Origin of the sequence: Aeromonas sp. FDAARGOS 1406 (assembly GCF_019048565.1) — a bacterium.
GTDB classification, from domain to species: Bacteria; Pseudomonadota; Gammaproteobacteria; order Enterobacterales; family Aeromonadaceae; genus Aeromonas; species Aeromonas caviae.
The window spans coordinates 4034725-4091813 of sequence record NZ_CP077378.1 but is presented as its reverse complement, the minus strand read 5'-3'; the positions used below and the strand labels follow the sequence as shown (position 1 = coordinate 4091813).

48 protein-coding genes, 3 tRNA genes and 1 riboswitch (2 of these 52 only partly in view) are annotated in these 57089 nt (G+C 62.4%); of the genes, 31 read left to right on the top strand and 20 right to left on the bottom strand.

Annotation, left to right across the window (positions count from 1 at the left end; translation table 11 throughout):
- The 5 genes from cysK to I6L36_RS19310 form a co-directional block, all read left to right on the top strand.
- Positions 1–624, top strand: partial view of a cysteine synthase A gene (gene cysK, locus I6L36_RS19330; RefSeq protein ID WP_010673571.1) — the 3' portion only. 345 nt of this gene lie to the left of the window's left edge; only the last 624 of its 969 coding nucleotides appear in the window; the start codon falls outside the window, past its left edge; it ends in the stop codon at positions 622–624.
- A 443-nt stretch (positions 625–1067) separates the two neighbouring features.
- Complete coding sequence (locus I6L36_RS19325) at positions 1068–1325, top strand: HPr family phosphocarrier protein (protein ID WP_005303128.1); 258 nt, start codon at positions 1068–1070, stop codon at positions 1323–1325.
- 44 nt (positions 1326–1369) lie between these two features.
- Positions 1370–3097 carry a phosphoenolpyruvate-protein phosphotransferase PtsI gene (gene ptsI, locus I6L36_RS19320; RefSeq protein ID WP_041213301.1) on the top strand — a complete coding sequence of 576 codons (1728 nt, stop codon included), beginning with the start codon at positions 1370–1372 and terminating at the stop codon, positions 3095–3097.
- Between the two features lie 43 nt (positions 3098–3140).
- Positions 3141–3650 (top strand): PTS glucose transporter subunit IIA, encoded by a 510-nt coding sequence (gene crr / locus I6L36_RS19315; protein WP_010673569.1) that lies wholly within the window; start codon positions 3141–3143, stop codon positions 3648–3650.
- A gap of 254 nt (positions 3651–3904) precedes the next feature.
- The gene (locus I6L36_RS19310; RefSeq protein WP_010673568.1) at positions 3905–4450 is read left to right on the top strand and encodes a cytochrome b; all 546 of its coding nucleotides are present in this window, start codon (positions 3905–3907) and stop codon (positions 4448–4450) included.
- An 81-nt stretch (positions 4451–4531) separates the two neighbouring features.
- Here I6L36_RS19310 and I6L36_RS19305 read toward each other — a convergent pair whose 3' ends face one another.
- The 3 genes from I6L36_RS19305 to I6L36_RS19295 form a co-directional block, all read right to left on the bottom strand.
- Positions 4532–8287: an AAA family ATPase gene (locus tag I6L36_RS19305; protein WP_109422229.1), complete on the bottom strand. Its 3756-nt coding sequence runs from the start codon at positions 8285–8287 to the stop codon at positions 4532–4534.
- Positions 8284–9510, bottom strand: a complete 1227-nt coding sequence (locus I6L36_RS19300) for an exonuclease SbcCD subunit D C-terminal domain-containing protein (RefSeq protein WP_043155829.1) — start codon at positions 9508–9510, stop codon at positions 8284–8286. Before I6L36_RS19300 ends, I6L36_RS19305 begins: the two co-directional genes overlap by 4 nt.
- A 110-nt stretch (positions 9511–9620) precedes the next feature.
- Positions 9621–10049 (bottom strand): GNAT family N-acetyltransferase, encoded by a 429-nt coding sequence (locus I6L36_RS19295; RefSeq protein ID WP_010673565.1) that lies wholly within the window; start codon positions 10047–10049, stop codon positions 9621–9623.
- A 179-nt stretch (positions 10050–10228) separates the two neighbouring features.
- Here I6L36_RS19295 and rdgC point away from each other — a divergent pair, with 179 nt between their 5' ends.
- On the top strand, positions 10229–11140 hold the full coding sequence (rdgC, locus tag I6L36_RS19290) for a recombination-associated protein RdgC (protein ID WP_010673564.1): 912 nt from the start codon (positions 10229–10231) through the stop codon (positions 11138–11140).
- 179 nt (positions 11141–11319) lie between these two features.
- Here rdgC and I6L36_RS19285 read toward each other — a convergent pair whose 3' ends face one another.
- Positions 11320–11937, bottom strand: coding sequence for a GDSL-type esterase/lipase family protein (locus I6L36_RS19285; RefSeq protein ID WP_109113038.1), 618 nt, complete (start codon positions 11935–11937; stop codon positions 11320–11322).
- Between the two features lie 112 nt (positions 11938–12049).
- Between I6L36_RS19285 and ggt the strand changes: the two genes are divergently transcribed.
- Together ggt and ybaL are read left to right on the top strand one after the other, a co-directional pair.
- A complete protein-coding gene (ggt, locus tag I6L36_RS19280; protein WP_119197425.1) occupies positions 12050–13831 on the top strand; it encodes a gamma-glutamyltransferase in 1782 nt (593 codons plus the stop codon).
- A 374-nt stretch (positions 13832–14205) separates the two neighbouring features.
- Positions 14206–15831 (top strand): YbaL family putative K(+) efflux transporter, encoded by a 1626-nt coding sequence (ybaL, locus tag I6L36_RS19275; RefSeq protein ID WP_216986791.1) that lies wholly within the window; start codon positions 14206–14208, stop codon positions 15829–15831.
- A gap of 97 nt (positions 15832–15928) precedes the next feature.
- Here ybaL and I6L36_RS19270 read toward each other — a convergent pair whose 3' ends face one another.
- Positions 15929–17230, bottom strand: coding sequence for a sigma-54 dependent transcriptional regulator (locus I6L36_RS19270; protein ID WP_010673560.1), 1302 nt, complete (start codon positions 17228–17230; stop codon positions 15929–15931).
- A 346-nt stretch (positions 17231–17576) separates the two neighbouring features.
- On the opposite strand from I6L36_RS19270, the gene I6L36_RS19265 reads away from it, so the two are divergent.
- The 5 genes from I6L36_RS19265 (at position 17577) to I6L36_RS19245 (ending at position 21961) form a co-directional block, all read left to right on the top strand.
- A complete protein-coding gene (locus I6L36_RS19265) occupies positions 17577–18155 on the top strand; it encodes a hypothetical protein (RefSeq protein ID WP_223924172.1) in 579 nt (192 codons plus the stop codon).
- A 187-nt stretch (positions 18156–18342) separates the two neighbouring features.
- A complete protein-coding gene (locus tag I6L36_RS19260) occupies positions 18343–19302 on the top strand; it encodes a hypothetical protein (protein WP_081331937.1) in 960 nt (319 codons plus the stop codon).
- A 52-nt stretch (positions 19303–19354) separates the two neighbouring features.
- Positions 19355–20032 (top strand): C39 family peptidase, encoded by a 678-nt coding sequence (locus I6L36_RS19255; protein ID WP_039039335.1) that lies wholly within the window; start codon positions 19355–19357, stop codon positions 20030–20032.
- A 7-nt stretch (positions 20033–20039) separates the two neighbouring features.
- A complete protein-coding gene (locus I6L36_RS19250) occupies positions 20040–20699 on the top strand; it encodes a hypothetical protein (RefSeq protein ID WP_069651683.1) in 660 nt (219 codons plus the stop codon).
- Positions 20700–20761: 62 nt separating this feature from the next.
- Positions 20762–21961 (top strand): transporter, encoded by a 1200-nt coding sequence (locus tag I6L36_RS19245; RefSeq protein ID WP_041213311.1) that lies wholly within the window; start codon positions 20762–20764, stop codon positions 21959–21961.
- A gap of 96 nt (positions 21962–22057) precedes the next feature.
- Here I6L36_RS19245 and I6L36_RS19240 read toward each other — a convergent pair whose 3' ends face one another.
- Complete coding sequence (locus tag I6L36_RS19240; RefSeq protein WP_216986790.1) at positions 22058–23335, bottom strand: FAD-binding oxidoreductase; 1278 nt, start codon at positions 23333–23335, stop codon at positions 22058–22060.
- 49 nt (positions 23336–23384) lie between these two features.
- Positions 23385–23993 carry an HTH-type transcriptional regulator PuuR gene (gene puuR / locus I6L36_RS19235; RefSeq protein ID WP_029314011.1) on the bottom strand — a complete coding sequence of 203 codons (609 nt, stop codon included), beginning with the start codon at positions 23991–23993 and terminating at the stop codon, positions 23385–23387.
- 309 nt (positions 23994–24302) lie between these two features.
- Between puuR and I6L36_RS19230 the strand changes: the two genes are divergently transcribed.
- The 5 genes from I6L36_RS19230 to I6L36_RS19210 all read left to right on the top strand — a co-directional run bounded on the left by I6L36_RS19230 (position 24303) and on the right by I6L36_RS19210 (position 30816).
- Entirely contained in the window at positions 24303–25766 is a 1464-nt protein-coding gene (locus I6L36_RS19230) for an NAD-dependent succinate-semialdehyde dehydrogenase (RefSeq protein ID WP_109112434.1), read from the top strand.
- 232 nt (positions 25767–25998) lie between these two features.
- The gene (gene gabT, locus I6L36_RS19225; protein ID WP_109112432.1) at positions 25999–27288 is read left to right on the top strand and encodes a 4-aminobutyrate--2-oxoglutarate transaminase; all 1290 of its coding nucleotides are present in this window, start codon (positions 25999–26001) and stop codon (positions 27286–27288) included.
- A gap of 233 nt (positions 27289–27521) precedes the next feature.
- The gene (locus I6L36_RS19220; protein ID WP_164882979.1) at positions 27522–27659 is read left to right on the top strand and encodes a hypothetical protein; all 138 of its coding nucleotides are present in this window, start codon (positions 27522–27524) and stop codon (positions 27657–27659) included.
- Positions 27659–29002 carry an APC family permease gene (locus I6L36_RS19215; protein WP_109112431.1) on the top strand — a complete coding sequence of 448 codons (1344 nt, stop codon included), beginning with the start codon at positions 27659–27661 and terminating at the stop codon, positions 29000–29002. The genes I6L36_RS19220 and I6L36_RS19215 overlap by 1 nt, the downstream gene beginning before the upstream one ends.
- A 470-nt stretch (positions 29003–29472) precedes the next feature.
- Positions 29473–30816, top strand: a complete 1344-nt coding sequence (locus tag I6L36_RS19210) for an APC family permease (protein WP_039039328.1) — start codon at positions 29473–29475, stop codon at positions 30814–30816.
- A 75-nt stretch (positions 30817–30891) separates the two neighbouring features.
- Here the strand turns inward: I6L36_RS19210 and I6L36_RS19205 are convergent, their stop codons facing one another.
- Complete coding sequence (locus tag I6L36_RS19205; protein WP_029314009.1) at positions 30892–31284, bottom strand: hypothetical protein; 393 nt, start codon at positions 31282–31284, stop codon at positions 30892–30894.
- 251 nt (positions 31285–31535) lie between these two features.
- On the opposite strand from I6L36_RS19205, the gene I6L36_RS19200 reads away from it, so the two are divergent.
- The 4 genes from I6L36_RS19200 to I6L36_RS19185 all read left to right on the top strand — a co-directional run bounded on the left by I6L36_RS19200 (position 31536) and on the right by I6L36_RS19185 (position 37727).
- A complete protein-coding gene (locus tag I6L36_RS19200) occupies positions 31536–32690 on the top strand; it encodes a Na/Pi symporter (protein ID WP_049636607.1) in 1155 nt (384 codons plus the stop codon).
- Between the two features lie 141 nt (positions 32691–32831).
- The gene (locus tag I6L36_RS19195; protein ID WP_010673545.1) at positions 32832–33302 is read left to right on the top strand and encodes an FKBP-type peptidyl-prolyl cis-trans isomerase; all 471 of its coding nucleotides are present in this window, start codon (positions 32832–32834) and stop codon (positions 33300–33302) included.
- Positions 33303–33600: 298 nt separating this feature from the next.
- Positions 33601–34368, top strand: coding sequence for a class III extradiol ring-cleavage dioxygenase (locus I6L36_RS19190; protein ID WP_109113164.1), 768 nt, complete (start codon positions 33601–33603; stop codon positions 34366–34368).
- 143 nt (positions 34369–34511) lie between these two features.
- Positions 34512–37727, top strand: a complete 3216-nt coding sequence (locus tag I6L36_RS19185) for a transporter substrate-binding domain-containing protein (protein WP_216986789.1) — start codon at positions 34512–34514, stop codon at positions 37725–37727.
- 271 nt (positions 37728–37998) lie between these two features.
- Here the strand turns inward: I6L36_RS19185 and I6L36_RS19180 are convergent, their stop codons facing one another.
- Positions 37999–38199 carry a YbfA family protein gene (locus I6L36_RS19180; RefSeq protein WP_045523888.1) on the bottom strand — a complete coding sequence of 67 codons (201 nt, stop codon included), beginning with the start codon at positions 38197–38199 and terminating at the stop codon, positions 37999–38001.
- Positions 38200–38413: 214 nt separating this feature from the next.
- Between I6L36_RS19180 and I6L36_RS19175 the strand changes: the two genes are divergently transcribed.
- Positions 38414–38701, top strand: coding sequence for a hypothetical protein (locus I6L36_RS19175; protein WP_049636605.1), 288 nt, complete (start codon positions 38414–38416; stop codon positions 38699–38701).
- 63 nt (positions 38702–38764) lie between these two features.
- On the opposite strand, the gene I6L36_RS19170 is transcribed toward I6L36_RS19175, so the two are convergent.
- Together I6L36_RS19170 and I6L36_RS19165 are read right to left on the bottom strand one after the other, a co-directional pair.
- A tRNA-Cys gene (locus I6L36_RS19170) sits at positions 38765–38838 on the bottom strand.
- A gap of 55 nt (positions 38839–38893) precedes the next feature.
- A tRNA-Gly gene (locus I6L36_RS19165) sits at positions 38894–38969 on the bottom strand.
- Between the two features lie 249 nt (positions 38970–39218).
- Here I6L36_RS19165 and I6L36_RS19160 point away from each other — a divergent pair.
- Positions 39219–42656, top strand: a complete 3438-nt coding sequence (locus tag I6L36_RS19160) for an ATP-binding protein (RefSeq protein WP_010673541.1) — start codon at positions 39219–39221, stop codon at positions 42654–42656.
- Positions 42657–43024: 368 nt separating this feature from the next.
- On the opposite strand, the gene I6L36_RS19155 is transcribed toward I6L36_RS19160, so the two are convergent.
- Positions 43025–43114 (bottom strand) — tRNA-Ser (locus I6L36_RS19155).
- Positions 43115–43454: 340 nt separating this feature from the next.
- Between I6L36_RS19155 and I6L36_RS19150 the strand changes: the two genes are divergently transcribed.
- Complete coding sequence (locus I6L36_RS19150; protein WP_119197423.1) at positions 43455–44372, top strand: L,D-transpeptidase family protein; 918 nt, start codon at positions 43455–43457, stop codon at positions 44370–44372.
- Positions 44373–44394: 22 nt separating this feature from the next.
- The gene (locus I6L36_RS19145; RefSeq protein WP_174213886.1) at positions 44395–45378 is read left to right on the top strand and encodes a DUF481 domain-containing protein; all 984 of its coding nucleotides are present in this window, start codon (positions 44395–44397) and stop codon (positions 45376–45378) included.
- 63 nt (positions 45379–45441) lie between these two features.
- Here the strand turns inward: I6L36_RS19145 and I6L36_RS19140 are convergent, their stop codons facing one another.
- The 3 genes from I6L36_RS19140 to I6L36_RS19130 form a co-directional block, all read right to left on the bottom strand.
- On the bottom strand, positions 45442–46167 hold the full coding sequence (locus I6L36_RS19140) for a MaoC family dehydratase (RefSeq protein WP_010673529.1): 726 nt from the start codon (positions 46165–46167) through the stop codon (positions 45442–45444).
- 236 nt (positions 46168–46403) lie between these two features.
- Entirely contained in the window at positions 46404–47351 is a 948-nt protein-coding gene (gene rlmF, locus I6L36_RS19135) for a 23S rRNA (adenine(1618)-N(6))-methyltransferase RlmF (protein ID WP_041214742.1), read from the bottom strand.
- Positions 47352–47502: 151 nt separating this feature from the next.
- Entirely contained in the window at positions 47503–47991 is a 489-nt protein-coding gene (locus I6L36_RS19130) for a C40 family peptidase (RefSeq protein ID WP_039039319.1), read from the bottom strand.
- A 279-nt stretch (positions 47992–48270) separates the two neighbouring features.
- Here I6L36_RS19130 and I6L36_RS19125 point away from each other — a divergent pair, with 279 nt between their 5' ends.
- Together I6L36_RS19125 and I6L36_RS19120 are read left to right on the top strand one after the other, a co-directional pair.
- Positions 48271–48993: a 4'-phosphopantetheinyl transferase superfamily protein gene (locus tag I6L36_RS19125; RefSeq protein ID WP_109112390.1), complete on the top strand. Its 723-nt coding sequence runs from the start codon at positions 48271–48273 to the stop codon at positions 48991–48993.
- A complete protein-coding gene (locus I6L36_RS19120; RefSeq protein WP_041214740.1) occupies positions 48990–49838 on the top strand; it encodes a tetratricopeptide repeat protein in 849 nt (282 codons plus the stop codon). Before I6L36_RS19125 ends, I6L36_RS19120 begins: the two co-directional genes overlap by 4 nt.
- Positions 49839–49978: 140 nt before the next feature.
- On the opposite strand, the gene I6L36_RS19115 is transcribed toward I6L36_RS19120, so the two are convergent.
- On the bottom strand, positions 49979–50221 hold the full coding sequence (locus I6L36_RS19115) for an Lpp/OprI family alanine-zipper lipoprotein (RefSeq protein WP_010634682.1): 243 nt from the start codon (positions 50219–50221) through the stop codon (positions 49979–49981).
- Positions 50222–50446: 225 nt separating this feature from the next.
- The gene (ribB, locus tag I6L36_RS19110; RefSeq protein WP_109112389.1) at positions 50447–51100 is read right to left on the bottom strand and encodes a 3,4-dihydroxy-2-butanone-4-phosphate synthase; all 654 of its coding nucleotides are present in this window, start codon (positions 51098–51100) and stop codon (positions 50447–50449) included.
- A 104-nt stretch (positions 51101–51204) separates the two neighbouring features.
- Positions 51205–51362: riboswitch (FMN riboswitch) on the bottom strand.
- 209 nt (positions 51363–51571) lie between these two features.
- Here ribB and purU point away from each other — a divergent pair.
- Positions 51572–52408 (top strand): formyltetrahydrofolate deformylase, encoded by an 837-nt coding sequence (gene purU / locus I6L36_RS19105; protein WP_029313992.1) that lies wholly within the window; start codon positions 51572–51574, stop codon positions 52406–52408.
- A 58-nt stretch (positions 52409–52466) separates the two neighbouring features.
- Here purU and I6L36_RS19100 read toward each other — a convergent pair whose 3' ends face one another.
- The gene (locus tag I6L36_RS19100) at positions 52467–53735 is read right to left on the bottom strand and encodes a DUF945 family protein (RefSeq protein ID WP_109112388.1); all 1269 of its coding nucleotides are present in this window, start codon (positions 53733–53735) and stop codon (positions 52467–52469) included.
- Between the two features lie 109 nt (positions 53736–53844).
- Positions 53845–55326: a cardiolipin synthase gene (cls, locus tag I6L36_RS19095; RefSeq protein WP_010673520.1), complete on the bottom strand. Its 1482-nt coding sequence runs from the start codon at positions 55324–55326 to the stop codon at positions 53845–53847.
- Positions 55327–55422: 96 nt separating this feature from the next.
- On the opposite strand from cls, the gene I6L36_RS19090 reads away from it, so the two are divergent.
- Positions 55423–55965, top strand: a complete 543-nt coding sequence (locus I6L36_RS19090) for a DUF1439 domain-containing protein (RefSeq protein WP_029313991.1) — start codon at positions 55423–55425, stop codon at positions 55963–55965.
- Between the two features lie 4 nt (positions 55966–55969).
- Here the strand turns inward: I6L36_RS19090 and I6L36_RS19085 are convergent, their stop codons facing one another.
- Positions 55970–56428, bottom strand: a complete 459-nt coding sequence (locus I6L36_RS19085; RefSeq protein WP_029313989.1) for a GNAT family N-acetyltransferase — start codon at positions 56426–56428, stop codon at positions 55970–55972.
- A gap of 324 nt (positions 56429–56752) precedes the next feature.
- Between I6L36_RS19085 and I6L36_RS19080 the strand changes: the two genes are divergently transcribed.
- A protein-coding gene (locus tag I6L36_RS19080) for a lytic transglycosylase domain-containing protein (RefSeq protein ID WP_041213327.1) crosses the window boundary here: on the top strand, positions 56753–57089 show its 5' portion. It continues 404 nt past the right edge of the window; only the first 337 of its 741 coding nucleotides appear in the window; its start codon is at positions 56753–56755; its stop codon lies off the right edge, out of view.

Sequence of the window (57089 nt, the reverse complement as noted above, 5' to 3'; positions counted from 1 at the left end):
GGCCCCCTCGGCATGAAGGGCGCCATTGCCAAGGCCAACGAGATCCTCGAATCCGAGCCGGGCAAGTACGTGCTGCTGCAACAGTTTGAAAACCCGGCCAACCCGGAAATCCACGAGCAGACCACTGGCCCCGAGATCTGGGACGCCACCGATGGCGAGGTGGATGTGTTCGTGGCGGGCGTCGGCACCGGCGGCACCATCACCGGGGTCTCCCGCTACATCAAGAAGACCAAAGGCAAGGCCATCGTCTCCGTGGCGGTCGAGCCCAGCGAATCCCCCGTCATCAGCCAGAAACTGGCGGGTGAAGAGATAAAGCCCGGTCCCCACAAGATCCAGGGCATCGGCGCCGGCTTCATCCCGGGCAACCTGGATTTGAGCCTGCTGGACCGCGTCGAGCAGGTGAGCAGTGACGAAGCCATCGAGATGGCCCGCCGCCTGATGGAAGAGGAAGGGATCCTGGCCGGTATCAGCTCCGGCGCTGCCGTGGTCGCTGCCAACCGTCTGGCCGAGCAGCCGGAGTTCGAAGGGAAAACGATTGTCGTCATCCTGCCGAGCGCCGCCGAGCGTTACCTCTCCAGCGCCCTCTTCGCCGGTGTGTTCAGCGAGCAGGAATTGCAGCAGTAGTTGATCAGCCAACACCAACACGACGGCGCTCCTCGGAGCGCCGTTTTCATTATGCGCTAAACTCTCTAGCCACCAGTGCCACTCGGCCCCTTATTTTTTTGGGTAAAATAACAAAATTGGATATGACAAAAAAAGCAGACATTCTGTGATAAATCTCATATCCTGTGCGGCGTCACGAGGTGTTTGCTGGCAAGGTATCACAAGGTAACAAAGTGTTATTTTTCGTTATAAAATAATTTCAAGCCAGTCCTGACGCGGCTTGCAGCCTGATAGCGAAAAAATACCTGGCCACAACGCCGAATACTGCACAGAAAATTGACCTGGATTAAACCATTGCAGGTCTGATTTCGTTACTTTACAACATATCCATACTGACACGGTGAGACAGGAAGCCTCATTGGCGACCATCTCTCCAAACAATATCAATAATATGGGGTGAAACCATGTACGAGAAGTCTGTTGTTATTACTGCTGAAAACGGCCTGCACACCCGTCCTGCAGCTCAGTTCGTGAAAGAAGCCAAAGAATTCCAAAGTGAGATCACTGTGGTCTCCGGTGGCAAATCCGCCAGCGCCAAGAGCCTGTTCAAGCTCCAGACCCTGGGTCTGACCAAAGGCACCAACGTGACCATCCAGGCTGACGGCCCGGACGCTCAGAAAGCCGTTGAGAAGCTGGTTGCCCTGATGGACGAGCTGGAGTAATCCAGCTTTATTCCTCCCCCACAGTCGTTTTAATAGGAAGGATTATGATATCTGGCATTCTTGCGTCCCCCGGTATCGCATTCGGCAAGGCGCTTCTTCTGAAAGAAGATGAAATCGTTATCAATCAGGGCAAGATTCCCGCCGAACAGATTGATGCCGAGATCAACCGCTTCCTCGAAGCCCGCACCAAGTCAGCCGCACAGCTGGAAGCCATCAAAGAGATGGCCGGTCGCACCTTCGGTGAAGAAAAAGAGGCCATCTTCGAAGGCCACATCATGCTGCTCGAAGATGAAGAGCTGGAAGGGGATATCAGATCCTTCATCAAAGAACACAAGGCCTCTGCCGACAGAGCCGTTCACGAGGTGATCGAACAGTACGCCAAGATGATGGCCGATCTGGATGACCCCTATCTGCGTGAGCGCGCCACCGACTTCCGTGACATCGGCACCCGTCTGGTCAAGAACGTACTGGGCATCGCCGTTGTCAACCTGAGCACCATCGACGAAGAGGTCATCCTGGTCGCCAAAGACCTGACCCCGTCTGAAACCGCTCAGATCAACCTGAAATACGTGCTGGGCTTCGTCACCGACATCGGTGGCCGTACCTCCCACACCTCCATCATGGCCCGCTCCCTGGAGCTGCCGGCCGTCGTGGGCACCAACGACATCACCGAGCGCGTCAAGAACGGTGACATGCTGGTGCTGGATGCGATCAACAACCAGGTCATCATCAACCCGACCGCCGACCAGTTGAACGAAGCCAAGAAGTTCCAGGCCCAGTTCCAGGCCGAGAAGGACGAGCTGGCCAAGCTCAAAGACCTGCCTGCCATCACCCTGGATGGCCACCAGGTCGAAGTGTGCGCCAACATCGGGACCGTCAAGGACACCGAAGGTGCCATCCGCAACGGCGCCGAAGGCGTGGGTCTGTACCGTACCGAGTTCCTGTTCATGGACCGTGACGCGCTGCCGACCGAAGACGAGCAGTTCAAGGCTTACAAAGAAGTGGCCGAAGCCATGCCGGATCAACCGATCATCGTCCGTACCATGGACATCGGCGGCGACAAAGAACTGCCCTACATGAATTTCCCGAAAGAGATGAATCCCTTCCTGGGCTGGCGTGCCGTGCGTATCTTCTTCGATCGCACCGACATCATGCACGCCCAGCTGCGGGCCATCCTGCGTGCGTCTGCCTTCGGCAAACTGCGCATCATGTTCCCGATGATCATCTCCGTCGAAGAGTTCCGCAGCCTGAAGGCTACCGTGGAGACGCTGAAAGCCGAACTGCGTGCCGAAGGCAAAGCCTTTGATGAATCCATCGAAGTCGGTATCATGATCGAGACCCCGGCCGCGGCCGTGATGGCTCATCATCTGGCCAAGGAAGTGGATTTCTTCAGTATCGGTACTAACGACCTGACCCAGTACACCCTGGCTGTCGACCGTGGTAACGAGATGATTTCCGCCATGTACAACCCGCTGTCACCCTCCGTCCTGACCCTGATCAAGATGGTGATCGACGCTTCCCATGACAATGGCAAGTGGACCGGTATGTGCGGTGAACTGGCTGGTGACGAACGCGCCACCCTGCTGCTGCTGGGTATGGGTCTGGATGAGTTCTCCATGAGCGCCATCTCTGTACCGCGTATCAAGAAGCTTATCCGCAACACCAACTTCGAAGATGTGAAGGCCATGGCCGACCAGGCGCTGAGCTTTGCCACCGCCGCCGAAATCGAAGCGTGCGTAGATAACTTTATTAAGCAGAAGGCAGTCTGCTAAGATCGGCTGCAAACAGCGACAATCATCTCTAGGAGCTTTTACTATGGGTCTGTTCGACAAACTGAAGAAACTGGTTTCCGACGACAGTTCTGACACTGGCGGCATCGAAATCTTTGCTCCGCTGTCCGGCGAAATCGTCCCCATCGAAGATGTGCCTGACGTCGTCTTCGCCGAGAAGATCGTCGGCGACGGCATCGCCATCAAACCGGCCGGCAACAAGATGGTTGCTCCGTGCGACGGCACCATCGGCAAAATCTTCGAGACCAACCACGCGTTCTCTCTGGAGTCCGACTCTGGTATCGAGCTGTTCGTTCACTTCGGTATCGACACCGTCGAGCTGAAGGGTGAAGGTTTCACCCGTATCGCTCAGGAAGGTCAACAGGTCAAGCGCGGTGACACCATCATCGAGTTCGATCTGGCCGTTCTGGAAGCCAAAGCCAAGTCTACCCTGACACCTGTGGTCATCTCCAACATGGACGAGATCAAAGAGCTGGTGAAGATGACTGGCGCCGTGACCGTGGGCGAAACCCCGGTGATCCGCATCAAGAAATAATGCGCCCTGGCCTGACGCCAGCGACCGCCAAAAACCGAAGCCTGGTGCTTCGGTTTTTTTTTGCCCCTTCCATCTCCCGATACTCCATGGGCTCCCGCACAGGTCAGCATGACGGCAAACAGGCAGAAATGTTATCGAGATCAACACGGGCATAAGCAAGCCGAGTACCCTCAAGAGGGATACCTGCGGGTCCTTTGGCTCGATATGAGACGGGATGAAAAGAGATAAACCGCTTAAGTGGCGAGGAGACAACGATGCTGAGAAATACCGAACAACGTTATGGCAGCCTGAGCATAGGGCTGCACTGGTTGACCCTGCTGCTGATGATCGCCGTCTATGCGCTGATGGAGTTCAGGGACATCTTCCCCAAAGGGTCGGCCGGCCGCGACCTGATGAAGGAGTTTCACTTCATGGTGGGTCTGCTGATCCTGGCGCTGGTGGTCGTGCGCCTGCTGGTGCGCGTGGGTAGCCCTTCACCGCGTATCGTGCCCGAGCTCTCCCCCCTGATGCTCACGCTGGCCAAGCTCGCCCACCTGGCGCTCTATGGCTTCTTGCTCCTCACTCCGCTGCTGGGCTGGCTGCTGCTGAGTGCGGGCGGCAAGCCCATCCCCTTCTTCGGCCTGGCGCTCCCCGCCCTCATCGCGCCCGACGACGGCCTGAAGGGCACCATCAAGGAGTTGCACGAGACGCTGGCCAACATTGGCTATGCCCTGATTGCCCTGCACGCGGCGGCAGCCATCTACCACCACCATGTGCTCAAAGACAACACCCTGACCAATATGCTGCCCGAGCGCAAATAACCAGCAACGAGTTGCACACCAACAAAAAGGCCCCTGTGACAGAGGCCTTTTTGTTCATGGAGGGCCATGGGCGACACGTCGTCAGCCGGGCAATACCACCCGGCTTTCGCCGCCACCGAGGGCCTCCACCCGCACCTGCACGCCGATCCGCTCCACCAGGGTCTGCACGTGGGAGATGACCCCGATCTGGCGACCGGCCGCCTGCAGGGAATCGAGGCTGGCAAGCGCCAGATCCAGGCTGTCGGGGTCGAGGGTGCCGAAGCCTTCGTCGATGAACAGCGATTCGACCTGGGTCTGGCGCGACGACAGGCTGGATAGGGCCAGCGCCAGCGCCAGCGACACCAGGAAGCTTTCACCGCCGGAGAGGGAATCCACCGAACGCACCTCATCCCCCATGTCGAGATCCACCACCTGCAGCGCCAGATCGGTGCCGGGCACCCGCTCCAGCCGATAGCGGGGGGAGAGCTCGGCGAGCTGGGCGTTGGCCTCCAGCAGCAGCCGCTCCAGGGTGAGGCTCTGGGCGAAGGTGCGCAGCTTGGCGCCGCTGGCCGAACCGATAAGGTCACAGAGGCGCTGCCAGTGATCCGCCACCGCCTGCTGGGCAGCCAGTTCCTCCTGCAAGGTGCCCGCTTTGAGGGCCGCCGCCTCGGCCTGGGCCAGCGTGCTCTTGCACTGGAACAACTGCTCGTCGAGAGCGCGGCAGTGCGCCTCCAGCGCCGTCAGCCGGCTGTCGAGCTCCGGCGGCGCCAACGCGGCCAGCTCGGGGTGATGCTCGCGGTAACGATCCCGCTTGCTCTCCTCCAGTGCCAGCGCCCGCTGCCGCTCGGTCAAACGGGTACGCGCCTCGGCGCGGGCATCCTCCAGCGCCTGCAAGGCGGCGCGGCGCCCCTTGAGCTCATCCGGGCTCATGGCCAGCAGGCGGCGCAGGTCATATTCGGCGATGCCGAGGCTGCTGGCGTGGGCAGCCCAGCGCCCCAGCACCTCCCGTCGCCGACGGCTGCTCACCTGCTTCTCCTGCTCCAGATGGCTGAGACGGGTCTTGAGCTCGGTCTGGCGCTCGCGCAGGGCGCGGGCCGCCCCCTGCATCGTCTCCAGCTCGCTCGCCAGCTGCTGCAGCCGCTGCTGCCAGCGGCTCTCGACCAAGGCTATCTCCTCGCCCCCCAGACAGGTGGCACGGCTGGTGACCAGCCCCTGCCGTTGCTGTTCGTGCTCCTTGTAGTCGCGCTCGAGCTTGTGCAGCAGCTCGCGCTGGGTCTGCAGGCGTGCCTCCTGGGCGCTCAGGGCCGGGGTGAGGCTGGCAATCTCGCCGGTCAGCCGCTCCCACTCGCTCTGGCCGTGCAGCCAGGCCTCGCAGGCCCGCTGCCACTCATGCCACTGCTGGCTGCCCAGCCACTGACGCCAGGGCTGGCCTCCCATCTGCTCGTCGAGCCGGCTGCCCCCCTGCTCAAGGCGCTGGCGCAGGGTCGTTTCCTGCTCGCCCATCCCCTTCACCTCCCCTTCCAGGGCGATGCGCTGGCGGTCGGCCTCCTGCCACTGCTGCTCGAACTGCTGGTGCTGGCTGGCCAGCTGACTCAGCTGCTGGCGCACGGCCTGCAACTGCTGCTGCCCCTGCTGGGCCTCGCGCAGTTGCTGCTGGCTGCGGACCAGCCCCTGCTCCAGACTCTGGCCGCGACCGAGCAGGGTACTCATCAATTCGTTCCACTCGATCGGGCTCTGACGTAGCGGCAACGGATGGCCCAGCAGCTCGGCACCGCCGAGCTGCTGCCAGCGCTGGGTCAGCTGCTCGGCGCGCGTCTCCAGCTCAGGTAGATGTTGCTGACGCACCGCCAGCTGGCGGGCCAGCTCCTGGCGTTCACTCTCGCACTGAATGTATTGGTGATTGAGCCGCTCCCACTCGAGCTCGAGGCTGCGGACGCGCTCCGCCAGCTGGCCGAGAATACCGGCCACCTGCGGCTGGCTCTGGTGATAGGGGTGCTCCTCGGCGCCGCAGAGCGGGCAAGGTTCACCGTCGCGCAGGATGTGGCGATGCTGCTCGAAACTGGCGATGGCGCGGGACTGCTCCAGCGCGTGGCGCGCCTCGTCCCGCTGCAGGGCGAGCCGCTCACGGGCCGGCGCCAGCTCGTCGCCGAGAATAGCCAGCTTGCCGAGCGCCTGCTCCAGCTGGGCGATCTCCTGCTGCAGGCGACCATGCTGCTCGCCGTGATTGCGGCCATAGTCCGCCAGCTCCAGCAGCTGGCGCAGCTGGCCCAGTTGTTCGCTCTGCTGCTGCCACTGCTCCTGCGCCTTGGCGAGACGCCCCTCCCACTGCTGCTCCTGCAGCTCGTGCTGTTGCTGCTGCAGCCGCTCCTGCTCGCGCAGCCAGTAGTCGCGCTCCTGCTGCCCCTGCTCCAGCTGGTGCTGCAACTGCCTGAGGGCGCGCAGCTTGTGTTCGCGCAGGGTAAGGAGCTGCTGCAGCCTGTCGGCATCCTCGGCCCAATCCTGCATGGCGGTGAGCAGGGGCTGCCATTGGCGGGCGACCGGCGCCAGCTCCTTGTGCTCCTCGAGCCAGGCACCCCACTGCTGGTGCTGGCGCTTGAGCTGCTCCACCTGCTGACTCTGCTGGCGCCAGCCCTGCTCCAGGGTGAGCTGCACCTCCCGCTCCTGCGCCCCCTCCTGCTGGATCTTCTGCAGTTGCTGCTGCTTTTCCCGAATCCGGGTATCGAGCTCCTGCGCCCGTTTGAGTTCGGGCTGCAGGGCGCCCCACTCGCGCTCGGCGGCGATCTTCTCCGCCAGCAGTTGCTGTTCGGTGAGGGCGCTCTGCTGGGTCTGCTCCTCCAGCTTGCCAAGTTCGGGACCAAGCTCGGCCAGCGCCTTCTCCTGCTGCTGCACCTCCAGGGTGAGGCGAGCCAGCTCGTCGTGATCGGCGCGGGCCACCTGGGCCTGCTCGGCGCGGGCGAACTCCTCCCGCTCGGGGGCGGCCGCAGCGTGGGCCACCTCGGCCGCGGCAAGGGCCGCCTCTCCCTCCTGACAGGCCTGCAACTGGGCGGCGATGCGGCCGTTGAGATCGCGCAAGTCCTGCATCAGCTGCTGTTGCTGCTGCTCGTGCTTGAGGCTGGTGGCAAGGCTTATCTGCTGGCTCACCCACTGCTCGCGGGTCGCCTCGTCCATCAGCGCCACGTCGCCGAGCCGCTGGCTGATGGCAGCCAGTTTCTGCTGCTCCTCCCGCGCCCGCTCATGGGTCTGGACCGAAATGGCGGAGTAGAGCTCGGTGCCAGTCATCCGTTCGAGCAGGGCCGAACGCTCATCGGCGCTCGATTTTAGGAAGGCGGCAAACTCCCCCTGCGGCAGGATGACGGCGCGGCGAAACTGCTCCCAGGAGAGCCCCACCAGCTCGTCGATGCGATCCTGCAGCTCCCGCTTGCTGCCACTGAACACCTGGCCCGACGCCACGTCGGTCAGGCTGCGCTCCTGGGCCTGAAAGCGCCCCTCGGCGCGGTTGCGGGCCCGGCGCACCGCCCAGCGGGCCAGCCAGATGCGGCCGTCACAGCCGCGAAACTGCACCTCGGCAAAACCGCTGGCGTGGCCGCGGCTGAGGATGCCGCGCACGTCGTTGGCCTTGAGCTTCTCCTCGTCATCCATGCGGCCCACTTCGGCGACATTCTTGCGATTGGCGATAAAGCGCGGCATCTCGTCGTAGAGCGCCAGACAGATGGCATCGAGCAGGGTGCTCTTGCCCGCGCCGGTATTGCCGGTGATGGCAAACAGGCCGGCAGCCCCCAGAGCGCCACCGGCAAAATCGATGGTGAATTGACCGGTCAGGCTGGCCAGATTCTCCCCTGACAGCGACAAGATTTTCATTGGCTGGACTCCTTCACCTGCTCCAGGATCTCTTCAAACGACGCCACCAGCTCGGCCTCCGGCTCCCCGTCGAACTGACGCTGATAGCAGAGGCGAAACACCTCGGTGGGGGAGAGCTCATCGAGCCTGCGCTGGCCGGCACCATCCGCCAGCCCCTGGCCCGAGCCCTGATAACTGGTCGTGATGCGGGCAAGGCGCACCGGCTTGTCGCCGATGGCGGCCAGCACGCGCTCGCGGATGCGGGCCTCGGGTTTGGGCAGCAGCAGCCGCACCTCGAGGAAGGGCTGCGCCTGCTGCGGGCAAGCGGGTAGCGCCAGCGCCTCGATGGCCTGGAGCGCCTCGTCAAGGCCGCTCTGGGGCAGCCGGATCATCTCCACCGCGCGGGGCACCGGGATCCGCTCAAGGCGGGCCAGTTTGCCCCTCTCAAACGTCACCTCCAGCACCTGATGGTTGTAATTCGCCTCGGCCAGCGAGAGCGGCAGCGGCGAGCCGCTGTAGTGCACCCCCTCGGCCGGACTCTGGGCCAGGTGCAGGTGACCCAGCGCCGTGTAGTCGGCGGCGGCAAACAGCTCGGCAGGCAAAGCGTGCTGGTTGCCGCCGAGCACCCGCCGCTCGGAGAGCTCGGAGAGCTGGCCCGCCGCCAGATAGGCGTGGCCCATGGCGATGAGGGCCTGATCCGGATGGCAGCGCGCCCGCCCCTCGCTCAGCACCGCCTCATAGACTTGGCGTACCCCTTCGATGAGTCTGTCCTGCCCCTCCCTGAGCCCGTCGGGGCGCAGATCGCTACTGCGCAGAAACGGCACGGCGGCGCACCAGGCGGCCACCTCGCCGTTCTTGCCTCGCAGCGGCACCAGCAGGCGCTCGGTCTCGAGGCGCCCCTCGTCGTCCCGGCTGATGCTGCCCACCAGATGGAGGTCGAAAGCGCGCAGCAGCTCGTGGGGGGCATCCAGCTTGGAGGGAGAGTCGTGGTTGCCGCCGATGAGCACCATCTCCAGTGCCGGGTGCTCGGCCCGCAGCCGTGCCAGGAAGCGGTAGAGCTGCTGCCAGGCACTGGCGGGAGGGTTGGCGGTGTCGAACAGATCGCCCGCCACCAGCAGGGCATCGATGTCGCGGGTCTTGATGGTGTCGGCCAACCAGTCGAGGAAGGCGTCGTGTTCGAAGCGGCGGTCGTGGCCGTGAAGCTGATGACCGAGGTGCCAGTCGGCGGTGTGCAGGATCTTCATGGAAAACGGCTCGATAAGGAGAAGAGAGCGGGGGCGAGGGCGCCCCGGGATGGAAACAAGATGAGGATGGAGCCCCCCGTTTTCAACCGGGGCAGCCCCAGACGTCAGATTCAGACGGCTTGGTAATGCATCTGGTACTGAAGATGACCGGTGAGGGGATCGGGCACCTCCCCCCCGATTTCAAAGCCGTGGCGGCGGTAGAAACGCACCGCAGGCTCGTTCTCCACGAAGACCCGGGTATGCAGCTCGGCACATCTGGATCTGGCTTCCTGCAACAGGGCGTGCCCCACCCCCCGCCCCTGCCTATCGGGGCGCACGAAGAGTGCAGCCAGGTAATCATCCACCAGCGCCATGAAGCCGAGCAGGTCCCCTCGCTCCTCGAACACCCAGATGCGGGCGTGATCGAGGTAGCGGGTACGCAGCTCCTCCTGAGCCTGCCACCAGCAGGAGGCATCGACGAAATCGTGGGCCTGCAGGGAGGCCAGGAGCCAGATTTCGACGATCTCTTCCATGTCTTCCGGCCGACTCTGTCTCAACATGGTCGCCTCCTTGTCAGCAATGTGAACACTCGCAGTCTAGGGGAGTTGGGCCCGCTCCCGGGGGATCAAGGTGGGGCCCTGTGAGGTCGATCGCCCTTTATTTAGCGAGAATGATTGGCTGATCACAAAGCGCCTCTCTAGTACAATGCCCGCCGGACAATCTAGAGACCGAGGACGCCATGTGGTTTAAAAACCTGCAGATTTACCGCTTTACCCGCCCCTTCGACCTGACCGTTGAGCAGCTGGAAACCCAGCTGGAAGCCTGCGCCTTCACCCCCTGCGGCAGCCAGGACATCTCCCGGTTCGGGTGGGTCAAGCCCCTTGGCAAATTCGGCTCCACCCTGACCCACGCCGCCTCTGGCCACATCCTGCTGTGCGCTCGCAAGGAAGAGAAGATGCTGCCCGGCACCGTGGTCAAGGAGATGCTGGCGGAGAAGGTAGAGGCCATTGAATTCGAACAGGGTCGCGCCCTCAAGAAGAAAGAAAAAGAAGCGCTGAAAGAGGAGATCATGCACACCCTGCTGCCCCGCGCCTTCAGCCGCACCAGCCAGACCTTCGCCTGGATAAACCCTGCCGACAACCTGATGGTGGTGGATGCAGGCTCCGCCAAGAAGGCGGACGATCTGCTGGCGCTCTTGCGCAAATCCATCGGCTCCCTGCCGGTAGTGCCGGTGGCCCTCAAGAACCCGCCCGAGATCACCATGACCGAGTGGCTCAATGAGGGCAACCTGCCCGCCGCCTTCACCCTGGAGGACGAAGCCGAGCTGCGCAGCGCCATGGAGCACGGCGGCATCATCCGCTGCAAGCAGCAGGATCTGATGAGCGAGGAGATCAAGAATCACCTGGCCAACGACAAGCTGGTGACCAAGCTGGCCCTCAACTGGGGCGAAACCCTGAGCTTCGTGCTGGGGGATGATCTCTCCATCAAGCGCCTCAAGTTCAGCGAAGAGCTGCGCGAGCAGAACGACGACGTCACCAGTGAAGATCCCGCCGCCCGCCTGGACGCCGACTTCGCCCTGGTCACCGCCGAGCTCTCCCAGTTCATCCCGGCCCTGTTTGCTGCCCTGGGCGGTGAAGAGCAGTCCATCTAAGCAAATTGGCTCAGCCTGATTGCAAAAAACCGCCTTCACGGCGGTTTTTTCATCTCCATCGGCATCATCGCCACGGGCTGGCCCCCTCCGGGGTAGCGCCGCCGCCCTCCCGCCGCGCAATCCCCTGAGCCCATTGATTGCGGCAGCATGGCGCACTGCCCCGGCAGCATGACATCTCGCTAGAGTGCCCCCCTTTCCTGCAACAGTCGATGAAGTCGCTGCGCCAGGGTGCGGTAACCCTCGGCATTGAAATGCACCGCATCGGACTTCAGGGCCGGGTCTCGCAGCAACTCGCCGATGCTGTCGTTGTCCAGCACCAGCCCGTACTGATCTGCCAGCTCTTCGTAGAGGGGGGCGCCATCGGCAAACAGGGATTTTCGGGGCACCCCGACAAGCAGGATCTGGGCCCCGCTCCCCTGCACCGCCTCTGTCATGGCGGCGAGATTGGCCTTGAGGGCCGCCTCCCCGCTGCCACGCAGGATGTCGTTGCCCCCCTCCAGCAGGATGACCAGAGCGGGTCTGTGCCGAGCCAGCAACCCGGGCAGGCGGGCCCTGCCGGCCTGGCTCAGCTCTCCGGACACCCCGCCATTGACCACGGGATGGCCGCTCAGGTTCGCCAGCACGCTGGGGTAGCTTTGGGACGGGCTCACCCCGCGCCCCTCGGTCAGACTGTCCCCGAAGGCGAGCAGGGTCTCCCCCTGGGCCAGCGGTCTGAAGGTCGGCTCCCCGCAGGCCGTCAGCAACAGGCAGAGCAGCCCCGCCATGCAAGGTTTCGCCAGCGTCCCCCGGTGTGTCATGAGCGCCTCCTTGATAGTTTTGTAACCATATGAGTATTAAGACAAACTTTTAATCAAGCTCCAAGTGTGACACATTTCGGCAGGTGAACAAGAAACCGACAAGGAGCCTGTCATGTCCCTCAAACCCCTCGGCCTGCTGGTCGCCCTCGGCCTGCTTGGCGGCTGCGCCTCCCAGGACGGCTTTCACTATGTCCCTCCTCCCCAGACCCTGATCGCCCCGGAGGCGGCCAGCGGCTGGATTGACAAACCGGGCTGGCAGGGCCGTGACTTCATGGTGGCGGCGGCCAACCCGCTGGCGGTGGACGCGGGCTACCAGATCATCAAGGCGGGGGGCAGCGCCGTCGATGCAGCCATCGCCGCCCAGCTGGTATTGACCCTGGTGGAGCCTCAATCCTCGGGTATCGGCGGCGGCTCCCTCATGCTGGTGTGGGATGGCAAGCAGGTGGCGGCGGTGGATGGCCGGGAGACAGCCCCCGCCGCTGCCACCGATCAGCTCTTCATGAAGGAGGGCAAACCCATGGCCTTCTATGAGGGGGTGGTGGGCGGGCGCTCCGTCGGCGCCCCCGGCACGGTGCGTGCCCTGGCCCTGGCGCACGAGCGCTATGGCAAGCTGCCCTGGGCCACGCTGTTCGAACCCGCCATCACCCTCGCGGAGCAAGGGTTCGTGATAAGCCCCCGCCTCGCCACCCTGCTGGCAAAAGATCCCTATCTGGCCGGGGATCCGGACGCCCGTGCCTACTTCTATCAGGCGGACGGCACTCCCAAGACGGCCGGTACCCGACTCACCAACCCGGCCCTGGCCAGGGTGCTGCGTACCCTGGCCAGCGACGGCCCCGACGCCTTCTATCGCGGCCCGCTGGCCGAGGCCATGGTGGCCAAGGTGCACGCCCACCCGACCAACCCCGGGGTGCTGAGCGCCGCCGATCTCGCCAGCTACCAGGCCAAGCTGCGGGACGGGCTCTGCTTTGACTATCGCCAGAGCGAGATCTGCGGCTTCCCGACCCCCTCCTCCGGCACCATCGCCCTTGGCCAGATTTTCGGCATGCTGGAAAGCCGGGACATGGCCGCCCTCAAACCGGTACAGGGAGAGCAGGGTCAACTGGCCGCCTCCAGCGAGGCCATTCACCTCTACAGCGAGGCGGCACGCCTCGCCTTCGCCGATCGCAACCAGTACGTGGCCGACGGCGACGTCGTCGACGTGCCGGTGACAGGCCTGCTGGACAAGAGCTATCTGGCGCAGCGGGGGCACCTTATCGGCAACCGCTCCATGGGCGTCGCCCAGCCCGGCAACCCGCCCCGGGCGCTGGCCTGGGGCCGGGACGCCACCCCGGAGCTGCCCTCCACCAGCCACATCTCCATCGTGGACAAGAGCGGCATGGCGGTGGCCATGACCAGCTCCATCGAGGATGGCTTCGGCTCGCGGCTGATGGTCAACGGCTACCTGCTGAACAACCAGCTCACCGACTTCTCCTTCACCTCGGTGGACGCCGCCGGCCTGCCGGTGGCAAACCGGGTGGAGCCCGGCAAGCGCCCCCGCTCCTCCATGTCGCCCCTGCTGGTGTTTGACAAGGCAAGCGGCGAGCTCGAGATGAGCCTGGGTTCCCCGGGAGGCTCGGCCATCATCAACTACGTGGGCAAGGCGCTGCTCGGCACCCAGGATTGGGGGCTCGACCTGCAGCAGGCCATCAACCTGCCCAATTTCGGCAGTCGCAACGGCCCCACCGAGCTGGAGCAGGGGCGCACGCCCGACGCCGTGGTTCAGGGGCTCAAAGCCAGAGGGCATGAGGTCCTGCTTAACGAGCAGACCTCCGGGCTGCAGGGCGTCCAGCGCCATGCCGGCGGCTGGCTGGGGGCCGCAGACCCCAGACGTGAGGGGGTCGCCAGGGGAGAGTGATGCCCCTTCAGCACCCTCGTTCACCATGGAGGAGGCCAGCCTCCTCCATGCCTTGTGCTCATAGGTGTTCTCCCTTGCCTCCCAATATCATCATCGATTGATTATTCCTGCCAATTTTTCTTTAACTGCACACTCTTTTCACCCAATCGCAATGCATTAAAGATGCTTTTCATCAAAACCAACGCTAAAACTGGAACAGTGTTGCTCATGGCATATAAATGCATTACTTTTCAATAGAAACGGCATCTGTTGCCCTCAAGATTTCCCCTTGATACGGCCAACTTCTGTCTCTTTCGCCCCCTGCTCATTGACAGCTGCCCTCTTCGCCTTCGGGTGATCTGGTAGCCCCTGACTGCCATTAGCGAGGTGACGACATGGACCACTCACTCCCCCTTATCACCACCCTGGTAGGCGGCCTCGTGCTGGCCTACCTCTTCGGCATGCTGGCAAGCCGCCTGCGCATCTCCCCCATGGTGGGCTACCTCGCGGCCGGCGTGGTATGCGGCCCCTTTACGCCGGGCTATGTCGCCGACCTGCGGCTCGCCCCCGAGCTGGCCGAAATCGGCGTCATCCTGCTGATGTTTGGTGTCGGCCTGCACTTTTCCGTGAAAGACCTGCTGTCGGTGAAACACATCGCCATCCCGGGAGCCATCGTCCAGATAACCCTTGCGACCCTGCTCGGCCTTGGCCTCTCCCAACTGCTCGACTGGACCGTGACCGCCGGCCTGGTGTTTGGCCTGGCCCTCTCCACCGCCAGTACAGTGGTGCTGCTGCGCGCCCTGGAGAGCCGCGGCCAGCTCGACACCAACGAGGGACGCATCGCCATCGGCTGGCTCATCGTGGAGGATCTGGTGATGGTGCTGGTACTGCTCCCCATCCTCGCCAACCTGCAGCAGGGGGGCGAGGCACTGACCCCGGCCCAAGTGATGGCGGATATCGGCCTGACCCTGGCCAAGGTGGCTGCCTTCATCGCCCTGATGGTCATCGGCGGGCGACGCCTCATCCCCTGGCTGCTGGCCCGCACCGCCGCCACCGGCTCCCGCGAGCTGTTCACCCTGGCCGTCCTCTCCTGCTCCCTTGGCATCGCTTTTGGCGCCGTCAAGCTGTTTGGCGTCTCCTTTGCCCTCGGCGCCTTCTTCGCCGGCGTCGTGATGAACAGCTCCCATCTGAGCCACAAGGCGGCCAACGACACCCTGCCCCTGCAGGACGCCTTCGCCGTGCTCTTCTTCGTCTCCGTGGGCATGCTGTTCGACCCCGTCATCCTGCTGCGCGAGCCCCTGGCCGTGCTGGCCACCCTGTTCGTCATCGTGATCGGCAAATCCGTGGCCGCCTTCGCCATCGTGCGGCTCTTTGGCCACAGCCAGCGCACGGCGCTGACCATCTCCGCCAGCCTGGCACAGGTGGGGGAGTTCTCCTTCATCCTGATGGGTCTCGGAGTCATGCTCGAGCTGGTCCCCGGAGTCGCCCGTGATCTGGTGCTGGTCGGCGCCTGTTTCTCCATCGTGCTCAATCCGCTGGTCTTCAACCAGGCGGAGCGCTGGCTGAGGCGCCATCCCGATCCACGCACCGATGGGTCACCTCACCTCTGCCCCTTGCAGGGCCATGTGGTGGTAGTGGGCGCCGACGAGATAGGTCAGCACCTCATCCGGCAGTTGCATGAACAAGGCAGGGAGATAGTGGTGATCGACACCGACGAGCGACTGCTGGCCCCCTGGCGCGCCATGGGGATCACCTGTCTGGCGGGCCATCCCATCCAGCAGGATCTGCTGACGGCGGCGCTGCCCAACGCCAGCTGGCTGCTGATCACCCTGGATGACAGCCTGCTGGCCGGTGAGATAGCCATCAGGGCGCAGGAATACGGCGCCCTGATGCGCATCGCCGCCTGTGCCCACCAGCACGAGGAGGTGCATCATCTGCGCGTGCGCGGCGTGCATCAGGTGGTCAAGAGCGAGGAGGAGGCTGCGCGGCGACTCTGTCACCTGGCCATGGAGATGGCCTGAAGCTCATCGAAGTAACGAGTCCCCACGACGGGGCCAGACAAGAAGCCCGGGCCTGCTGCCCGGGCTTTTTGCATGACGGGGCGATACTGCCGTCCCCTCACAGCAGATCGTGCTTGTCCAGCAGGCGATAAAGGGTGGCCCGGGAGATATCGAGCGTGCGGGCCACCTCCTCGAGCTGATCGGGGAAGCGGGCCAGCGTCCGTTGCAAGGCCTGACGCTCCGCCGCTTCGCGCACCGCCTTGAGCGAGCCGTCGAGCAGCAGGCTGTCCATGTTGGTCAGCTCCATGTCATCGGCTTCGATGAAGGGGCCGCTGCACATGACCACCGCCCGCTGAACCCGGTTGCGCAGCTCCCTCACATTCCCCGGCCAGCCATAGGACTGCATGGCCTGGCGCGCCTTGCGGGTGAAGCTGAGCACCCGCCCGCCCCGCACTTCCGCCAGAATGTCATCGGCAAGGAGCTGGATGTCTTCCGCCCGCTCGCACAAGGCCGGGGTGCGCAGGCGCACCACGTTGAGCCGGTAGTAGAGATCCATGCGAAATCCGCCGCTGGCCACCGCCTGCTCCACATCGATATTGGTGGCCGCGATGATCCGCACATCCACACGACGCGTCAGGTGGCTGCCCACCGCCTCTATGCACTGCTCCTGCAAGAAGCGCAGCAGGGTTGCCTGATCCTCCAGTGGCAACTCCCCTATCTCGTCGAGAAACAGGGTGCCGCCATCGGCGGCCTCTATCTTGCCTATCTTGTGGTGCTGTGCCCCGGTGAAGGCCCCCTTGACGTGGCCGAACAGCTCGGACTGGATGAGCTGATGGGGCATGGCCCCGCAATTGACCGCCACGAAAGGGCTCTCCTCCCCGAACGTGCTGTAGTGCAGCTCCCGGGCCACCAGCTCCTTGCCCGTGCCGCTCGGTCCCGTCACCAGTACGGGCAGGCGGCAATGCTGCAACCGCACGATCTGGTCGCGCAACTGGCGGATGGGGGCGCTCTCCCCCTGGATGAAACGAAGCTGGGGTTGCAGTCGGGGGCGGTGTCGCCGGATGAGGCGCGCCATCCCCAGGGCATGTCCCAGGCTGTGGGAGAGCCTGTCTCTGTCCAGGGGAAAGGTGTGAAAATCATGAAAACAGGCTGCCAGCAAATTGCGAAGGGCTTCGCTGGCGAGACAGTCCCGCTGGATGAGGCCGATCCACAAGGCGCCGGAGTGCTGCGCAATCAGGTTGTAGAGGGCTTCGTGCTGCTGATGCTCGATCACCACCAGCACCAGGGGATAGTCCTTTTCCTGCAGTTTTTTCTCTGCCACCACCAGGGAGCTTGCCTGCTCCACCTGCCACTCGCCTTGTTCCAGCAGGCTTTCCAGTACGGCACATGAATTGATGAGCAACAATGCCGTTTCTGTCATAGGGACAACTCCTTGTTATCGCCACTGCACGAAGGAGTCTGACGACTTGTCCAGATAACTCCCTTTATCATCAAATGGCGCCATTTAATATGGCCAGACGATGATAACTATAAACCATCCCGCCTTTAGATTGATGGCACCACAATATTGAGACAGCCAAATTATCCGTGAGAAAAAATAAATCCATTGATAAATAAGCGCTTACTTCACGACATAATATGTCGCTCTCAACATTGAGACGTAAAAACAATTATATCAAATAAAAAACAACTAAAAATCATATGGTTGTAAATTGGCATGGTCGTTGCTCTCTCCAATAAGCCCTCCTGGCATATGGAGACAGAACATGAAAATATATATTGCATTGGCAGCATTTCCTTTTCTGGCATTTGCCACCCCCTCAATGGCACAAAACCGGGTCGATCTCGGTGCTCAGGCATTGAGCAATATTCGTGGTTCCATGGGCGTCAATATGGTTGCCGGCAATAACAACCAACAAGGCAATCTTGCCGCCATCGCCATTTCGGGTCCGGCCGTCATTCAATTTGGTCAGCTGAATCAATCCACCACCAATCTGAACGGCAGCCAGAGCGTCGCCATCCTGGGCTCGGCCCTGAGCCAGAACCGGGGACTGGTCGGCATCAATCAGGGGGCGGGTGAGGGCAACCAGCAACTGAACGCCTTCGCCCTGTCCCTCGATGACAGCGGCCTGGGTGTCGTGACCGACATCAATCTCAGCTCCAGCGTCGCGAAGACCCCAGGGGGAAAGCCCCCCGCCAACACCACTACCAGCATCTATCTGGATGACACCGCCCTCACGGGCAGCAAGGGGGTCATTCAGGTGAACCAGGTCACGGGACAGGGAAACCAGTCAGTCAACATGGTTTCCCTGCCCCTGGCTGGCGCAGTAACGGCATCCCCATGATGCCGCAGGGATAGGAAGCCAGGCCCGGGGGTATCAGCCGATGGGCATATCTTCCGCTGAAAGTTCAATGGAGAGACTCATTATGCGTGGACTTATTTATAGCTCATTAGCCGCCGCGGTCATCATGGCCATGTCGGGCACTGCATCCGCCGATTACCGCGGTGACAGAGATGAGACAGGGGCAACCTTGACCAAGAAGGTCAAGGCAGAAGTCGATGTGGAATACGAAGGCAGGGTCAATGTCGGCGGCTACATCAACGTCAACAAACTCGGCATGGCCGTCGTGGACAACCAGCAGTCCAGTTCCATGATAGGCACCGCCAATACAAGAACGGAGAACACGAGCAAGATCGACGGCTCGTTCAAGGGTGCATCCGGTAACATCGGCGCCAACGTCGCAGCCGGTGACTCCAACGTACAGGGCAACAGCGCTTCCCTGGCCGCCTATGATGAGGTCGATGCCGAGTTCATCATGGGTCGTGGTCAACAACAACATGGCGCCCCTGGCGGATCGTCGGATGCCGAGGTCTTCTCCACCCAGAGCGCCAGCAACAACTGGACGACCAATCACGGCCATCAGAACAAGGCCGGTGTGGGCGATGGGGCCTTCAAGGATGCCGCAGGCAACATCGGGGTCAACGTGACCTCGGGCTCGGGTAACGTCCAGGCCAACAACATGGCAGCCTCCGTGTCCACCGGCAACATGGCCGTGGCCACCGTGGCCAACAGCCAGAGCGTCTCCAAGAACATGACCGAAAACCAAAGCCTGAGTGCAACCAAGACGGTTGACAAGGCGGGTGTGTTCCTCGGTCTCAAGGCTTGGGGCGATTACGAGGGGGGCGGTACCGGTCATGATGTCAAGAAAGGACATGACCACGACAATGACAACGACAGGTACGGCAACAACAACCCGAAAGATGATGGCAAGTTCGAGTTCAAGGAAGAGGGTGACATCAAGCTCAGTGGGTACGCCGTCGGGTATATTCCCGTGGTCAACACCTACACCAGCCGCGAAACCTTCAACCGGGCAACCATCGATGGCGGCGCCTTCAACGGTGCCGTGGGCAACATCGGGGTGAACGTCTCCTCGGGGACCAACAACCTGCAAGCGAACAATCTCTCGCTGGCCGCAGGGTTTGCCAAGTAAGTCGATGCGAGGGGGCCCAGTGCCCCCTTTTTCCCTGACACTGGAGGTCTGAATGCGCTGGCTGTTGCTGTTGCTGTGCTGTCCTGCCGTCTGGGCGGGCTCGGTGCCACTGGGGGAGCATCTCCCGGCGCTGGGGGATCTCAACAAACCGGTGCAGAGCATTCTGGAGCGTCGGTACGCCAACATCGAGCGCCAACATACGGATTTCAGCTGCGGGGCCGCCGCCGTCGCCACCATCTTGCGCTACGCCTACGGCCATGCAACCAATGAACGCTGGGTCATGGATGGCATGCTTGCCATGGCAGACCCGGAGCAGGTCAAGCACTACGGCTTCTCCATGCTCGACATGAAGCAGTACCTGCAAATGCTCGGCATGCGGGTCAGAGGGTATCGACTGGGCGATGAAAAACTGCGCCAGGTGAGGGTGCCCACCATCGTCCTGCTCAACATTCGCGGCTATCAGCACTTTGCCGTGCTGCGGGCCATCGATCGCCACGATCGCGTCTATCTGGCAGACCCGGCCCTCGGCAACCGGGTGATCACGTTCAAGGAGTTCAAGGAGAGCTGGAACGGCATCCTCCTCGCCGTCATCGGCGCGGGCTATCGTCCCGATGCCCCCCTTGCCAACCCCTCTCCCCCGCTCTCTGTCAGAGGCAAGGATGGGCTCTTCGCCCCGGTCAATGAAACATCCCTGCTGGAATTCGGTTTTCAGCACAAAGAGCTAATGTGAGGTCATCATGAATACCCGACCCGCCCTATGCCTCCTCTGCAGCCTGGGTGGCATCGCCTCTCCGCTGCTGGCAGCACCGGACCCGCTGGCCCATCTGTCAGACCACTTTGCGCCCGAACTGGCGGACGGGGAGCTGGCCCACCTGCGCGGCCGCTATGTCAGCAGCCATGGCATCAGCTACTTCGGCATCGAGTTCATCTCGTCACTGACCACGGCCCAGGCCCAGCAGACGGCGGCCATGAACCTGGCGCTGAGCATTGTGCAAAACAAACCCAAGCTGGATGTGCGCGTCAAGGATGAGGTCAAGCCCGCGGCCACGCCCGCCAAGGAGACCCAGGTGCAGGGGGCCGGGCTGGTGCAGGTCGTTCAACTGGAGGGGAGTGGCAACAGCTCGGTCAACCAGACCGGTATTGAACTGACCACCCCCACTATGACGGGACACCTGGTTCAGGCGGGCAGCTACGAGCATCAGGGCGATCTTGGCACCGCCACCTATCGGGTCTCAGGGAATTATGCCGGCTTGCAACTACACTCTTCCGACGGCCGGGTCCTGCTGGAGCAGAGCCTGCGCGGTACCGACTTCAGCCGGGGGCTGCTGCAGTTCAACAAGGTCAGAGGGGACGGTTTGCAGACGCTCAATCAGACCCGCATCTGGTTTTCGCGCTGAGCACCGGTGAGCCCGGGGGCTGAACCATCAGAAAGGATGATAAACAACAAGGACGTATCCCGATGAAACAGTCTCGCATGCTGTTGATTGCCCTCGCCCCCTTCGCCTGCTGGGGGGCCACGGCCGAGGAGGAGGCCCTGCAACAACAGCTGGATCTCCTGCGCCAGCAACTGATCCAGCAAAACCAGGCCCTTCATCAGCTCCAGGCTCGCCTGGAGGCCGTCAAGGCAGCCGGTGCCACGACGGCAACCGCCGGGGTCGGAGCCGGGGCCGCCGTCGCCTCCACCCAGCAGGACGCCTCACGGCGCACGCCGGAGGTCGGCCGCAGTACCGAAGACCTGATGATCGAACAGCACAATGTGTTCGACCGCGCCCTGACCGTCGATGTGGGCCTCTCCTATCAGCACTACAACCGCAAGGATCTCGCCCTGCGCGGCTTCCTCGCCCTGGACGCCATCTTCCTTGGCGAAATCAACCTGGATCGGGTGCGCTCCGATCAGTGGACGGCGGATGTCATCACCCGCTACACCCTCAACGATCGCTGGCAACTGGAGCTGGCCCTCCCCTACATGTTCCGCAACACCAACTACCAGAGCACCGGCAAGGAGAACTCCAGCCGCGACTTCGAGGAGCAGAGCGTCAGCGATGGCGGTCTGGGGGATCTCAGCCTCGCCATCTACTACAGGGTCATGGCCGAGAGCGAGGATTGGCCGGATCTGGTGTGGAACTTCCGGGCCAAGGCGCCGACCGGCAAGGATCCTTACGGCATCGAGATCAACACCTCGGAATCGGGCAACCTGGTGACCCCCAAGGAGCTCGCCACCGGCAACGGGCTCTGGCAGCTCTCCACCGGCTTCTCCCTGGTCAAGACCATGGATCCCGCCATCCTGTTTGCCAGCCTCAACTATGGTCACAGCCTCAAGCAGGACTTTGACGATATCTCCTACCAGCCCGGCAACCAGCCCGGCAGCATCCAGCTGGGGGACTGGTATGAATATGGCCTGGGGGTCGCATTCGCCCTCAACGAACGCTTCAGCCTCTCCTTCAACATCAACCAGCGCGTCACCATGGAGTCCGAGCAGGGGTCCGAAGGCTTTGCCATGGAGAAGGTCACCGGCTCCGATGCCAACGCCGCCAGCTTTGGCATGGGGTCGACCTGGGCCATCACCGACAACCTCTCCATGGCGGTCAACTGGTCTGCCGGGCTCACCACGGATGCACCGGACTACACCATCGGGATCCGCTTCCCCTACCGCTTCTAGCCCCGTGCCCGGGCAGGTTGACGACAAAAAACGAGGGAGGCATAACGCCTCCCTCTTCTTGTTGTCGCCAGCCAGCCTGGCGGGCCATCGGTGACATCACACCCCCAGGCGATCGCGCAGGGTGTACCAGGCGGCGCCGGCGGCGGTGAAGGGGATGCGCAGCAGGCGGCCACCCGGGAAGGGGTAGTGCGGCAGCCTGGCGAACGCATCGAAGCGCTCCGCCTGACCGCTCAGCACCTCGGAGAGCAGCTTGCCCGCCAGATGGGTACAGGTGACGCCGTGGCCGCTGTAGCCCTGCATGTAGTAGATGTTGTGACCGATGCGGCCAAACTGCGGCAGGCGCGACAGGGTGAGCAGGAAGTTGCCGGTCCAGGTGTACTCCACCTTGACGTCGGCCAGCTGCGGGAAAGTCTTGAGCATCTTGGGGATGATCAGCCGCTCGATGTCCGCCGGATCCCGCGCCCCGTAGACCACGCCGCCGCCATAGATGAGCCGGTGATCGCCGGAGGTGCGGTAGTAGTCGAGCAGGTAGTTGCAATCCTCCAGACAGTAGTTCTGTGGCAAGAGTGAACGGGCCCGCTCCTCTCCCAGCACTTCGGTGGCGATCACCTGGGTGCCGCAAGGCATGCTCTTGCTGGCCAGTTCCGGCACCAGATTGCCGAGGTAGGCGTTGCCGGCCACCACGATAAAGCGTGCCTTCACCGCCCCTTTGGCGGTCTTGACCAACGCCGGCTGACCCGGAGTAATGCTGGTGACGGCGGACTGCTCGAAGATAAGCCCCCCCTGCATGCGGATGGCTTCCGCCTCCCCCAGCGCCAGATTGAGAGGGTGAATATGGCCGCCGCTCTTGTCCAGCAGGGCGCCGACGTAGCGATCGCTCGCGACCACCTCGCGCACCCCGTCGGCATCGAGCAGCTCCAGCTGGTCGTTGCCCCACTTCTCCCAGCGCGCCTTCTGCGCCTTGAGCTCGTGAAGCTGCTTCTCGGTCTCGGCGGCAAAGACCCCGCCCTCCTGCAGATCGCACTGGATGTTGTAGCGTTTGATCCGCTCGCGGATGATCTGGCCCCCCTCAAACAGCATGGAGCCGAGCAGCCTGGCCTGATCCGGCGGGCAGTTCGCTTCGATGGTGTCGATGTCGCGGCTGTAGGAGTTGACGATCTGGCCGCCGTTGCGGCCGCTGGCGCCAAAGCCGACCCTGGCCGCCTCCAGCACCACCACCTTGTACCCCTTCTCCACCAGATGCAGCGCACTGGAGAGGCCGGTGTAGCCTGCGCCTATGACGCAGACGTCGCACTCCAGCTGCTCGGTGAGCGTGGGATAGGCCGCGTGTTTGTTGGCACTGGCTGCGTAGTAACTCTTTACATGTTCGGTCATGATCCCTGTTTCCTTACCGGTTCGTTTCCAACACAACGGGTTGTTCACATTAAAAGCTGGCCGGGGTGTGGGCGCTGACGATGCGGCAGACCTGCCCCGAGGGATTGCTGAAACTGTGGGGCTCGCCGGTGTCGATGACATAGCTGTCCCCGGCGCACAGTTCATAGGTCTGGCCGGCCAGGGTCAGCAACACCGACCCTTCCAGCACGGTGCCCACCTCCTCCCCCTGATGCTTCACCACGCCGCCGGTGTCGGTGCCGGGGGCATAGGTCTCCAGCATGAAGCCGAGCTGGCGCCGATTGTTGCCGTTGTGCACCAGCTTCATGGAGACCCCCTGGCTGCCGAGCTCGATGAGCTGCTCCGCCTTGATCACCACGCTGGGCGTGCTCGCCACCTCCTCTTCGGCGAAGAAGCGCGACAACGGCAGCTCGTAGACGCTCAGCAGCTTTTGCAGGGAGGCCACCGAGGGGCTCACCTTGTTCTGCTCTATCATGCAGATGGCGCCGTGGGTCAGGCCGCTCAGCTCCGCCACCCGGCGCTGGGAGAGCCCAAGCTCCCTGCGGATCCGGGCAAGCCGCTCCCCCATGTTTCTCTCGTGCTCCGCCAGGGGGTTGTCCGTCATGGTCCGCCACCGGACCTCGCCACGGGATTGCTCCATCGCCCACCTCCTTCCATGGTCATTCGAATACCTGGGGCCGACTGGTCAATATAGTGAGTCAGGAACGTCAGCCCCGTTCACTATCCTGCACAACCCAGAGCGTTCATTATTTTGCACACCCTGCGCAATGAAAACCGCTACAATCGCGCTAACAGCCCCATTTCTAGCATGTGACGCCCAGTTCACTCAAATATATTTAACACTTGAAAAACATTTCGGCTCATTTTATGGTCATTACGTGCTTATTATTCTATACGGCGGTGCCCACATAAACGCGCCACCCAGACCCACTATCGAGGCCCCTTACTTATGTCAGCATCACAACCTGCTCTCTCCCTGATCAAATCCCTGGCCTATGTCGACGGCCGCTGGTGCGAGTCCCTGGGCGGGCGCCGGTTCGAGGTCCTGAACCCGGCCACCGGCCAGGTCATCACCCAGGTGCCCGACATGGACGGGGAGGATACCCGCCTCGCCATCGCGGCCGCCCACGCGGCGCAACCCGCCTGGGCGGCCCTCACCGCCAAGGAGCGCAGCAGCAAACTCTACGCCTGGTTCGAGCGCATCATGGCCAACCAGGAGGAGCTCGCCCGCATCATGACCTGCGAGCAGGGCAAGCCGCTGGCGGAAGCCAAAGGAGAGGTGGCCTACGGCGCCAGCTTCATCCAGTGGTTCGCGGAAGAGGGCAAACGTGCCTATGGCCGCACCATCCCCGGCTTCTCCGCCGATCGGCGCCTGGCCACCATCAAGCAGCCGGTGGGGGTCGTGGCCGCCATCACCCCCTGGAACTTCCCCATCGCCATGATCACCCGCAAGGCGGGTCCGGCGCTGGCCGCCGGTTGTACCATCGTCATCAAGCCCGCCGCCGAAACGCCCCTCTGCGCCCTGGCGCTGGCGGTACTGGCGGAGCAGGCGGGCATTCCCGCCGGGGTCATCAACATCGTCACCTCCCATCAGGCGAGCGCGGTGGGCAACGAGCTGTGCAGCAACCCCGTGGTGCGCAAGCTCTCCTTCACCGGCTCCACCCGCATCGGCAAACTGCTGATGCGCCAGTGCGCCGACACCATGAAGCGCCTCTCCCTGGAGCTTGGCGGCAACGCCCCCTTCATCGTCTTTGACGACGCCGACCTCGACGCCGCCGTGGCCGGGGCCCTGGCGTCCAAATACCGCAACGCCGGCCAGACCTGCGTCTGCGCCAACCGCATCCTGGTGCAGGCCAGCGTCTACGACGCCTTCGCCGAGAAGCTCGCCGCCGCGGTCAAGGCCTTCAAGGTGGGGGACGGCATGGGCGAGGGTGTCCAGATCGGGCCCCTCATCAACCCGGCCGCCGCCAGCAAGGTGGCCGAGCTGGTGCAGCAATCGGTCGCCGCCGGTGCCCGGGTGCTGGTGGGGGGCGACGCCCACCCCGCCGGTCCCCTCTTCTATCACCCCACCATCCTGACCGAGGTCACCCGGGGCAACCCCATTCTGGACGAGGAGATCTTCGGGCCCGTCGCCCCTCTGGTGCGCTTCGAGACGGAAGCCGAGGCCATTGCGCTTGCCAACGACACCCCCTATGGCCTGGCCGCCTACTTCTATGGCCGCGACATCGCCCGGGTGTGGCGAGTGGCCGAGGGGCTCGAATACGGCATGGTGGGGATCAACGAGGGGATCATCTCTACCGAACTGGCCCCCTTTGGCGGGATCAAGGAGTCGGGACTGGGCCGGGAAGGGGCGGCCGAAGGGCTGGAGGAGTACCTGGAGACCAAATACCTCTGCTTTGGCGGCATTCGCTGAGGGAAATGAAAGGGCTATCGCATCGTTAAAACAGATGCGTTATGACGCAGCCTATCGCTTTTACAGATAGAAAGAGGGGGTCGCCGGTCACGACCGAGCGCCTTGTGGGCCCTGAGGGCACACCCGGGGCCCCCTTTTGCGAACAGGCCGCCCTGCCCGAGGGCAGTTGGCGGCTCACATATGGCCAAATGGCACAGGAACAGCGGGGGCCCATGCCCCTCAGGGAGGAAAGATGAGTCATTCAAGCAACAACCAGCAGTGGCAGGCCCGCCGCGAAGCGGCCGTGGTCCAGGGGGTCGGCACCCTGCTGCCGGTCTTCATCGACCGGGCGCACAACGCCGAGCTGTGGGACGTGGAAGGCAACCGCTACATCGATTTTGCCTCCGGCATCGCCGTGCTCAACACCGGCCACAACCACCCCAAGGTGGTGGCGGCGGTGCGCGAGCAGCTCGAGAAGTTCAGCCACACCTGCTTCCAGGTCACCCCCTACCCCGGCTATATCGAGCTGGCGGAAAAATTGAATGCCCTGGTGCCCGGCCCCACCCCCAAGCGCACCCTCTTCCTCTCCACCGGCGCCGAAGCGGTGGAGAACGCCATCAAGATCGCCCGCGCCCACACCGGTCGCAGCGGCACCATAGCCTTCAAGGGGGGCTTCCACGGCCGCACCATGATGGGCATGGCCCTCACCGGCAAGGTGGTGCCCTACAAGACCGGCTTCGGCCCCTTCCCGGGGGAGGTCTATCACCTCCCCTTCCCCGCCGACTACCTGGGAGTGAGTGAAGACGATGCCCTGGCCGCGCTGGATCTCTGCTTCAGCGCCGACATCGAACCCACCCGGGTGGCCGCCATCATCATCGAGCCGGTGCAGGGGGAAGGGGGCTTCTACCCCGCCTCCGCCAGCTTCCTGCAGGCCTTGCGCAAGATCTGCGATCAGCACGGCATCCTGCTCATCTGCGACGAGATCCAGACCGGTTTCTGTCGCACCGGCAAGACCTTCGCCACCGAATACAGCGGTGTCGAACCCGACATCATGACGCTCGCCAAGAGCCTGGCCGGCGGCTTCCCGCTCTCTGCCGTGGTGGGCAAAAGCGAGGTGATGAACGCCGCCAAGCCCGGTGGCCTGGGGGGAACCTATGCGGGCTCCCCCATCGCCTGCGCCGCCGCCCTGGCGGTGCTGGAGGTGATCGAGGAGGAGCGCCTGAACCAGAAGGCCCTGGCCCAGGGGGAGCAGATCAAGGCACGCCTGCACCAGCTGGCGACACGGTTTGACTGCATCGGCAACATCCGCGGCCCCGGCGCCATGGTGGCCATGGAGCTGGTGAAGGAGGGGGATGCCGCCAGACCGGACCCGGATCTCACCAAGCGGTTGGTGGCCGAGGCGGGCAAGCGGGGGCTGGTGCTGCTGGCCTGCGGCGTGCGTGGCAACGTGATCCGTTTCCTCGCCCCTCTGACCGCCCCGGCAGCCATCGTCGACGAGGGGCTGGACCTGCTGGAGCAGGCCCTGTCCGCCTCCCTGGCCTGATCCGGAAGACCGCGTTCGCCCACGTGCAAAAAAATGCGTTTTTGCTCCCTTGATATGCTTGTCAAGGGGGCATCACGAATGCACAATGCGCCGCCGTATTCAAGGACCGTCCGCTCATCGGAGCCCGGTTCTTTTTTTGCGCCAAACAAATCCATAACGAGGCCGGAACAGACCGGAAATGATAACGAGGTGGCACGCCATCTCACGACACCCGCTTCTTAGTGAGGAACTCCATGGGGCATATCATCGCTTTCCTGCCGGCCCGCGCCGGTCTGCGCCATCCGTCCGCATCCCGGACTGGCGCCCCCACCGTGCAGGATGACCTCACCGTCAGCCTGATCCCGTCAGCCAGCCTGCGGGGGATCGCCTGATGCACCCGCACCCCGCCGGTCTGAAAAAAAGCCTGAAACTCTGGCACGTGGTCATCATGGGGCTGGCCTATCTCACCCCCATGGCGGTGTTCGACACCTTCGGCATCGTCACCGAGATCACCGAAGGTCATGTGCCGACCGCCTACCTGCTCGCCCTCATCGGCATGCTGTTCACCGCCATGAGCTACGGCCACCTGGTGCGCAAGTTCCCCTCGGCAGGCTCCGCCTACACCTATGCCCAGAAGGTGTTCCACCCCTATGTGGGTTTCATGGTGGGCTGGGTCTCCCTGCTCGACTACATGTTCATGCCCATGATCAACATGCTGCTGGCCAAGATCTACATGGAGGCCCTCTTCCCCGGCGTGGCCCCCTGGACCTACATCCTGGCCCTGGCCGCCGTCATGACCTTCCTGAACCTGCGGGGCATCAAGCTGGTGGCGAACTTCAACAGCCTGACCGTCATCATGCAGTTCAGCATCATCGCCGTCTTCATCGGCCTCATCGCCTGGGGCGTGAGCCACGGCGAGGGGCTCGGCACGGTGGCGAGCAGCCGCCCCTTCTTCTCCGAGCAGATGCACATCAATCCCCTGCTGACCGGCGCCTCCATCCTCTGCCTGTCGTTCCTCGGGTTTGACGCCATCACCACCCTGTCGGAGGAGACCCCGAACGCGGATCGGGTGATCCCCCGGGCCATCGTGCTCACCGCCCTCATCGGCGGCGTGCTCTTCATCTCCGTCTCCTACTTCCTGCAGCTCTTCTTCCCGGACATCTCCCGCTTCCAGCAGCCGGATGCGGTGCTGCCGGAGATCGCCCTCTATGTGGGCGGCAAGCTGTTCCAGGCGGTGGTGCTGGTCTGCACCACGGTGGCGGTGCTCGCCTCGGGGCTCGCCTCCCACGCCGGGGTATCGCGCCTGCTCTACGTGATGGGCCGGGATCGCGCCCTGCCGAGCCGCGTCTTCGGCTACATCCACCCCACCTGGCAGACCCCGGCTCTCAACGTGCTGCTGGTGGGCATGCTGGCCCTCTCGGCGGTGGCCTTCGATCTGGAGATGGCGCTGGCGCTCATCAACTTCGGCGCCCTGGTGGCCTTCACCTTCGTCAACCTGGCGGTGATTGCCCACTTCTATCTCAGGCTGGGTCACAACAAGACCCTGAAGGATCACCTGCTGTTCCTCGCCCTGCCCCTGTGCGGCGCCGCCTGCATCGGGGTGCTCTGGCTCAACCTGGAGCCCGCCTCCTTCGAGCTGGGGCTGATCTGGGCCGCCCTCGGTGCCATCTACCTGCTGCTGCGCCTCACCGTGTTCCGGGTCCGCCTCGGCCGCCCCGAGCAGGACGCCTCCTGAGCGAAACCGGCGCCCCCAGGGCGCCGGTTTCACATGGCGGCAAAGCAGGGCGCCAGCTGATGACAAGGTTGTCATCGACTTTCCGGCAGCGGTAGTGAAGTGATCGCTCACGGGGGGAACAAATTCCCCGCTGGCGGCCTTTTTCGCTTGTCTCCTCCCCCCCCTGAGGGCACAATACGGCGCCCCTTGAGAGCCGATGTTTCAACAACATCGGTTCTTTGCTTTTCTGGGGCACACCACCATTCACCAAGAGGCCGGCCATGTGCCGGAATTGATACCCAGATTGCCAAGCAATCTCCCGACGTTGTGAGGAAAAACATGGGGCATTTCACTGCTTTCCTGCCGGTCCCCGCCGGCGTGCGCCACGCATCTGTGCCACAGATGGGCGCCCCCTGTGTCCAGCGACGCGTTCCCGCGTCCCTGATCCCGTCCCATCTCGCCCACGGGGCCTGTGCAGAGGAGAAAGCGTGATGGCCGGTGCCAAGCTGCTCAAGACCCTCACCCTGTTCCAGGTCGTGGTGATGGGTCTGGCTTACCTCACGCCCATGGCGGTATTCGATACCTTCGCCATCGTCGGTGACATCACGGATGGTCGCGTGGCCACCGCCTACCTGCTGGCGCTCGGCGGCATCCTGCTGACCGCGTTCAGCTACGGCCACCTGGTGCGCCGCTTCCCGTCCGCAGGCTCCGCCTACACCTATGCCCAGAAGGTGTTTCACCCCTATGTGGGCTTCATGGTGGGCTGGTCTTCCCTGCTGGACTACATGTTCATGCCGATGATCAACATCCTGCTGGCCAAGATCTACCTGACCGCCATGTTCCCCACCGTGGAGCCCTGGATCTTCATCTTCGGTCTGGTGACCGTGATGACCTTCCTGAACCTGCGCGGCATCAAGCTGGTGGCGAACCTCAACGGCTTCATCGTCTTCATCCAGATCGCCATCATCGTCACCTTCCTCGGCCTCATCGCCTGGGGCCTGAGTCACGGTGAAGGGGCCGGCACCCTGATGAGCAGCCGTCCGTTCCATGTGGAGTCTGCCAGCATGCTGCCGCTGTTCACCGGCGCCACCATCCTCTGCTTCTCGTTCCTGGGCTTCGACGGCCTGAGCTCCCTCTCCGAAGAGACCCCGAATGCCGGCAAGGTGATCCCCCGTGCCATCGTGCTGACGGCCCTCATCGGCGGCATCATCTTCGTCACCGTCTCCTACAGCCTGCAGCTCTTCTTCCCGGATCTGGCCCGCTTCAAGGAGCCGGACGCCGTGCTGCCGGAGATCGCCCTCTACGTGGGTGGCACCCTGTTCCAGAGCGTGGTGCTGGTGTGCACCACCGCGGCCGTGCTCGCCTCCGGCATGGCGGCCCACGCCGGCGTGTCGCGCATCCTCTACGTGATGGGTCGCGATCGCATGATCCCGGAGCGGGTGTTCGGCTATATCCACCCCACCTGGCGCACCCCGGCCATCAACGTGCTGCTGGTGGGGGCCCTGGCCCTCTCCGCGGTCTCCTTCGATCTGGACATGGCCCTGGCCCTGGTGAACTTCGGCGCCCTGGTGGCATTCACCTTCGTCAACCTCTCGGTGATCGGCCAGTTCTGGGTGCGCGAGAAGCGCAACAAGAGCCTCAAGGAGCACCTGCTGTTCCTGGTGCTGCCGCTGCTGGGGGCCGCCACCATCGGCGCCCTCTGGATCAACCTGGAGCAGAGCTCCCTGGAGCTTGGCCTCATCTGGGCGGGGATCGGGGTCACCTACCTCTTCCTGCGCCTCGCCGTGTTCCGCATCCCCTTCCGTCAGTACGAGGAAGCGGCCGACGGCCAGTAAGGCGGCACACACGCCCAAACAGAAGGGGAGCCCATGGCTCCCCTTCTTGCATTCAGACGTCCGGTGCGCGGACCCTCACCCCTGATTGAGCACGGCCGTGGCGGCCGCCTTGACCGGATCCCTGGTCACGGCGTTGACATCCTTGCGGGTCTGGTTGACCTTGTCCTGCGCCTGCTTCACACCGGCACTCTGCTTGTTCAGGGCCGCATTGGTGTGCTGCCTGGTCTCTTTCAGTCCCGCCGTCTTCTTGTCCAGCACGTCCGTGGTGTGTTTTTTCACCTCGGCATTGGCCTTCTCCTTCTGCTTGCGCACCAGCTTGTCGGCATCGCAGTTGCCCTTGACCCCCAGGGTGGCGTTCATCGCCTCGTTCCTGACCGCCTTGTCGAGGTTGCACTCGGACTTGAACACGCTGGCCTGCGCACCGGCAGACAGCAGACCCAGGGAGAGGCACAAAACCCATGCACGCATCATCACTTCCTCAGTTTCAAGACAGGAAAGTCCGGCAGCATATAACCCTGGGATCCCAGTGCAAGGGCGGGGGCCGGTGATGAGCCGGATGGCGTCATATCGGCGTTTGCTCCGACACCTTTTGTCTGCGACGCCCCCTGCCGCCCTGTCACCAAAGCATCATAAAAGTGTCACGTTGTCATATTTCTGTCATGGAGCCTTGTTGTAATGCGCCCGTCCATTTTCAACGCAGAACGACCCCAAGAGGCCATATGCACAGCACCGCATCTTCCGCACCCCAGCAGATCCGTCGTCCCGGCCCCCTGTTCAACTGGCTCGCGGTGATCACGCTGATCTACCTGATCCTGGTCGCCGTTGGCGCCGTCTCCCACGGCTTCAAGGGCTTCTCCGGCGGCGCCGAGGGCGCGGCCCAGATCTTCGCCTTTGCCAACAACCCCTTCGTCGCGCTGCTGCTCGGCATCCTGGCCACCGCCCTGGTGCAATCCTCCAGCACCGTCACCTCGGTGATCGTCGGCCTGGTGGCAGGGGGCCTGCCCATGGCCATGGCCATCCCCATGGTGATGGGGGCTAACCTCGGCACCACCATCACCAACACCATCGTCTCCCTGGGGCACATCCGGGACAGAGGCGAGTTTCGCCGCGCCTTCGCCGCCGCCACCGTGCACGACTTTTTCAACCTGCTGGCGGTCTTCATCTTCCTGCCCCTGGAGCTGATGTTCGGTCTGCTGCAAAAGAGTGCGGAAGGGATTGCCAGCCTGCTGCTGGGCTCCGCCGACATGTCCATGAAGGGGATGGATTTCATGAAGCCCCTCATCTCCCCATCCCTGGATCTCATCGACGGTGCCGTCGCCTTCCTGCCGGGCAAGGGGGGCGCCATCGCCACCATTCTCATCGGGATTCTGCTCATCCTGTTCTGCGTCACCGCCCTTGGCAAGGTGCTGCAACAGGTCATGGTGGGCCGTGCCAAGGAGCTGCTGCACAAGGCCCTGGGCCGTGGCCCGCTCACCGGCATCGCCTCCGGCACCCTGGTCACCGTGATGGTGCAGTCCTCCTCCACCACCACCAGCCTGATGATCCCCCTGGCGGGAGGCGGCGTGTTCAACACCCGTCAGCTCTACCCCTTCACCCTGGGGGCCAACATCGGCACCACCATCACCGCCCTGCTGGCCGCCACCGCCATCAGCGGTGCCGGTGCCCAGCTCGCCCTGACCATCGCCCTGGTCCACGTGCTGTTCAACCTCTTCGCCGTGGTGCTCATCTATGGCGTGCCCTTCCTGCGGGAATTGCCCATCAAGGCCGCCGAAGCCCTGGCCCGGGTCGGCAGCGAGAACAAGCTGCTGGCGCTGGGTTACGTGGCCGGGCTCTTCTTCGCCCTGCCCGCCCTGATGATGGTGGCCGTCAAGTAACCCCGCGGCGGGGGCACTCAGCTGCCCCCGCCCCCTTACCCGCCAGGTCACATCCCGGGGCGCCTCCCCTCGCCCTCTCCCCCTGGCTGGGATAAGATGCCCCCTCACTCGCACTCTGATTTCAAGGAACAGGAAAACCCGATGAAATTCATTCTGATAGCCCTTCTTATCGCCGGCGCCGCCTACTACTTCTACTCCAGCAGCAACAACCGGAAGCTGGCGGAAGAGAACGTGCGCAAGGGGGCCGAGTTCCTCGCCAGCAACCAGGAAAAACCCCTGGTGACCACCACCGCCTCCGGCCTGCAGTACGAAGTGCTGACCCCGGGCACCGGTACCGTTCACCCCACCGCCACCAGCAAGGTGAAGGTGCACTACGAGGGCAAGCTGCTGGACGGCACCGTGTTCGACAGCTCCGTCGCCCGTGGCGAACCCATCGAGTTCGGCCTCAACCAGGTGATCAAGGGTTGGACCGAAGGGGTGCAACTGATGGTGGAAGGGGAGAAGACCCGCTTCTACATCCCCGCCAACCTGGCCTATGGCGATCGCGCCGCCGGCAAGATCCCGCCGGGCTCAGTCCTCATCTTCGACGTGGAGCTGCTGGGCATTCAATAAACCCGCCCTGGGCCCGCGTTGATCTTGGAGGCGGCGCTGCGGGGCATCCCGTCAGAGGCCACGTCCGACGGACCCTGATCACAACGCCGGCGCACTGCGCCGGCGTTGTCGTTTCTGCCCCGGTCTCCCTCGCCCTGATGCCAGACTATCAACCAAAAGTGAAGAGTGCTTATCCTTAAAACCTGATTGTTAACCCATCAATAGGGGCAGATAATGACCACATCGTCAGCGGCATGTCGCCCTGGCCTCGGGTTGTCGGTGCGCCGCGCGCATCGGCACAACACATATGGAGTCTGTCATGTCTATCGCCCCTGTCTGGTTCATCTCCCACGGCGCCCCGGATCTGGCCCTGCGCGATCAGCCCGCGACCCGGTTCCTGAAGCAACTGCGCCTCGAGGGTGCCAGAGGGCTGGTGGTGATCTCGGCCCACTGGTTCAGCCGAAGCGAGCTGCAGATCAACGTCGAGCCCAGCCCGGCCCTGATGTACGACTTCTACGGCTTCCCCGAGCCCCTCTACCAGATCCGCTGGCCCGCGACGAGCCCGCAATGGTTGCAGGAAGCGGTGAGCGATCAGCTGCTGCTGGCCGGCCTGCCCGCCACCCCGGTGCGCCGCGAGCTGGATCACGGGGTCTGGTCCCCCCTCTCCCTGATGGATCCGGACAGTGAACTCCCCCTGGTGCAGATCGCCATCCCGGCCAGCTTCACCCCGGCCCAGCTCTGGCAACTGGGGGAGGCATTGCAGGGGCTGCGCGAGCAAGGGATCAGCATCCTCGCCTCCGGCGCCATCACCCACAACCTGCGTGCCCTCGGGCCGGACGGCTCGCCGGTTCCCCAGTGGGCCAGTCAGTTTGCTCGCTGGCTGGAGCAGACCATGGCAGAGGGAGACAGGGGGGCGCTGGAAGATTACCGGGCCCGGGCGCCGGGCGCGGTGGAATCCCATCCCCACGACGATCACCTGCGCCCCCTGTTTGTGGCGCTCGGCGCGGCGGGGGCCGACAGACCCCGAAAGCTGCACGACAGCTGGGATTACGGCAGCCTCTACATGGGGGCCTACCAGTTCGGTTGAGGGCGGGGCGGCCAGGCCGCCCTGCTTGCCGTGCTGCCGCCGACGCGCGTGGAGAAATAGCGGACTCGTTATAGCCATTTTCCGGTAGAATGGCCGCCATTGGATGAGGCTTGGCAGGGATGGCTGTCGCGTCGGGTGGCTAGATGAACCTATATCGAACACTGATCCTGCTCTGTCTGCTCTGCCTTCAACCTGTGCAGGCCCTGACCCTGCACAGCCGCTACGATCCCGCCCCGCTGCCTCCCCGCTGGTCGGAGGTGGAGCTCGGATGGCTGCGCCAGCAGTCCCAACTGCGGGTCGGCATCCTGCAAGAGGACTACCGCCCCTTCACCATGATCGCTCGCCAGCGCGTCGAGGGGCTCAGTGCCGACTACATCGACCTGCTGGCCCGGATGCTGGACAAACCCGTTGCCCTGAGCGCCTTCCCCGACAAGGCGCACCTGCTCCGGGCCCTGGCACGGGGGGAGATACACCTCGCCAGCCTCGGCAATCTCACCCTGGCGGACAGTGACACCCGGGCGATCCGCCTGAGCAACCCCTATTTCAGCAGCCCCCTCGTCTTCTCCGTGCCCAGACGTTATCGGGGGGCACTGCTCACACCGGGACAGCGGGTGGCCGCCGTCCGGGATCAGATAGACAGGGCGCGCTTTGGCCGCTACTACCCCACCCTCACCCTGGTGACCTATCCCTCCAACATGGAGGCGTTCGATGCGGTCTTCTTCGGCCGCGACGACATCCTGCTGGGGGATGCCCACGCCACCCACTACCTCAACAGCGAGCGCTTCGACAACCTTCGCCAGCGGGGCGAGGCCCCGCCCGAGCTGGCGCCTGCCGAGTTCCGCTTTGCCGTCCCGGCCACCGAGCCCGCCCTGCTCAGCCTGGTCAACCGGGGGCTGGCGGCCATCGACGACCGGGCGCGCAACACCCTCTTCACCCAGTGGAACGGGCCCATCCGCGACATGAGCGAGCGAAGCGCCGATCTCTATGATGCCGCCGAGCGGGCCTGGATGCGGCAAGCGCCCCCCATCAGGGTGTGGCTGATGGACAACCTCTACCCCTATGGCGCCCTGGATCATGACGGCCAGCTGGTCGGCATGACGGTGGACATGCTGGACAAGATCCGCACACGCACCGGCCTCACCTTCGAGTTCGTGCGGGCAGACTCCGAGCGTCAGCTGGCAAAAGCCATGCAGTCAGGCGCCATCGACCTCATCGGCGCCATCTCCCAGCAGGTGGCCGAACACTACGGGCTGCGCACCTCGGTGCCCTACGCCACCGACAACATCTATGTGATCCTCACCCGCCAGGAGGAACAAGGGATCGACACCATCCGGAGTCTGGCGGGCAAGACGGTGGCGATGACGCACCATGTGCCCCTCGCACAGAGACTGGAGGGTAGCCGCATCACCCAGGTGGAGAGTGCCGCAGAAGCGATGGAGGTGCTCGCCCAGGGACGGGTGGATGCCGCCATCGTGCCCCTCTATTTTGCCCGCCATGCGCTGGACAATGACCCCCAGAGCCCGCTGCGCATCGCCGGCCCCGCCGATGACGAGCCGATCCGGATGGGGTTTGCCAGCCTGCCCGGACAGGGGATGCTGATGGGGATCCTCGACAAGACCATCCTCGCCATCCACCCCAACGAGCTCGCCATGATGAGTTACGAGTGGCGCAACCGCAAACTGCCGGTTCCCGGCTTCATGGATCGCCACGCCCACATCGTCTACCTGGTGTTCGTGGGGCTCCTCACCCTGGCGCTGGTGCTGCTCTATCGCAACCGCATGTTCAAGCGGATGGCCAGCGCCGAGCAGGCTTCCCGCCAGCAACTGGAGGCCCATGTCAGGTTCATCCGGGCACTGGGGGAGAGCCTGCCCCACCCCATCGTCGTGCGGGACAAGAGCGGCAAGGTGCTGCTGTGCAACAGCAAATACCTGACCCAGCTCGGCGCCGAGCCAAAGGCCATCCTGGGTCAGCCCTTCGCCCAGGGGCTGTCAGGGGTGATCGATGCAGGCAGCATCGCCGTGCTGGAGCAGGACTTTGCCAGGGTATTGCAGGAGGGGCAGCCCATCTTTGCGGATCGCCTCTTCCATCACAGGGGAACCCAGAGCGACATCTATCACTGGATGGTGCCCTATTTCGACGGGGAGGGGGCCATCAGCGGGGTGATCGACGGCTGGATAGACATCACGGACCGCAAGCGGCTGGAAGAGGCGCTGCGCGAGGCCAAACAGCAGGCCGACAGCGCCAGCCGCGCCAAGAGCGACTTCCTCGCCACCATGAGCCACGAGATCCGCACCCCCATGAACGCCATCCTCGGCATGCTGGAGCTGGCCACCGAGGATCCCGCTCTCAGCCGTCACAGCGGCGAGCTGCTGCGCATCGCCGCCGACTCCGCCAACGGTCTGCTGGATCTGCTGGGGGACAGCCTGGATATCGCCTCCATAGAGGCGGGCCAGATGACCCTGACTCCCACCCCCTGCGATCTCGCGCCCCTGCTCTCGTCCGTCACCCGGGTCTTTGCGGGCATGGCCGAGCAGAAGGGGCTGATCTATGAGGTCAGGCTGCCCGACACCCCCATGCCAAGGGTGCTGATCGATCCCCTTCGCCTGCGCCAGATCCTCTCCAATCTCATCGGCAACGCCATCAAGTTCACCGAGCAGGGCCGGGTCGCCATTACCGCCACCCTGACCGGGGGCGAGCAGCCTCCTGTGCTGCACCTCACCATCACCGACACCGGAGCCGGCATTCCTGCGGACAAGCTGCCCCGGCTCTTCACCCCCTTCTATCGCGCCCACGGCCAGTTCCCCGGCAGCGGGCTGGGCCTCAACATCGCCCGCATCCTGTGCCAGATGATGGGGGGGGAGATAGCCGTTCACAGCCAGGTCGGCGAAGGCACCCGGCTCGAGATAAGGCTGCCCCTCACGCTCGCTCAGCAACCCCCCGCCCCGATCACGGCAATGCCGGCGCCCCAGCCCCACCAGGCTCAACCCCTCCCCCATCGGCTGCATATCCTGGTGGTCGATGACAATCACGCCAACCAGATCCTGCTGCGCCAGCAGCTCAAGCACCTGGGACACGACGTCAGTGTGCGCAGCAATGGCCTGGAGGCCCTGCGCGCCCTCGCCAGCCACCCCTTCGATCTGGTCATCACCGACTGCCAGATGCCGGTGATGGACGGCTTCGAGCTGACCCGCAGCCTGCGAGCCCTCGGCCATGGCCTGCCCGTCTGGGGCTTCACCGCCCATGCCCAGCCTCGCGAGCGGGAGCTTTGTCTCGCCGCCGGCATGAACGACTGCCTGTTCAAGCCCATCGGCCTCGCCCGTCTGCGCGCGGCGCTGGCCACCCTGGGGCCAGCGCCCTGAGTACCGCCAACCCTTCCTCCCGTCATGTCGCAAGGGCGCGGCTGAGAGTGCGACTGAGAGTGCGGCATAAAGGGTCGCCCACAGAAACAAGAAACAAGAAACAAGAAACAAGAGACAAGAGACAACGTGGACCAGCCATGGATACAAGGCCGGTGGCGGTTCGAGCCCCATAAAAAAACCGACACCAGGGTGTCGGTTTTTTTATATCGGGAGGTGCGCCCTGCCTGTCACGCCAGTTTGGCACCGGGTGAAGCGGGCGTCGCGGGGAGGATCAGTAGAAGATCCGCTCCCCTCGCTCGCTCATCTTGAGCCAGACCGGCTTGGTGCTGGTCTTGCTCCAGATGCGGTGCAGGTAACTGTAGAAACGGGCGCGATCCCGGCGAAACAGCATCACCGGGAAGGCGAGCAAACCCGCCACCAAGACGAAGATGCGGCGAAGGATTATCTGAGTCAGGGAGAAGGGATGAAACATGATGTAACGCCTCACTGGTAAGACCACTGAACAAAGATTACGCCAATCATTGTAGGATTACTACACCGACAGCGCCATTTTTTGATAAAAAATGGGGCTAAAAGCCTAAAAATGAAACCGGGTTACATTCTTTAACTAAAAAACAACAAAGGTGGCAAAACGCGGCCCCTGTTCCAGAGTTAACGAGGACTGGACCAGATCGGGGGAACACAGGATGAAACTTGCAGATGCGGCGCTGCTGGGGGCATTGGGCGTGCTCGCCTGGAGCCAGTGGCAGGAGTGGCGGCTCAATCGTGACGATGCCATCGACATCCCCTATCACGGGGTCCCCACCGCCAGCCTGTGGCAATGCGGTTTGCTGATAAAGGAGATGGCCGCGCTGGCAGAACAGGGGGGCGAAGAGAGGTCCGGATCCAGGGGCGAGGCATTGGCCGAGATGGATCTACATCTGCACAAAACGTGGCAACGGGAAGGTTGTTCACGGCTGACTGACATCCAATGAAGCATCATCCTGGGCCGCCAGGGCGGATGGACAACGTCAGTGATGTGGATAACAGGGAGAAGATGGAGGCACGTTCCGGAGTCGAACCGGACTAAACGGATTTGCAATCCGCTGCATAACCGCTTTGCTAACGCGCCATGCTGACAAGGCATTGCCTTGAGAGTGATGTCCATGGTTGGTGCCATGGAGTATTGGAGCGGGAAACGAGACTCGAACTCGCGACCCCGACCTTGGCAAGGTCGTGCTCTACCAACTGAGCTATTCCCGCATTATTGCTTGCGTGCCAGTTGCCTGACAACGAGGCGCATTATACGTACCCCGAGCCCGGGCACAACCCTTTTTTCTCACTTTGAGCCCTTTCCCGTGCTGTTTGCTCACCCTTTAGACGCCTTGGTCGAAAATCCCCCCGCTCCCTGTGACCCGACGAGCGAATTTAAGATAAAGCCATTGAAATAGTTAGCCTTTAGTCAGAAACTCATCGCGTTTAGTAACTGGATTATCAATTGAAAATCATGCGATGAAATGGAACTTCAGGCCTCGGGGGCTCAGACCGCAGCTGATGCTGGCTTTTTTCATGTTGGGCCTGGTGCCCTTCCTGGTCGTCACCCTGTTTTTCCTCTATAGCCACGGCAAGGATCTCACCACCCAGACCTCCAACCATCTGGTCTCGGTACGCAACATCAAGAAAAACCAGCTGCAAGACTACTTCGGCAACCTCAAGGAGCAGATCATCAACTTCTCCCAGCAGGACTTTGCCGGCAACAGTATCGGTCGCTTCTACGGTTTCACCGGTGCCTTCGAGAAGCTCGGCACCACGCCGCAGGAGGCCCGCGCCCGCGCCCAGGCCCGCTATGTGCCGGGCTCCTGGGACAAGCTGCAACAACCTGACAGTCAGGTGGAGATAGAGCCCTCCATCAGCGCCCTCATCCTGGCGGACGAGATGTATGGCCGCGTCCACCAGCGCTTCCATCGCGGCTACGCCGACATGGTGCGCAAGTCCAACTACAGCGACATCTTCCTGGTCGACCTCAACGGTGACGTGGTCTACTCGGTCACCAAGCAGGCCAACTTCGCCACCAACCTGCTCTCTGGCCCCTACCAGTCCAGCGGTCTTGGCAACACCTTCGCCAAGATCAAGCGCCGCCTCGATGGCGGCCAGAAGCCCCAGCAGATCTTCGAGTTCACCGATTTTGGCCGCAACGAGCTGACCGGCCAGGTGGTCGCCTACCTCGCCGCTCCCGTGATGCAGTACGACTATGTGCGCGGCGTGGTCATCTTCGAGCTGCTGCCGGACAAGCTCAACCAGATCATGGCGGAGCGGGAGGGGCTCGGCGCAACCGGCGAGACCATTCTCATCGGCCCGGACAAGCGGATGCGCGCCAACGCCTGGCTCGCCCCTGAATTCAGCGTGGAGAACAGCTTCAGCCCCGACTTCCGGCCGCTGCAGACCCCCCTCATCATCAAGGCCCTCTCCGGGGAGCAGGGGGTCGGCCCCTTCCTCTCCTACCACGATGACGAGGTGCTGGCCGCCTATACCCAGGTGAAGGTGTTCGATACCGAGTGGGCCTTCATCGCCGAGATCTCCACCAGCGAGGCCTATGCCCCCATCCGCCAGCTCGAGACGCTGGTGATCCTGCTGGGGGCAGGCTCACTGCTGCTGCTGATCCTCTTCTCCCGCTGGCTCTCCCACTCCATCACGGCGCCCCTGCGATCCCTCACCGCCGCCGCCGAACAGGTGGCGGACGGCGCTCTGGATCACCCCATCACCATCCCCCGCACCGACGATGACATCGACCGGCTGGCCCAGGCGTTTCGCCACATGCAGCGTTCGGTGAAGGACAAGATCGAGCTCATCGAACGCCAGACCCAGGAGCTGCAACAGCAGGTCAAGCTGACCCACAAGCAGAACCTCAGCCTGCAACAGGCGGACAAGCTCAAAGACGAGCTCCTGGCCAACACCTCCCACGAGCTGCGCACCCCCATCCACGGCATCAAGGGGATGGCCGAGTCCATGCTCGCCAGCCAGCAGGACCTGACCGAAGGGCAGCAGAAACAACTCGGCCTCATCATCAAGAGCGCCGACGGTCTGGCCCGCCTCGTGGACGACTTGCTCGACTACCACCAGATGCGCTACGGCCAGCTGGAGATCCACCCCCAGCCGGTCTCCTCCAAGGGGGTCATCCGGCTGGTGCTGGATCTCTGCCAGCACCTGGTGCAGGCCAAGCCCCTCACCCTGGTGGACAAGAGCCCCGCCGAGCTGCCCCCTGTGCTGGCGGACGAGCAGCGCCTCGAGCAGGTGCTCTACAACCTGGTGGGCAACGCCATCAAGTACACCCCCCAGGGCAAGGTGGTGCTGAGCGCCCTGGTGGAGGGCAACTTCCTGCGCATCAAGGTGACCGACACCGGCATCGGCATCGCCAGGGACCATCTGGAGCACATCTTCGAGCCCCTGGTGCAGATGAGCCCGGAAGTGAGCAAGCAGGGAGCGGGCCTCGGTCTCTCCATCACCCGCCAGCTGGTGCACCTGATGGGGGGGGAGCTGTTCGTGGAAAGCGAGCCGAGCGTCGGCTCCACCTTCGCCTTCACCCTACCGCTGGCCAGCGGCAAGGCGGGCAGTCTGACCCTCGACAGCCGCCAGATAGAGCACCAGCTGGTGCGCCAGCAACCCGTCATCCTGCCGGACTGGGAGAGCGAGGATCTGCCGCCCCCGCCGCAAGATGCCCCCGTCATCCTGGTGGTGGATGACGAGCCCATCAATTTACACATACTGCGCCACCTGCTGCAGCCCTGCGGTTATCGCATCCTGCCCAGCAGCGACGGCCACGACGCCCTGACCAAGCTGGCTCAGGAGCCGGTGGATCTCATCCTGCTTGATGTGATGATGCCCACCCTCTCGGGCTTCGACGTCTGCCGCCGTCTGCGCCAGCAGCACCCCAAGGAGAAGCTGCCGGTGCTGCTGCTCACCGCCCTCAACCAGCCCAAGGAGATTGAAGAGGGTTTCAACGCAGGGGCCAACGACTATCTGGTGAAACCCTTCTGCAAGGAGGAGCTGTTCGCCCGGGTGAGAGCCCTGCTGGAGGCCAGCGCCGGGCGCGCCTCCCTGGTGGAGAACCGCCTGCTCAAACAGGAGATAGAGCACCGTCTGCTGCTCCAGGAACAACTGCACCAGGATCAGGAGCGGCTCCTCGCCCTGCTTGGCGAGGGGGCCGACCCCATGGTCTTCCTCGATGAGCAAGGAGGGGTGCTGTTTGCTTCCCGGGCCCTGGCGCGCCTGCTGGGTCAGGAGCCGGAAGCCATGGAGGGGCAGATGCTGGACGAGTGGCTGGCCGCCCCGCTGGCAAGCCAGTGGCCCGACATGACCGCGCAGCCGGAGCGGGAGCTGGACTTCCTGGTGGCGGGCCAGCGAGACACCCTCAACGCCCGCGCCCTGCCCATCAACCTGGGGGGGCAGCACGCCTATGCGCTGACCCTTGGCACAGAACCGCGCCAGGACGACAATCGCATGGCTGCACTGGAGAACGCCCTCAAGAGCCTCTCTCGCCAGGCCATCATCGAGGATGGCCAGTTGCTGGGGGAACTGAGCCGGCTGGGAGGGGAGTTCAGGTCGCTGGCCGACGATCTCATTCGCCAGCAGGATGACGAACCTCTGCGCCGCGCCCTGGTGGACACCATGCGTCTCACCCTGGAGACCTGGCAGCAGAGCACCGGCAAGGGCAAGATAGTGCTGGCGGAGAAGAGCAAGCTGTGGCGGGTCTACATGGACCGCTCCAGTCCCCAGACCCGCACCCTCGACAAGTACCTGAACCTCGACACCCTGCCCAAGGCACCGCGCTGGAAGACGGTGGTGGCCAGCGCCGAGTACGTGCTCAAGCACTGCGCCCTGAACGAGGTGCAGCACCAGAGTCTGCACCAGAGCACCCAGCGCCTTCGCCAGCTCGCCAGCCGCAAGGCATGAGTCTCCAACCCGCAGCCACGTTGCTCTGATGATGGCTGCGGGATAGAAAACCAAGCACCAATAGCCAACTCTGGACACATCTACTCGCAGGCTTTCTGCGCCTATCAGGGGGATCGCGATGGCTGAGGCCAGATGACCCTGCAGGTGCGGGCCCATGCCCCATCACCATGTTGGTGATGACCCCGGGAGACCTGTCTGGGCCGGCAAGTGGCTAATCAGGTGAATGGACATTCGAGAGAATGGGGTGAGACTACGCGACACCGTGACCACAGGCCTCAAATCGGAAAAGACATTGGGAGATGGCTGAGCCGGGGGATGGACAGTAGAAATGACAAACCCGCGACGGGCGCGGGCTTGAGGGGAATAAATGGCGGAGAGACAGGGATTCGAACCCTGGGTGGCATTGCTGCCACAATTGATTTCGAGTCAATCCCGTTCGGCCACTCCGGCATCTCTCCACGGGCACTCATATTGACCCAACCCTAGCCGGGAAATCAATGTAAATCTCGTTGCAGATCAGACGACTGGCGATAAAACCGCCATCCGGCGATCCCGCCCCTCACAACACTAGTGACTTTCACCCGGCAGCGCCTCCTCGCTCACTGTCTCCACCCTGTACCCGGTTTCGGGCGGGCGAATACGGCGAGCCTGATGGGCCAGTGACACCCTGTGACGCGCTCGCCACCGCCCTCCCGGCAGTCATGGTGCCGGACTGGTAATCCCCGCGGGATTCGTTGACAATCTCTGCTCATTTTTTGGAAGGGAACCCGTCCCTCGCCCCAGCCGATAGGAACAACCATGCTCAACACTCGTATCGTCTCACTGCTGCTGGCCGCCGCCAGCCTCTGGGCCGCACCTGTCTGGTCCAACACCTATCCCCTGCCGCCAGCGGACAGCCGTCTCATCGGCGCCCTGGAAGATTACATCGTACAGCCTGGCGATCATCTGGAACTGGTCGGCAAGCATACCCGGACAGGCTTTCTGGCACTGCTCGAAGCCAATCCCGGCGTAGACCCCTATCTGCCCACCCCGGGCACCCGGCTCACTCTGCCGACCCAGATGCTGCTGCCCGACGTGCCGCGAGAAGGCATCGTCATCAACCTGCCTGAACTTCGCCTCTACTACTTCCCCAAGGGCAAGCAGGAGGTGATGGTGCTGCCCATCGGGATCGGTGACATCGGCCGCGAGACGCCGGAGATGACCACCACCGTCATCGCGAAAAATCCCAACCCGACCTGGGTGCCCGGCCCCATGGTCCGCAAGTCCTGGCTGGAGCAGAAGGGGATCGATCTGCCCGCCGTGGTCCCCCCCGGCCCCGACAACCCCCTCGGCAAGTTCGCCATGCGTCTTGGCTATGGCAACAAGGACTACCTCATCCACGGCACCAACAAGGATTTCGGGGTCGGTCTGCGAGTCAGCGCGGGTTGTATCCGGCTGCGCCCGGATGACATCGAAACCCTGTTTGGTCTTGTTCCCGTCGGCACCCCGGTCCGTGTCATCAACCAGCCGGTCAAGATGGCGGTGGAACCTGACGGTCGTCGCTGGCTGGAGGTACACTCTCCCCTCTCCCGCACCGAAGCGGAGATGGCACAGGGGGCGCCGCTGGTGCTCTCCCCCGAAGCCGAGCAGTTCATCGCTGCCTCCGACATCGACAGTGCCCGGGTGACCGCCCTGCTCGAGCACAAGAGCGGCCTGCCCAAGCCCGTGAGCGGCTGAAGGCCTGACCACCATGAACAGAATCAGTCATGTGGTTTGCCTGTTGTTTCTGCTGCCTGGCTCCGCGGCGATGGCGGACATCCTCTGGATGCGCAACGGCGATCGTCTGAGCGGGACCATAGAGGAGATCACGGACGAGCAGATCCGTATCAAGCCCGCCTACAGCCAGGCCATGACGGTCCCGCGCCACGCCATCAAACGCTGGCGTCTGGACAAGCAGGAGAAACCCAAGCCGCTCACCAAGACGGGGATCCCCCTGCTGGACTCTCCTGATGAGGCCAATGCCTGGCTGCTGACGGGGAACGGGGATCTCAACATCAAGCTCAAGGAGAACACCAAGAAGACCAACAACGTCAATCTCAAGGTCTCCACCGAGTTTGCCAATCTGGACTGGCGTTACAGCCTGGATGGCGAGTACATCTACGAAACGGCGAACAACATCACCGACAGCCACGAGTACAAGCTCAAACCCAAGCTCGACTTCTTCTTCGACGATCACTGGTTCCTGCGATCTTCCGTCGACATCGATTACAACATGATCGAGGCAGGCTATCTGGAGATTGACTATGCCTCCGGTCCCGGATACCGCTTCTGGAATGACAGGCAACGCCGGCTGGAGATCATCAGCCAGCTCGGCCTGGAGCGGGCCTATTTCAGGCCGGAGGTGTGGAGCAACTCAGACCTGTTTGACGACAGGATCATCAATTACCCCTTCGTCAGCCTGGGTTGGGACTACCGGCAACCCTTGGCACTCTGGGAAGAGAAGTTCGAGCTGTTTGGCAAGGGCAGTTATGAAAGGTTCGTCGACCAACCATCCCCCTATCTGACCAGAAAGCAGTCCGTCAGCGGCAGCCTGGGCCTCAGGTATTACTTCAGCGATCATTTGCGTCTCTCCTGGTCAAGCGAGCTGGATTGGGACGATGCCTGGCTCGACTACCATGGCCTGAACATGGATGTGAGCGAGAAGGAGTGGCGTCACCTCATCACCCTGGGGGCGAGTTTTTAACCCGCCAGAAACGGCACAGGCCCACCGAAGTGGGCCTGTGTTCATGGACGCAAGACGAGCGCGTCAGAAATAGATCCGGGTGACCGACTCGATGACGCAGCCAGGGCGACGGATCCCCTCGATCTCTATCTTGATCTCCTTGAGGAGCTCGATGCCTCCCTTGATGGGCGTGACACGCGACAGCTTGGTACGGGCGCGGATGTTGCTGTCCACCTTGATAGGATAAGGGAAGCGGACCTGTTCCAGACCGAAATTCACCACCATGCGAGCGGTCGGGAACTCCGGCGTGCTCTCGTCCACCGAACCGGTCAACTGGGGCAGCAGGGCCAGAGTCAGGAAGCCGTGGGCAATGGTGGTCTTGAAGGGAGACTCGGCTGCCGCACGCTCGGGATCGGTGTGGATCCACTGATGATCGCCGGTCACGGTCGCGAACTGGTTGATCAACGCCTGGGTGACCTGCAACCACTCACCTACATGGGTCTCTTCACCGATGCGGGTCTGCAACTCGGCATAGAGTGCCGCCGCTTCGCCTTCGAGCTCCACCACGGGATCCTGCGCCAAGGCAGGCTGGCCATTCGCGACCTGGGTGACTCTGGCAGCCTCTTGCTGGCGGGCATCCTGGGACTCCCCCTGCAGATCCAGCACTCTTCCCAGCAAGGGGTGAAGGTGTGCCTTTTGCTGAAACTCACGCCAGTAGTCGCGGATCGCCGGAGAGAGCCAATCCTTGAGCTCAAAGGGGTGTTGCGCCAGAATTTCGCGCTTGTGCTTCAGAAAATCGACAACTTTCATTTACCGATCCCTATTCGATTCAAAGCCTGTAAAGAGGTCTAACCAGTCCTATTTTATGAAAGTTTCATCAGCAAGTACAAAAAAATCTCGGCGTACACCTGTACCAGGCGCGACAGTGGTCACTAACATGCGAGCAAACACGGGCAGGAAAACGATTGAATGGAAGGCTGCAAACGAATCAACATCTGATCTGAAAAAGAGACAGGGCCCGTGTCGCCACTGAGCCCCGTCCTCGATCATCTCCCCTGGGCTGTCCACCAGGTCTTGCGCTGCCCATCGTCCAGGAAACTCCAGGCGAGGATCCGGCTCACCTTATTGCCTTGCGCCATGTCGAGCACGCGAACCTCCCGCGCCCCCACCCGAGCCAGCGCCTTTCGTGCGGCAGGCAGATTTTCCTTTTTCGACACCAGCGAGCTGAACCAGAGGCATTGGCTGGCAAACTCCTTGCTCTGCTCTATCATGGCCGCCAGAAACGCCGCCTCGCCCCCCTCGCACCAGAGCTCAGCCTTCTGACCGCCGAAATTGAGCACGGGCGCCCCGGCCACTGCCTGGCCCTTGCCCAGGTTGCGCAGCTTGCGTTCCGTCCCCTTGCTCGCTTCCGCCAGAGAAGCATGAAACGGCGGGTTGCACAGAGTCAGGGCAAAGTGCTCCTTCGGCCCCAGGATCCCGCGAAAGACATGCTTGGGGTTACCCTGATGACGGCATGTGATCTGGTTGCCCAATCCATTGCTGGTGGCCAGCAGGGTTGCCGCCTTCACCGACACAGGATCGATGTCTGAGCCCACGAAGCGCCAGCCATACTCCCGGGCGCCCAGCAAGGGATAGATGCAGTTGGCCCCGACACCGACATCCAGCACTCGAACCTGCTTGCCCGTCGGTACGCATCCCGCGCTCTCGGCCAGCAGATCCGCGGCTCGATGCAGGTAGTCTACCCGGCCCGGAATGGGCGGGCAGAGATAGCCGGGGGGCAGATCCCAATGCGCAATGCCATAGTGCAGTGCCAGCAATGCCCGGTTGAGCGTCTTGACGGCGGCCGGATCGGCAAAGTCCAGGGTTCGGGTGCCGTGCTCGTTGGTGAACACGAAAGGCGTCAACGCCGGGGTACGCTGGCAGAGCGCGTCGAAGTCGTAGGGTGCCTGATGGCGATTGCGCGGGTGCAATCCGGTTTTCTGCTGGGGTGTCATGCTGGACCTGCCGAGGATCAAGGGGGCCACACTATAGAGAGTCGACCAGGGAAAGTCTAAACGAGGGTCATAAAAAAACCGGGCCCTGAGGGCCCGGTTCAAGTGAGGTTGGAAAAACAGTCCGTACTGCGAGCCGTTTGTCCAGCCTGACTCAGATGTCTATCCGGCGTGCCTGCCAGAATTTGCTGCGCCAGTAACTGCTGTCGAGCTTGGAGCGTGTCACCCCGGCGCGGGTGGAGGCATGGATGAATTCGCCATTGCCGACATAGATGCCCACGTGATTGAGGCGGCGGTTGATCTTGAAGAAGACCAGGTCTCCTTCGACCAGATCCTGTTTGGAAACCCGGGTGCCTTCATGGACCTGGGAGCGGGTATCGCGGGGTAACTCGATGCCGACGGCATTGCGGAACACTTCACGGGCGAAGGCGGAGCAATCGATGCCTCGCTGGCTGCTGCCTCCCATCCGGTAAGGAACGCCGCGCCACTCTTTGTATACGGTCAGGATTTCGTTGACGTCAGGGGTTGGTGAAACTTCGGGTTCAATCACGGGTTCCATCATGGAAACCTCGATCTTGCTCGCGACCTCGGGTTGGGGTGCCGATGCACAACCCACCATTCCGAGCGCGACCAGCAGTAGCATCAGGTGGCGCAATCCTTTATCCCCGCAAAAAAAAGAGTGAAACTTGTTAAAATGCAGCCCGAAAGGGCAATTTATAAGGCAACAGCACCCGACTATATCCAAGAATTCTATCGAGGCAAGCGAAAATCCCAATCGACCTCACATTTTTGCAAGGAAATGCTCTGTTTAGCGCAATTTATGTGATCATGCCCAAACAATATACAATCTTGAAAGCATCGGTTTTGAGCGCATCAAACGGACTATTATCGCTATTTCACCCCCATTTTTAAGTGAAATATTATGCTATCTGCGGATCTCTATTTGTTAAATACGGCAAGCGTTGATGCAGACCTGGTGATCAGGCTGGCATCCGAACTCGCCCCGGATGAACGCCGTCACTGGCACGAAATCCACCAGGCGGGTCGCCAGCATGAGTACCTGCTCGGCCGGGTGCTGCTGCGCCGCCTGCTGGCCGAGCGACTCCATTGCCGGGCCGATGCCCTGACTTTTGGCATCGGTGCGCATGGCAAACCTACACTGCTCAGTCATCGCTGGCAGTTCAACCTCAGCCACAGCGGAGAGTGGCTGGTGATCGCCCTCTGTGAGGAGGGCCCCCTTGGGGTGGACATCGAGATGGGAGTGCGTCACCGCCCCATACTGCCGCTGGCCAAACGCTTCTATGCGCCAAGCGAATACCAATGGTTGAACACCCAGCCTCGAGAGGAGCAACATTCGGCCTTCTATCGGCTATGGTCTCGCAAGGAAGCTGTGCTCAAGGCGCATGGCGACGGTATTTCCGCCGGACTCGACAAGATCTGCTTCCTTCCGGAGCAGGCATGGCAGCTCAAAAATCATCTCGACAATCGCCACTATGAAATCCGCGACTGGCCCGCGGGCAGCGGATGGCTCAGCCTGGCTGCCCCGACTCGCCGGGTCGATGCCCATCTACTGGATGCGCGCTTGAATTCCATCCCGCTGGACCCCATGTTGATCCACACCATTTTTCGAGAGTCAGCCTCATGATCGTCGACATCACTCCCCAGAACTTCCACGCAGAATTGCTCGATGCGTCCATGAAAAAGCCGGTCGTCATCTATTTCCACGCCCCCCAAATGCCGGAGTGCCAAGCCATGACCCCGCAAGTGGAAGCGCTGGTCGGCCCGGCCAATGCGGCGGTGACCCTTGCCAAAGTCGACATGAACGACCCCCAGTTGCAGCCTCTGGCCAGCCAGCTTGCCCTGCGCGCACTGCCCGCGCTGGTGCTGTTCCATCAGGGGCGCCCGGATGAACAGGCCATTCTGGAAGGGCCGCAGGATGAAGCCACATTGCGCCAGTATTTCGCCGCCTTTGCCCCCAAAGAGGAGGAGTTGCTGCTCGATCAGGCAAAGCAGGCGCTGGAGAACGGGCAAGCCGATGTGGCGCACACCCATCTTGGCCAGGCCCATCGCCTCGCCCCCGAGCGTCACGACATCACGCTCTGGCTGATACAGGCCGCGCTGGATCTCAATCTCCTTGACGAGGCGCAGAGCCTGCTTTCGACCATCCCCATGGTGGCACAGGATGACCATTACCAGACCCTGAGCTCCCGCCTCTCGCTGGCGCTGCAGGCCAGCGACAGTCCTGAGCTGCGCGCCCTGGAGCTGCGCCACGCTGAACAGCCGGATGACCATGCCCTCGCCCAGGAGCTGGCGGTGCTCTACAGCCAGGTTGGTAGACAAGAGGAGGCATTGGCTCTGTTGTTCACCATCCTCAAACGTGATCTCGCCTTTGGCGATGCCAAGAAGATCTATCTCGATGTGCTGGCAACCATGGGCGCGCACCCGGCGGCGCAGAGTTATCGTCGCAAGCTCTACAGCCTGCTCTATTGAGCGACAGGAAAATCAGAAGAGGGGATGCCGATTCGTCGGCATTGCCTTGTCAGGCGGGTTTCAGCGGGGAAACGCGGTAATTTGATGAATTTCAGGCAAAAAAAAATGGCGCATTGAAATGCGCCATTTTTTCGCATGGATTACTTCTTGTAGGAAGTAGCCATGTTGTCGATGCGCTGGTTAGCACGCATAGCTTCTTGCTTGGCTTCTGCAACATCAGCAGCGATCTTGGACTGATCAGCACGAACAGCGCTAACATCTTGAGCCAGTTGGTCAACTTTGTTAGACAGATTCTGAACGGAAGTTTCCAGTTCGCTGGTGTTTGCACAACCGCCCAGCAGAGCGGACAGACCAACAACACCTACCAACAACATTTTTTTCATTTTTAAAAGCTCCCTTTAACTCGCCAGACGTTTAGCAAGCGGCGTGATTATGGCACAAAAAAATCATAGTTTGGATAGGCCTCATCACAGATAAATGCGTTAAAACCCTCATTTTTTTTTAGTTGCACACTTTACGTACAAACTTTAAGCAAAAATGAGTGTCCCTGGATGAGGTTCGCACAAAGCGTAACCAAAATTTGGGCTTATTACAATTTCGTATGAGGCTCAGGCTGAACGTTCTGACAGCAATTGACGATATTGCACCAGATCTTCGATGGTCAGGACCGGCATCCGGTGCTGACGACCGAAGGCCACCAGGTCCGGCAACCTGGCCATGGAGCCATCTTCCTTGGTCAACTCGCACAATACTCCGTAAGGTTTGAGCCCGGCGAGCTGCATCAGATCGACGGTCGCTTCGGTGTGACCACGGCGGGTCAGCACCCCACCCGTGCGGGCGCGCAGCGGGAAGACATGGCCGGGTCGATGCAGGTCGGAGGGCCGGGCTCCGTCGGCGATGGCCGCGCGGATGGTGGTGATGCGATCGGCGGCGGACACCCCGGTGGTCACCCCCTGCGCCGCTTCGATGGTCACGGTGAAGGCAGTCTGATAGTGGCTGGAGTTGGCCTCCACCATCATCGGCAGCTCGAGCTGGCGAACCCGCTCGTCGGGCAGACAGAGGCAGACGATGCCGGAGCACTCGCGGATCATCATGGCCATCTGCTCGTTGGTCATGGTTTCTGCGGCAAAGATGAGATCGCCTTCGTTCTCGCGATCTTCATCATCGGCCACCAGCACACCCTGACCGGCACGCAGGGCGGCCAGCGCGGCTTCGACGCGAGCAATGGGATCACCGAATTCACTGAGTAGAGACTGATTCATGGTAAGACTCCTAAGAAAGACAAGGACCAGAATCAGGGCATGGAAAGGCAGACAGAAGTAGCCATGCGGCGGCCAACCCGTCAGGGTCTGGCCAGCAATATCTGTCTTATCCTCTTTCATCCGGACTATGACCGTCGGCTCCGGCATCTCACCGGATCTGCTGACCCCGTCCCGGATGAATGCCGGGTCGGGCGCTCGCGGGCTCCCCGAGTCACATCGGGATACCGCCGGTGGGGAATTTCGCCCCGCCCTGAGAATAAGCGCAGACAGCCTAAAGAAAAAAGACGCAGGATGCCAGCCAAAAACCCATCAAAGACAAACCGGGTGCTGGCTGCACGGCAATTTTCGCGCGAGCACCACCCGATACACGGCGCGCTGTCCTTTCTGATTTCGTTTGTGGCATAGTGCCAGCAAAAACGCGCGCGCCCGCGCAGACCGGGTGCCAACATCACAAACGGAATCATGACAGAGATGGAAAAGAAAATACTGCTGACCGATTGCCCCGACGCCAAGGGTCTCATCGCCAAGATCACCAACATCTGCTACAAGCACCAGCTCAACATCAACAAGAACGACGAGTTCGTGGATCACGAAAACGGCCGCTTCTTCATGCGCACCGAGCTGGAAGGGCGCTTCAACGACGAGACCCTGCTGGCCGACCTCGATGATGCCCTGCCTGCCGGCGCCCAGCGTCGCCTCGTCAAGGCGGGCAAGAAGCGCATCGTCATCCTGGTGACCAAGGAGACCCACTGCCTCGGCGACATCCTGATGAAGAACTATGCCGGCGCCCTGGACATGGACATCGTCGCGGTCATCGGCAACTACGACACCCTCGCCGAGCTGACCGGCAAGTTCGACATCCCCTTCCACTGCGTGAGCCACGAGGATCTCAGCCGCACCGAGCATGAGGAGCAAGTGCGCACGCTCATCGATGGCTACCAGCCGGATTACGTCATCCTGGCCAAATACATGCGTGTGCTGACCCCAAGCTTCGTGGAAGCCTATCCGCGCAAGATCATCAATATCCACCACTCCTTCCTGCCAGCCTTCATCGGTGCCCGCCCCTATCGTCAGGCCTTCGACCGCGGGGTCAAGCTGATTGGTGCCACCGCCCACTTCGTCACCGACGATCTGGATGAAGGCCCCATCGTCGAGCAGGACGTGATCCACGTCGATCACACCTTCAGTGCCGATGACATGGCCAAGGCCGGACGCGACGTGGAGAAATCCGTGCTGAGCCGGGCGCTGGAACTGGTGCTGAACGAGCGGGTCTTCGTCTACGGCAACAAGACCGTCGTGTTCAAATAAGCGGCTGCGCGCCCCCAGAAAAAAGGCTCCCGAGGGAGCCTTTTTCATTGCGCGGCACTCACGGGTGCAGCGGCAGACCATTGACGGTCACGGCCCCTTTGTCGAGCTTGAGCTCGGCCTGAAGCTGTGACTCCTGCGCCTTCAGATATCCCATGGCAGTGAATTGCTCCAGCATGGGGGCCAACTGGGGTACGGCCTGGCCCAGCTTCTCCCCAAGGTGGGCATGCAGCAGACCGGAGAGTGCCTGCATCCCCTCCTCGCTGCCCATCAACTGTGCCAGGGTGGTGGGCGCCAGCTTGGCCTCCCCTTGCAGGCTGACAAGCTCACCGTTCAATCGCGCACTCAGATCCGCCAGTTCCAGTGTGGCCCCTCTCTGGAGCATCTTGTCCAGCGCTTCCTGGATGGCCGCTTCGTCCACCCGTTTGCTGCTGGCCTCTTGCAGCGTCTGATACCCCTCGAGATCCAGCCCCTTGAGGGAGAGATCCAGATTTCCCTGGGTCAGCGCGAGCCGGTCTTCCTCGCTCTCCATGTTGAGGGTCGCCACCTTCATCTGATAGCGAGTGGAGAGCGTCTGAAGATCGTCCCCCGCCAGCTCGGTGGCCGTGGTCAGCCCCTCCAGCGTGATCTTGACGTTCCCCGGCTGGGTCAGGGTGAAGGCCGTGAGGGTCGCATCGCTGCGGGGAGAGAGCCAGAGCCCGCTGATCTCGGCCATATCGGCACTGCCCTTGAGATCCGCCAAGGCCAGATCTGTCTTGCTCTGGGCATCGTGGACCGTCATCCCCAACCAGTGGGCGGTGAGATGGCCATTGCCGTCGAGATCCCCGCGATAGGCGCCGTTCAAGGGCAGGAAGGTGAACTCGTTGAGCCCCTCCTTGACCTTGAAGTCACTCACCCAGAAGCGGGAACTGTTGCTCATGGTCCAGAGGCTGCTCGCCGATTCTGCCCCCAGTTGCCACTGCTGCATCCCCAGAGAGGTCAGGATGGGCGCCAGCGTGCCCTGTGCGGTATCAAGCTGGAGGTGGCTCTTGATATAGAGCGGCAACAGGCGGCTGTTGAACGCGAACTGCATCTCGATGGGTTCGCTTCCCGCCAGCTGGGGATCAAAACTCGCCAGCGTCTGGGGCGGCACCACCACCTTGAGCACGCCGTCGCGAGTGAACAGATTCTCCGTCTCCGGGCTCCAGGTGACCTCGATCCCGCTCTCCTGCTGCGCCCTGGCGATCTGCTCGGCCAGGATCCGGTCGAACGTATTGCCCGTGTACCAGCAGGCGCCAAGCCCTCCCACCACCAACACGGCTCCGACGGCCAAGGCCACTTTTTTCTTCATCAGTTCTGTTTCTCCACAATGGTTCAATGGCGGGTGCATGGGCGCACTCTACGGGGAGGATGGGCATCAACACAAGCCAGACAACGGCTTGGGGCCCACGCTCTGGCTGTCACAGCAGGGGGCTGAACAGGTAGAAGATGTTCTCAAGCAATTTTTTGTACCAGGGGCGGGCACGCCACCTGGTCAGTGACATGGGGGTCGCCTCCAGCATGTAGCCCTGCACCAGCTGGTTCATCTCGGCGACAAACACCGGGTTGTCGATGAGCAGGGTGATCTCGAAATTGAGCCAGAGACTGCGCCGGTCGAGGTTGACCGTGCCCACCAGGGCGAAATCATCGTCCACCAGCACGCTCTTGGTGTGCAGCAGTCCGGCATCATAGCGGTATATCTCCACTCCTGCCGCCAGCAGATCCTCCATGAAGGAGTTGCTGGCGTGGTTGGCCATCAGTGAGTCGTTGCGCGCAGGCAGAACTAACTGCACCAGCACGCCGCGGGCCGCCGCCGAAGAGAGGGCCGCAGCCAGCGGATCGTCCGGCACGAAATAGGGGGTGGTCAGCACCAGATGGTGACGAGCCTGGTAGATGGCGAGCAGCAGGCTCTGCTGGATGCAGTCACCGCCGACGAAGGGGCCGGAGGGAATGAGCTGGGCCCGATAGTTGGTCTGTGGCCAGGCTTCCGGCTCATGTTGCAGACTGTCGAGCAGCCGTTCGCCGGTCTCCATCTCCCAGTCCCAGACGAAGGTGGACCACATCAACGGCACCACGGGGCCCTGCACCCGGATCATGATGTCGACCCACTGGCCGACCCCGGCATCCTGCTTGAAGAAACGGGGATCCACCATGTTCATGGAGCCGGTGTAACCAACCTTGTCATCGATCACCACCAGCTTGCGGTGCATGCGCAAGTCCTGGCGCTGAAACGGGATACGCCAGGCGCCGACCGGCAACACTTCCACGACTTTGACACCAGCGGCACGCAAGGTTTTGGGCCAGGAGGAGCGGAAGAAGGTCTTGCTGCCGATGGAGTCGAGCAAGACACGACAATCCACGCCGCGTGCAGCCACCTCCATCAACGCCTCGCACACCTCGTCCACATCCCCGCCGGGGTGCCAGATGTAGAACTCCAGATAACAGGATTGGGAGGAGCCCCGGATGTCGCGCACTATCTCCTCTACGATGCTCTTGGGCTTGTGCAGCAGGGTCATCCGGTTGCCCGAGAGCATGGGCATGGCCAAGCGCCCCTGGATCAGATCGTGGAGCGGGCGTGCCTTGCTGCCCACCTCGCAGCAGTGCTGGGGGAAGAGGCGCGCGAGCTGGCGGATCCAGATGGCGTAAGGACGGTACATGGCCTGGGCCCGCTCCGCCCGCTTGCGACCAAGGCGTATCTCGCCAAACAGCACGTAGAAACCGACCCCGGCGAAGGGGATGGCATAGATGAGGGCCAACCAGGCAAGAGATACCCCGATGGGACGTCGCTTCATCACCACCCGCAGGGAGATCCCTGCCACGATCACGGTGTGAAACAACAGCAACAACCAGCCGAGAAAGCGGGAAAACAGCAACTGAATGTCGTATTCCAGACCGTCGAGCAAGGCGACTCCTTGGTGTATTGGACAGATGGCACGGGCAGACCCCACAGGGTCGGGATGGTATGCTATGGGGCACACCCATTCTATCAGGTCGTTAGCATGATCCTGCAATCTATGCTGCTGAGTCTGGCCATGCTAGGTCAAGGCTCATATGACATCAATGAGCAGCAGATAAATCAGTACCTGCAATCCCAGGTGCAAGTGGACAAACAGCTGGAATTGCCCGGCATCATCAAGGCCCATGTGCAACTCGAGCAGAGCGATGTGCAGATTGGTCGCCAGAGCCCGGATACCGCCAGGGTGTTTGGCAAAGGCAAGTTGAAAATCGCGCTCCCGGATCAGACCGAGTACGACGCGCGCCTCAACATGACCTATGAGGCGAGGCCCCGCTACGACAAGGCCAGGAGTGCGCTCTTCCTCGACAACATGAAGCTCATCGATTACAAGCTGGAGCCTGCCGCGGCGGAACAGAAGTTTGGTTTCATGCTGAGGATGCTGCTGCAAAGCATGGAGAAACGGCTGGAGACCCAGCCTGTCTACAAGCTGGATGACAAGGACCCCAATCAGGCCTGGCTCAAGGAAAATCTGCTGGGGCTGGAGCTGTCACCAGGCAAGATCCACCTGCTGACCAAACCCCAATAAGATCTCAGTTGAAAACAGGCGCCTTCGCCTGACGCACCAGCAGCTCGATCTGGTAACCCTGTTCGTGCTGCTGGTGATAGAGGGAGTGAAGGGGCCCGTCGAGTTCATGCAGGGGAAGGTGGTCAAATCCCGCCTTGAGGTAGAAGGGTTTCTCGAACGGCAGGGCGTGACAGATCACGGGCTTGTCGGAAAGATCGCGGCAGGCATGCTGCAGCAAGCGGGACCCCAGCCCCAGGGACTGGTAGTGAGGGAGCAGACGAAAGCCGCACAAGTGGTAGTAATCCTGTTCATCGCGCAGGCGCACCGCCCCCACCAGCCAGTGCGCATCACGAACCACAAAAATCCGTTCTGCCAAATCCGGCACATAGTGGGAAAACGTCGTCTCGTAATAGTCTCTGATGAGGGAAAGATCCGCATCACAGTACTCTTCGAATCTGAGCTCCATCGCTCGCCTGCTTGTCATGCCCATTTCGCTCTGGCCATACCGGCCCTCTCCTGCTCGCTCTCTGGCTCCACGAAGAGATCAGACCAGAGTGGAGCAACAGCAAGATAACACGCCTTTAACTTACAAAAAAGCCAATAACTCGATGGAAAAGACGAGGTTGCGATCATGCGTCCCTTGACGCCATGAGCCGCGCCCCTTGTCCTGAGTGAGCACACAGGCGGGACGTCCCTCTGCCATCACATTTCCAGCCTCCCCTGTTCACGGGAACTTGTTCTGCGCCATCCCGAATGCTTTACTCAACGTGGCTAACGAGGCTTAAGGAGCAAGCCGTTGAAAGCATGGATGTTGCTGGGCATGATGCCGCTGTTTTCCCACGCAGCCCCGGCTCAGATACCGCCACCGGCAGAGGTGGTGATCCTGACCCCGGAGACGGCTGTCTCCTCCCCGGTTCCCACGCCGCGTACCGTGGCACTCACCACGGCGCCGCTCCCCTCCCCTGAACCCGCTAAGCCTGCAAGCCGTCAGATCCAGGTCTACAAGTCGGTACAAAAGAACGGGGTCATACGCTATTCCGACATGATGCCGGAGCAGGGTCACTACGAACTGCTGTTGTTCAACGACTGCTATGCCTGCGATCCGGCGTCCAAGGTCAACTGGCGCACGACAGGCCTCTTCCTCT

Excerpts from the sequence above, each read along its gene's own strand:
- I6L36_RS19150 (WP_119197423.1), top strand. The coding sequence starts at position 43,455 with ATGCTCAACACTCGTATCGTCTCACTGCTGCTGGCCGCCGCCAGCCTC.
- I6L36_RS19190 (WP_109113164.1), top strand. The coding sequence starts at position 33,601 with ATGTCTATCGCCCCTGTCTGGTTCATCTCCCACGGCGCCCCGGATCTG.
- I6L36_RS19255 (WP_039039335.1), top strand. The coding sequence starts at position 19,355 with ATGCGCTGGCTGTTGCTGTTGCTGTGCTGTCCTGCCGTCTGGGCGGGC.
- I6L36_RS19325 (WP_005303128.1), top strand. The coding sequence starts at position 1,068 with ATGTACGAGAAGTCTGTTGTTATTACTGCTGAAAACGGCCTGCACACC.
- rlmF (WP_041214742.1), bottom strand. The coding sequence starts at position 47,351 with ATGACACCCCAGCAGAAAACCGGATTGCACCCGCGCAATCGCCATCAG.
- ribB (WP_109112389.1), bottom strand. The coding sequence starts at position 51,100 with ATGAATCAGTCTCTACTCAGTGAATTCGGTGATCCCATTGCTCGCGTC.
- I6L36_RS19090 (WP_029313991.1), top strand. The coding sequence starts at position 55,423 with ATGATCCTGCAATCTATGCTGCTGAGTCTGGCCATGCTAGGTCAAGGC.
- I6L36_RS19250 (WP_069651683.1), top strand. The coding sequence starts at position 20,040 with ATGAATACCCGACCCGCCCTATGCCTCCTCTGCAGCCTGGGTGGCATC.
- I6L36_RS19300 (WP_043155829.1), bottom strand. The coding sequence starts at position 9,510 with ATGAAGATCCTGCACACCGCCGACTGGCACCTCGGTCATCAGCTTCAC.
- I6L36_RS19125 (WP_109112390.1), top strand. The coding sequence starts at position 48,271 with ATGCTATCTGCGGATCTCTATTTGTTAAATACGGCAAGCGTTGATGCA.
- purU (WP_029313992.1), top strand. The coding sequence starts at position 51,572 with ATGGAAAAGAAAATACTGCTGACCGATTGCCCCGACGCCAAGGGTCTC.
- I6L36_RS19210 (WP_039039328.1), top strand. The coding sequence starts at position 29,473 with ATGGCCGGTGCCAAGCTGCTCAAGACCCTCACCCTGTTCCAGGTCGTG.
- I6L36_RS19185 (WP_216986789.1), top strand. The coding sequence starts at position 34,512 with ATGAACCTATATCGAACACTGATCCTGCTCTGTCTGCTCTGCCTTCAA.
- I6L36_RS19200 (WP_049636607.1), top strand. The coding sequence starts at position 31,536 with ATGCACAGCACCGCATCTTCCGCACCCCAGCAGATCCGTCGTCCCGGC.
- I6L36_RS19180 (WP_045523888.1), bottom strand. The coding sequence starts at position 38,199 with ATGTTTCATCCCTTCTCCCTGACTCAGATAATCCTTCGCCGCATCTTC.
- I6L36_RS19265 (WP_223924172.1), top strand. The coding sequence starts at position 17,577 with ATGAAAATATATATTGCATTGGCAGCATTTCCTTTTCTGGCATTTGCC.
- I6L36_RS19230 (WP_109112434.1), top strand. The coding sequence starts at position 24,303 with ATGTCAGCATCACAACCTGCTCTCTCCCTGATCAAATCCCTGGCCTAT.
- I6L36_RS19240 (WP_216986790.1), bottom strand. The coding sequence starts at position 23,335 with ATGACCGAACATGTAAAGAGTTACTACGCAGCCAGTGCCAACAAACAC.
- I6L36_RS19085 (WP_029313989.1), bottom strand. The coding sequence starts at position 56,428 with ATGACAAGCAGGCGAGCGATGGAGCTCAGATTCGAAGAGTACTGTGAT.
- I6L36_RS19305 (WP_109422229.1), bottom strand. The coding sequence starts at position 8,287 with ATGAAAATCTTGTCGCTGTCAGGGGAGAATCTGGCCAGCCTGACCGGT.
- I6L36_RS19160 (WP_010673541.1), top strand. The coding sequence starts at position 39,219 with ATGAAATGGAACTTCAGGCCTCGGGGGCTCAGACCGCAGCTGATGCTG.
- I6L36_RS19205 (WP_029314009.1), bottom strand. The coding sequence starts at position 31,284 with ATGCGTGCATGGGTTTTGTGCCTCTCCCTGGGTCTGCTGTCTGCCGGT.
- I6L36_RS19285 (WP_109113038.1), bottom strand. The coding sequence starts at position 11,937 with ATGACACACCGGGGGACGCTGGCGAAACCTTGCATGGCGGGGCTGCTC.
- ptsI (WP_041213301.1), top strand. The coding sequence starts at position 1,370 with ATGATATCTGGCATTCTTGCGTCCCCCGGTATCGCATTCGGCAAGGCG.
- puuR (WP_029314011.1), bottom strand. The coding sequence starts at position 23,993 with ATGGAGCAATCCCGTGGCGAGGTCCGGTGGCGGACCATGACGGACAAC.
- crr (WP_010673569.1), top strand. The coding sequence starts at position 3,141 with ATGGGTCTGTTCGACAAACTGAAGAAACTGGTTTCCGACGACAGTTCT.
- I6L36_RS19215 (WP_109112431.1), top strand. The coding sequence starts at position 27,659 with ATGCACCCGCACCCCGCCGGTCTGAAAAAAAGCCTGAAACTCTGGCAC.
- ggt (WP_119197425.1), top strand. The coding sequence starts at position 12,050 with ATGTCCCTCAAACCCCTCGGCCTGCTGGTCGCCCTCGGCCTGCTTGGC.
- I6L36_RS19270 (WP_010673560.1), bottom strand. The coding sequence starts at position 17,230 with ATGACAGAAACGGCATTGTTGCTCATCAATTCATGTGCCGTACTGGAA.
- I6L36_RS19115 (WP_010634682.1), bottom strand. The coding sequence starts at position 50,221 with ATGAAAAAAATGTTGTTGGTAGGTGTTGTTGGTCTGTCCGCTCTGCTG.
- I6L36_RS19245 (WP_041213311.1), top strand. The coding sequence starts at position 20,762 with ATGAAACAGTCTCGCATGCTGTTGATTGCCCTCGCCCCCTTCGCCTGC.
- I6L36_RS19295 (WP_010673565.1), bottom strand. The coding sequence starts at position 10,049 with ATGTTGAGACAGAGTCGGCCGGAAGACATGGAAGAGATCGTCGAAATC.
- gabT (WP_109112432.1), top strand. The coding sequence starts at position 25,999 with ATGAGTCATTCAAGCAACAACCAGCAGTGGCAGGCCCGCCGCGAAGCG.
- I6L36_RS19140 (WP_010673529.1), bottom strand. The coding sequence starts at position 46,167 with ATGAAAGTTGTCGATTTTCTGAAGCACAAGCGCGAAATTCTGGCGCAA.
- ybaL (WP_216986791.1), top strand. The coding sequence starts at position 14,206 with ATGGACCACTCACTCCCCCTTATCACCACCCTGGTAGGCGGCCTCGTG.
- I6L36_RS19130 (WP_039039319.1), bottom strand. The coding sequence starts at position 47,991 with ATGCTACTGCTGGTCGCGCTCGGAATGGTGGGTTGTGCATCGGCACCC.
- I6L36_RS19220 (WP_164882979.1), top strand. The coding sequence starts at position 27,522 with ATGGGGCATATCATCGCTTTCCTGCCGGCCCGCGCCGGTCTGCGCCAT.
- I6L36_RS19310 (WP_010673568.1), top strand. The coding sequence starts at position 3,905 with ATGCTGAGAAATACCGAACAACGTTATGGCAGCCTGAGCATAGGGCTG.
- rdgC (WP_010673564.1), top strand. The coding sequence starts at position 10,229 with ATGTGGTTTAAAAACCTGCAGATTTACCGCTTTACCCGCCCCTTCGAC.
- I6L36_RS19100 (WP_109112388.1), bottom strand. The coding sequence starts at position 53,735 with ATGAAGAAAAAAGTGGCCTTGGCCGTCGGAGCCGTGTTGGTGGTGGGA.
- I6L36_RS19195 (WP_010673545.1), top strand. The coding sequence starts at position 32,832 with ATGAAATTCATTCTGATAGCCCTTCTTATCGCCGGCGCCGCCTACTAC.
- I6L36_RS19175 (WP_049636605.1), top strand. The coding sequence starts at position 38,414 with ATGAAACTTGCAGATGCGGCGCTGCTGGGGGCATTGGGCGTGCTCGCC.
- I6L36_RS19120 (WP_041214740.1), top strand. The coding sequence starts at position 48,990 with ATGATCGTCGACATCACTCCCCAGAACTTCCACGCAGAATTGCTCGAT.